Raw genomic sequence first — 55,139 nt, 5'->3', positions numbered from 1 at the left:
AAGGAAGAGGACGTCATGTACTACGAAGCCAAGGAAGAACACCGCACCGTGGATTCGCTGGTGCTGCCTGACCTGAAATTGACCGATCCGGGCACGCCGGAATTTGCCGGTCGCGTGAAGGTGGTCAAAGAGTTGCTGGAGCACCACATCGAAGAGGAAGAAAAGGAAATGTTTCCTCAGGCGAAAAAGCTGTTGGGCAAGGCGAAGCTCGACGAACTGGGTGCGCAGATGGAGGCCATGAAGGCGAGCTACAAGAAGGAAATGGCGGCAGGCAACATGGCCGCATAAAGTAATGGAACACCGAGGCCCGGCAGCGTTGCCGGGCTTTTTTTGTGTGGATTTTGTGGGTTGCCTTGAATGCCGAGTACATCCTGAAACCGTGTGGGAGTGGGCTTGCTCACGAAGACGTCGGGTCAGGCGATTCATTTGTATCTGGAGGACCGCTTTCGCGAGCAGGCCCGCTCCCACAGGTTTGTTTGGGTGTCAGCAAACTTTGCGGCACTCCCACAGATTTTTTTTGGGGTGTCAGCAGATTTTGCGGCACTGCAAAACCGCCCACGGTGGCGCGGGGTCGAACTTCGCTTCGATCCACTGTTTGAAGGCCACCACCGCCGCTGCCGGGAACCTCGCCGAGGGCCGGACCAGGTAGACGCCGCCGGCCGTATCCAGTTGCCAGTCCGGCAGCACCTGAGTCAGCGTTCCGGCGGCAAGGTCGCGGCTCATCAGCCAGTCGCCGGCACCGAGAATACCGGCTCCGGCGCGGGCGGCGGCGAGCAGCGATTCGCTGTCGCTGGCGGTCAGGTTGCCCTTGGGCGTGAGGGTTTGCAGCTCGTCGCCGCGATGCAGTCGCCACAACGGGAATGACGCCAGCCCGCTGAAGCGCAGGCAATTGTGCTGAAGCAAATCCTGCGGTGTTTGCGGTGTTCCGTGAGCATCGAGGTACGCCGCCGATGCGCACAAAATCCGTCGGTGATCGCTGAGTTTTTTCGCGGTCAGGCGGTTGTCGTCCAGCTCGCCGATACGGATCGCTGCATCAAAACCCTGCTCGATGATGTCGACCAGGCCCTCGCTGTAGTCGGCGACAATCGAGACCTGCGGATAAGTCTTGAGAAACTCCGGCAACAGCGGCCCGAGCCACAACCGGCCCATCGCGGCCGGCAAGGCGAGGCGCAAGGTGCCGCGCACTTCGTTGGCACCCTGCACCGCTTGCTGCTGCGCCTCGTTCATCAGCGCAACGGCTACACGCAGGCGCTGTTCCAGTTGAGCACCGGCCTCAGTGATACGCACCTGGCGCGTCGAGCGCTCCACCAGGCGAACCCCCAGGCGTTTTTCCATCGCCGCCAAGCGTTTCGAAACGATGGTGGGATGACGCTGCAACAAGCGACCGGCCGCGACAAACGACCCTTGCGCGGCGACGGCCAGAAAGGCAGCGATCTCGTCGCTGTGTTGATTGCTCAGAACATCAAGATTCATGGTTTTAGAATGATCGCTCCCGATGATCGACCCGACTCCAACTCGGCGTGCGCGGCGGCGGCATCGGCCAGTGGATAGCGCGCCCAGATCCGCGGCGTGATGATACCGGCGGCGACGGAGGCCAGCACATCTTGTGCACGCTCCTGATACTCAGCAGCGCTTGCAGTGTGCGCGGCCAGTGACGGACGCGTGAGAAACAGCGAACCCTTGGCATTGAGTGTCGCCAGTTCCACCGCTGACGGCGCACCGCTCTGCGCGCCGAACGAGACCATCAAGCCGCGGGGACGCAAGCTGTCCAGCGAAGCCTGGAAAGACACCCGGCCAATCGGGTCGTACACCACGTCGACCTTGCGCCCGTCGGTGATTCGCGCCACCTCGGCGGCCAGGGTTTCAGCATCAAATACCAGCACCTCATCGCAGCCGATCGACCGCGCCTTGTCGACACTGGCCGGTTTCGATACCACGCCAATCACCGTGGCGCCCAAGTGTCTGGCCCACGGCACCATGATTTCCCCCAGACCACCCGCGACGCCATAGAGCAGCATCGTCGTCCCCGGCCCCACCGGATACGTCGACTTCAACAGATACTGCGCAGTAATACCTTTGAACAGCACTGCCGCAGCCTCATCGAAGGACAGTTCATCAGGAATCTTCACCAATCGATCCGCCGGAAACAACCGCGCCGACGCATAACCGCCCAAAGGCCCGGTGGCGTAGGCAACGCGATCCCCGACGCGCACGTGGCTGACCCCCTCACCGACCGCGGCGACACGGCCCGCGCCTTCCAGGCCAAGGCCCGAAGGCAACGCCACCGGCACCGCGCCTTTGCGCTGGCTGACGTCGAGAAAGTTGACGCCCACCGCCTCTTGTTCAAGCCAGACTTCACCCTGCCCCGGCGTTTGCACGCTCACGGTGTGCAGGTGCAGGACCTCGGGGTTGCCCGTTTCGGTAAAGCGGATTGCGCTCGCCATGCTTATCTCCGTTCAGTCATTAACCGTTGAACCCAGTGTGAAAGCTCAAGCCTGGACGAACAAGCCGCGCTGTTTGCAGTTCATTGCTGCACCAGTTGCAGCAATAACAACGCAGCACCGCTACCGCAAACGATCAGAGTGAAAGGGAAAACAACTGACTGGGCGGCAGACAAAACGGCTGCCGCCTCAGGAGGCAGGTTTAATCGAAAGCGCCGTTGAGCACTTCGTAAATCAACCCGGTGGCCAGCGCGACGAGGATCAGATCCGTGCCCACTTGCTGCCACTCATAGCCGTCATAATGCGGCAAGTGGCCGAGCAAACGCCCGTCGAGTTTTTTCGCGATACCCGGTGGCAGCGGTTTGCCGCGCGCCAGATTCTTTTGAATGCCCGGTGGCAAGGGCTTTCCGGGATTCCAGTATTCGCCGCGATAGCCGCCGATGACGCCGAGGATGTTGCCACGATCGACACTCGGTCCGCCGCCGTGGTTACCGGAGGATTTTTGCCCTTTGTTGCCCGACCCTTGATTCCCGTGGTCCTGCATGTTCTGCGGCTTGCCCTTGCCGTTACCCTGGCCGCCCTGATTGCCCTGCCCGCCCTGGCCTTTTCCGTTACCAGGGTCCGCCAGCGCCGTGACACTGCCTACTACCAGCGCAAGGCAGGACAGCGCTGTAACCAGTCTGCGAGCTTTTTTCATGTGCGGTTCCTTCAGTTCGGGGGTGCTTTAAAGCATAGGCGTTTGTGTTCAGCCTGGTGCTTTTTTTCTTGCTGGGCACACCGGCTTGCGTCAGGATTCGCCCCCTTCCCCACCCCGATTGAAACGGCCATGAATCGTCAGAAAAAGCTGCAGCAGTTGTTCAAGGAAAAAGCCAAAAAGGCCAACGCCAAGCTCGCGCCGAAAAAGCCCAAGTACATTTGCAAGGCGGATCGCTTGAAACTCGAAGCCGAAGCCGCCGCGCAAGCGACTGTCGACAATACGGATAGCTGAGCGAGCGCGCTGCGTCATCAGGCTGTCTGCCGTGATGTCAGCCCCTCAAAAATCGCTGTGGAGTGAGCTTGCTCCCACAGGCATGAGCGTTGGGCACTCAATTTGCGGACCGCCACAAAACAGTGTGGGAGTGAGCTTGCTCACGAAGGGGCCATGTCAGGTATACCCAGGTCGAATGACACACCACTTTCGCGAGCAAGCCCATTTTTACAGGCTCGCCCTTTTCACTCAGCTCAGGAGGTGCCCAAGCCTTCGGACAGGTCCGAAGATGAGTTTTTCGACGGTTCCGCTGGCGCTGCCGGCTCCTTGTGTTCGGTGGTTCGCGTCACCGTATCGCGCACCGCGTCGTAACCCTCCTGGGCCTTCTGTTTTGCTTTGTCGACCATCCCGGCGCTGGCCCGGCCCATGTAGCGCTGTTCGGTCGAAGTCGTCGGCAAGGCCGCGCCGAGCAAGGCACCCAAGGCGACACCCGCGGCAGCGACCATTAGCGGTTGCTCCTTGAGCATTTGATTGAACTGTTGCCCCAAGGCCTGGGAACTGTGCGAAAGCCGATCGCTGGCACCATGCATCGCATGGCTGAGATGTTCCTTGGCAGCGCCGACGTTTTCCCCCAGGTGCCCGGCTTTGCCTCTGAACGACTGGTAGCCCTGCTTCAGAGAATCGCCGGTGTGATGCAAGTGCTCGCGGGCGCTGTCGATACCGTCCGCCAGACCATCCGCCCACTCGCCGGCCTGGTCCTGATCCGGCCCGGTGCGGTACGTCGGTTGCGGGGCCGGAGGGCGATTCTGGCTCATCATCAGCCAGAGCAGGCCCACCGATGTCAGCACCGCAGGCACTGGATTGTTGCGTACGCTGGTGCCCAGGTTGGTAAAGAACATCGACCCGTTGTTCTGCATCATGCCCCACGCCTGATCGATCATCTGGCCGGGGGTGAATTTGCTTTCCAGTTGATCGACGATGTTGCCGATGCTCGCGCGTTGCGCATCGATTTCCCGCTCGATCTGCTCAGGGCGCTTTTGCGCTTCGGTATCCAGTTCGCTTTTCATGAGGCTTTCCTCCGCAACGCTTCTTGATCTTTATTCAACGCATCCAAGGTGCGATCAGGTTTGAAATGGGACGGCTCGAATTGTTTTTTCCCCGACTGCAACATGGCGAAGCCGATGATCATCACCACCACGCCGACGATCAACGCGGCCAGCCAGGGCGCCATGAACAGGCTCAAGCCATAGACCGCCGCCAGCAGCAGGATGATGAAGCCGGCCAGAAAAACGATCGCGCCACCGGCGACCGCGGCCATCCCGGCCTTGAGGGTGGTGAGGCTGGCCTGCAGTTCGGCTTTGGCCAGCGCGAGTTCCTTGGTGAACAACGCCGGCACTTCCCGGGACAGTTGCCGTAACAGGCCTACCACCGATGCATCGTCCGGTTGGCCAGTGGAGCGTGCTCCGGTCAGATCGGATTCGTCTCTGTTCATCACAGTTCTCCTTTGCGGTCGGTTGCAGGCGCCACGGAAGCGCCCGCGGCGTCAGACGGATGATCGTGTTCGTTGGGAGAGGTCGGCGTGATGCCGGTGGCGAGTCCCGGGCCGGGATCGGTCGCAGACGCCATCGAGGACTCATAAGGTCGCTGGGCGCCAAAGCCGCCGGCCGGTGGCGTAGACGTGCCGGCCGCTGGATCGTGCTCGGCACTGACCGTGGCCGCCGCCGCGGTGCCCGCCTTGAGAAACCGCGACAGACCGAAACCGATGGCGACGCTGCCGGCAATGAACAGCGCGGGATTGCTGCGGGCCAGACTGGCCGCATCGTGCAACAGCTGCTCGGCACTCTTGCCGCGCAGGTTATCGGCCAGCCCGGTCATCGACTCGGCCATGTCGTTGAGGTAATCGGACATGCCCAGCGTGTCGCTGTCCGGCAGCTCGGAGACGAAACTTTTCGCACCCTGCGCCAGCGCTTCGATTTGCTCGGCGGCGGTGTCGCGATACTGACCGAATTGCGCATCGGCCTGCTGCCGCGCCCCGCCCAGCGCTTCGCTGACGTCATCCTTCAAATGCTGAAAACCCTGCTCAGGCTGGCCCTTCGGATCGCCTGATTCAAACCCTGACCTGCTGTCTGAAGTATTCATGTGGTCCCTCGCCTTCTCATTGAAAACGGGACTACACGGCAACGTTGCCCTGAGCCCCCACATAAAAAGGGACGAGGCTGGGTGCTGGAGAGTTCAAAGAGGTTGATGAGCGAGCAACGTCATCAAAAGCTCGGCGACGAACGGTTTCAACTTGATCGCCGGTCACCGACACACCCTGACGTGCGCCGGCGCCGCGCATCGGCTAGGACTCGGCAAGAGCGATCGGCAGCCGCACGAGAAAAATCGTCCCGCCCGCCAGGTCAGAGCTGACATCGATCGAGCCGGCGTGTGAGGCGACAATTTCCGACGCGATGAACAGGCCCAGCCCCAGTCCCTCGACCGGCCCGTGATCAATCGCCGAACGCTGCGAAAACCGCCCCATCGGATTGAAAATAAACGGCAGGACGTCCTCAGGTATCGGCTCACCGCCGTTGTGCACCTTGAACACCGCGCAGTGCTCGGACAGGTCCAGCTCGACGGTGACCGGGATTCGATTGTCGCCGTGCGTCACCGCATTGCTGACGATGTTGGAAAACACCTGTTCCATCCTGGCGCCATCAAACTCGCCCGCCACCGCAGCCTTCGCTTCAAACACCACGTTGGCTTGAGGATGAAAGGCGCGGATTTCCTCGACAACGCGCTCGCACAGCGGCGTGAGATCGATACGTGTCTTTTTCACCGGAATGCCAGGGCCCATCTGGCAGCGCGTCAAGTCCAGCAGATCGCCGACGATCTGGCTCGCTCGCTGCACGCTGGAATATATCTGGTTGGCAACCTTGCTCGACCGGGCGTCGCCGGTCTTGGAACGCCTCAGCAGATCGGCACCCAACAGGATCGCGCCCAGCGGTGTGCGCAGGTCATGCCCCAGGATGCCCAAAAACACGTTGCGGGAGGCTTCAACCGCCCGGGAATAACTGGCAATCGACTCCGCCAGCGCCTGATCGATGGCTTCATGGAAGCGAGTCATGTCGTCGATATCGATCGACTTGCCTTGCTTGACTTGACTCATCCACTGATTCAGCACACTGGTGCGCAAGGCGCGATATTCCGAGACCATCTGATCGATGGTGAAACCGGCCATCAGGCGCGTCACCGCATGGGTCTCGGCGGCGGTCTCGCGTTCGTCTCGCGGTGCCAGCCCCTGGGCTTTGGCCACTTGTTCGCGCACCGTCTGCCGGGTCCGCAGATCCAGGGCAATGGCCTGCAACATCTGCTCGGCATGATCGCGTAATGCCGCACTGTCGAGCTCCGCCCCCGGCGTCTCGATGGTTCTGGCGAAGTCTTCCCAGGCCTGCAGAATCGGCTCAAGGTTCTCAAGAATGAAATCTGGCAGGCGCATATCGGGTGATCCTGAAGGGGGCTGTGTAGACGCCAGCAGGGCCGGCGCCTCGCAGCCTACCACCAAAGCACCCGTCACAAGCGGCCGGCGACTCAACTGCTCAAGCCACGGCCTGCCCGATCCAACGCCGTATGCGTATCGGCTGCAGGGTTGATCAGGCTCAGGAGCCAGGAAAAGCACCACCCTCAACGTGGTAGACGTTCGGCTCCGCTGAAAAATAGGCCTCCAGCCCCTGCATGAACCGCTGATGGTCGTCACTCTGCTCGAACCCCGGCGAGTGGTCCTTCAGTGATCGCCATCGCACGATCAGGTTGAATTGTTCGGGGCTTTCAATGCCTTGCGCCAGTAAGTGGCCGCCATACCCCTCGGCGCGGGTGAGCAACGGCTCGACCTGGCTAAATGCGCGTTTGAAGGCTTCGGTGCGTTCCGGGTGAACGGGCAGCACAGCGATCTCATAAACCATGACGTTTCTCCAAATGACGTGAATGCAGAGCGCACTCAAGCGATGAGCGAAGGCTCGACGGCAATGGCGATTTTGCCCAGCAAACCGTTGTTGGGGCTCTCCAGGCGGGCGTGGGCGAGCGGGATGTCGGCCAGCGAATAGACGGCGCCAACGTGGGGCCGAAGCTGGCCGCGATCGACCAGTGCGCTCAATTCATCGAGCTTGCCGCGGTTCTGGCGAGTGAACACGAAGTGATAGCTGGCATTCTTGCCCCAGGCTTGAACGAGGTTTTGTGGCTGCGTGATGTCTACGATGGAAACGATACGGCCCAACTGAGCGAGCGCGTCGGGGCTGCGCGTCAGGGTATCGCCGCCGATGGTGTCGAATACCACATCAACGCCATGGCCAGCGGTCTCACGCATGATTGCTTCGACGTAATCCTCTTGGGTGTAGTCGATAACCACGTCGGCACCCATGCTTCGCGCGAAGTCGGCGTTGGCCTCGCGCACGGTCGTGAACACTCTGGCGCCAATGGCTTTCGCCAATTGGATCGCCACATGACCGACACCGCCCGCACCGCCGTGGATCAGAATGCTTTCGCCTACTCGCAGCGCCGCGCGCACGGTCAAAGCCTCCCAGACCGTGCCGCCCACCAGGCTCAGACTCGCCGCCTCAAGGTGGCTCAGTGAGGCAGGCTTGCGAGCGATGATGCTTTCAGCCGCCACGTGGTATTGGGCATAACTGCCCTGCCCGTCGAATATCTGCGGGGTGTACCAGACCTCATCGCCCGGCGTGAAAGCTGTGACACCCGGCCCGACAGCTTCGACAACGCCAGAGACATCGTGGCCGGTGATGGCAGGCAGTGGCACCAGCTCGGGATAGTCACCACGCCGCACTTGATAATCCAGCGGATTAATGGAGGTGGCGTGCACCCGGACGAGGACTTGCCCCGCTTGCGGCACTGGCTTGGGCACGTCGCTGAGTTCAAAAGATTCAGGACCGCCGAATGCTTTGAGAATCATCGCTTTCATGGCAAAACCTCGTATCGATAAAGAGGGATATCGAGATATTTCGATATCCTGTAGTAAAAAAATCTACAGCTCTTTCCCTATGATCTCTGCAAGCGCGCTGATGGCTGCCTCATTGCGTTTGTAGTAGGTCCATTGACCGATGCGCCGCACTTCAACCAGCCCTACGCGTTGCAACGTGGCGAGATAACTCGACACCGTAGACTGTGACAGGCCGATCCCTTCCTGAATGCTGCTGACGCAGACGCCCTCGATGAAAACATCGCCCTCGTCCTGCGGGGGAAAATTTTTCACGGGATCCTTCAAGCCTTCGAGAATCTTCAGGCGTGTCGGGTTCGAGAGGGCTTTGAATATTTCGATCAGTTCCATGCGTCGAGGATATCGAGATTCTTAGATATGTCAATACACCACGTTTCAGAATCCGGACCGCGACCGACACTGATTTATCGATGCGCCAGCAAGGGCCCTCAATGGGTTATAAGGAAACGACCGCGGATAGACTTTCATTGTCTGCAATCGATACGCCCATCCACAGGGGTTCGAGGAACAAATTCACAGCCGTTTCAGGCCAGGAATGGCCCCACGTTCGGGTACGCGTTGCCCACTAAAAGGAGATGCACATGAAGCTGTACTTCGCCCCCATGACCTGCTCGCTGTCGCCGCACATCGTGCTGCGCGAACTCGGTCTGCCTTTCGAATTGATCCGGGTCAACAACAAGACCAAAGCCACGGCAGACAACCGGGACTTTCGCGACATCAACCCCAAGGGCTACGTCGCCGCACTGGTGCTGGACAACGGCCAGGTACTGACCGAAGGGCCGGCCATCGTTCAATACCTCGCCGATCAAGTACCGGGCAACTCACTGGCCCCGGCAAACGGCACCTGGGAACGTGCGCGGCTGCAGGAATTGCTCAACTTCATCACCTCGGAAATCCACGGTGGCAGCGCACCGCTGTTTAATCCGGACATCCCTGAGCCGGTAAAAGAAATCTTCCGCCAGAAACTGTTCAAGCGCCTGGATTACCTGAACGACGGTCTGGTGCACCAAGACTATCTGCTGGGCACCTTCGGCCTGGCCGACGCTTACCTGTTCACTGTCCTGAAGTGGTTGCCGTTCTTCAACATCGATATCAAGAACTGGCCAGCGCTGGACGCGTTCATGGCGCGCGTAGAAGCGCGTTCAAGCGTGCAGGCCGCGATTGCCGCTGAGGAGGCGACGCAAGCGGTTTGATTACAGGTGACAGAAGCGGGCCGAGACCGGCTTCTGCCTCACTTCAATATTTAAAGACCCAGTGGTGGCAAGGTTTTGTGTCTTGGCGGGAGTGACCCCGCCGCGCCGTAACCTTAAGAAAAAATCTTCATACGGCGCAGCGGATGCCGATCCACCTCACAAAGGCTTGAACTCTTCTCTCAATAACTCGGCAAACTTGTCTTTCGCGCGATGAAACTCGACGGTCCTGTTCCAGATAAAATAATTTTGCACCGGCAGTAAATCCTCAAAAGCATATCCATTGATGGTGCCTACCCGGTTGAATTGCTCAAATATGCCTCTCGGCACCAGCGAGACACCCGCCCCAGAACTTACGCAACCCAGAATCGTGCCGTAACTGGCGATGTTTGTTATGCGACAGGTCACTTTATGAAGTTCCAGCCAGTTCACTAACACCTGCCTGTAGGGGCATCCTTCGGGCCACATGAAGACGTCGGCATCATGCAAATCCTGTGGTTGACAAATAGGGCCCGCAGAAGCAGAGGCCATCAGCACCAGCTCTTCCTTGTAAATCTCGATACTTTCAACGTCCGACTGTTCAGGTCTAACCGCAACGATGGCCCCGTCCAACTTATGACTGACGACATCATTGGATAACTGCGTCCAGCCCCCTGTAGTGAATTGCATCTGCACCGAGGGATAGCGTTGATGGTACTTGGATAACACCTTGGGCAATCTGCCTGTGGCTGCCGACTCGATCGCGCCGATGGTCAAGGTGCCAGATGGCGCCGCCGAGGGATCAAGTGCTCTGCGTGATTCTTCGCATAAAGACAGGATCTTGTTGGCGTAATCGAGAAATAGCCTTCCGCAAGGGCTGATCACCAGCCCTCGGCCTTTCCTGATAAACAAACCTACTCCCAACTCACGTTCCAGGAGTTTGATTCGGTTGGTGATGTTCGACGGAACACAGTGCAACTGTTCAGAAGCGCGAACGATGCTCCCTTGTTCGGCCACTGTCTTGAACATAAGCAGCTGTGACAACTCCATGGCATTGCTCACTAAAAGTGAATGATTGGCGCAGAATAAGTTACTTGTTACAAGCCATCAACGCCGGTTAGTTTTCATCCCGCCCTGACCTTCTCACCGGAAATCAAACCGCAAGGACCCGTTACGTGGATATTGAACACGCTGTCTTTGCACTGGGCTTCTTCGCATTCTGCGGCGGTTTGATAGATGCGGCGGTCGGCGGCGGCGGTCTGGTACAAGTGCCAGCGCTTCTCCACGCCCTGCCCCAGCACAGCCTCGCCGCCGTTTTCGGAACCAATAAACTCGCGGTTCTGGCGGGCAACCTTTCCTCAATATCCGGTTATCTGAAGCGAATAAAAATTCATTGGAAGCTAATACTTCCCACCCTGCTCGCTGCGTTTGTATTTTCATTTTTGGGCGCCCTCTCAGTCTCCGTTGTCCCGAAGAGACTGATGGAAGTCGTAGTGTTCTTCGTACTGATAGCCATGGCTATCTATACCTTTATGGAGAAAAACCTGGGGCTGGCGGGACGAGACAGACGCTTCGGGACGAAAGATATTGCCCTGGGGGTGTTCTTTGGCGGCCTCATCGGTTTTTACGACGGTGTGTTCGGTCCGGGCAGTGGCAGCCTGCTGTTGTTTATTTTTGTTAAGGCCTTCGGCTTTGATTTCTTGAATGCGTCTGCCTCGGCCAAGTTGGTCAATCTGGGGACGTTCAGCGCTGCGCTTTTGTTCTTTATTCCCTCAGGTAATGTCTTGTGGGCGATTGGCGGTGTGGTTGCGTTGTGCAACATGGCCGGCTCGCTGACGGGAGTTTTTTTGGCATTACGTTATGGCAGTGGCTTTATCAGAATTTTTTTCCTGATCCTGCTGGTGTTTCTGATAGGCAGAATGGGGATGAATATTTTTTCCTAGAGAACAAGCTTGAAATGCCTGAGCAGTGACCGGCCACCGGTTGCTGTGTAAGACTCATGCACTGAGAAAATCTGTGCGGAGGACAGAACGTTGGCGTATCTGGATTGGGTGCAATGGCCAGCGATGCTGGTCACCGTACTGGCCGCCTGGCTGATCGGTTCGCAGCAACCGCAACGGCGCATGAGCGGCTTCGTGTGTTTCAGTTTGAGCAATCTGCTGTGGGTGATCTGGGGGGCGTATTCCGGCGCCTATGCGTTGATCGTTCTGCAGATTTGCCTGTTCCTGATGAACCTTCGCGGCTTCAGAAAAAATCAGCGTTTGCGGCACTGATCGGCCCTGGCGCAAAAGCTTTGAATTTTTTTTGTCGGACAAACTCCTTTGCGTATGAGCGTAAGGAGGAACTCATGCGTAACACTGATCTTTTCGTCATCGAGTACAAACTGCACGACCAGCCCAAATCATTCGTTATCCGCGCCAAGAGCATGCGCAACGCCGATGCCTGGCATTGGGCAAGCTGCGATGCGGGGATTGCGCCGATTCCGAAGCCGGGTAAACCGCCGTTGAAAGTGGTCTCGAAACCCCAGGCCGAGCGCTACGGCATCACGGGCGTGAAGTGGCGCGAGACGGCGGCGCTTGAGTGGACGGATGCTTAGTCAGGGATGGGGCATTGCACAGATTGTTCCCACGCGAGCGCGCGGGAACAATCAAGCCGTATGGCGGCGGGTCACTGCTTCAACTCAGGCCGCCGAGTGGGTGTGATAAATCTTGCTGACAATGGTCCATCGGCCAGCCACTTTCAGCAGGTGGAAGAAGTCGGTGAAGCAAAACCCGGACACGTCGTCGGTATCGACCCGGGCACTGGCGGCGGTACCGACGATGTCGATACGCCCGATCACCGCGCGGGCTTCGGGGGATGGGCGGAAGTCTGTGTCGATTACGCCAAACAGATTATCAATCGCGCCACCCGCCAGCGCGTCGCTGTTAACGCCAAACATCGTGGCCTGCTCGTGGAAAGCAGGTTTCATCAACGCGCTGTTCGCCTGCGTACAACCTTTGATGTAGTGATTGAGCACGCCAACGATGGCGCTGTATTCCTGAACGTAAGTAGGTGAAGTCATGAGTTTTCCTGAATGGAAGAACTGACCCGTTGCAGATCGACGGGCATGGGGAATTGGGTTATTTGGCAAACAGCTGGCTCATGTCCTTGAAGGCTTTGAATTCCAGCGCATTGCCACAGGGGTCCAAGAGAAACATCGTGGCTTGTTCGCCCACCTGCCCTTTAAATCGAATGTAAGGTTCGATCACAAACGGCGTAGCGAAGGACTTCAAACGCTGGGCCAGCGCGTCCCATTGTTCCCATTGCAGAACGATCCCGAAGTGCGGGACCGGGACGTCGTGGCCGTCGACGGGGTTGCTGTGAATACTTTCTTGAGCTGCCGTCTGCGGCTGTTGGTGAATCACCAACTGGTGGCCATAAAAGTTGAAGTCGACCCATTGCGCGCTGGAACGACCTTCTTCCAGACCGAACACTTCGCCGTAGAAGCGACGGCAGGCCGCGAGGTCGTAAACCGGGATAGCGAGGTGGAAAGGCGAAAGGCTCATCAGCGACTCCATGGCTTTGTCTTCAAGGAAACGGCTGCGGCGCGAGGCTGCTGGCCGGGGACGGAAGACATCCTAGGCGGAATCACTGAACAGAAAAATCAATATATATTTCTCAGAAACACAACTAATCTTTGTGAATGATCAAAGAACTGAAAACCCTTATGGCCGTGGCCCGGGAAGGCACTTTCGCTGCCGCGGGACATAAAATCGGCCTGACTCAGGCCGCTGTCAGCGCACAGATTCAGCGCCTGGAAGCGGAGCTGGGATTTGAAATATTCGACCGCAAAGGCCGCACGGCACACCTGAACAAAATGGGTCAGCAGATTCTGTTACAAGCGCAGGATCTGCTGCGGCTTTACGATAATCTGGGTTCAACCACCACAGGAACCCCGGCGAACGTTCGAGTGACCCTTGGCGCCATCGCCTCGGTACAGCGTTCCTATCTGCCTGATGCCCTGGCCAGATTCCATCAGCAATGCCCGCACTGCAGGACGCGAGTGGTTCCCGGTTTGTCGATGGAAATGGTCAACCTGGTGGACGCTGGCGAGATCGATATGGCGGTGATCATCCGCCCGCCCTTCTCGCTGCAAAGTGATCTGCGCTGGACGACCCTGGCGCTTGAGCCTTATCGGCTGATCGTGCCGCGCGACGTGCAAGGCGACGACTGGGCGGGATTGCTTTCCAGCCAGCCGTTCATCCGCTATGACCGCTCTTCGTTCGGCGGTCGACAAGTCGATCGGTTTCTGCGGCAGATGCATTTCAACCCGCGTGAGGTGTGCGAGCTGGACGAACTGGAAGCCATCATCAAACTGGTCGAAAAAAACGTCGGCGTGGCGCTGGTGCCGCAAACCGCGCGTGAACCGCAATGGCCGGCCGGTGTGCGGGCAGTCGACCTCGGCGATCACACCTTTCACCGCGACATCGGTCTGGTGCACCGCTCGCGGCAGTCCTTGTCCGAGCCGGTACGGATGCTTGCGGACTTGATCAGTGCTGAGGTGAAGAGCGCTTTCAATGGCTGACGCCGAGCTGACAACGGCGCAACCGGATGTGGGTCAGCGGCTGTGATCGTCTTGCCTGGCATCGCGCGCCTGCCAATGGCTGATCGCCCTACCGCGTAACAACCCGGCGGTGACAATCCGCCGGGCTCAGCAACTCGCCACTACGCGAGCGCACAGCGAGGGTTTCGACGGGTTCGGAGCGTTCGTTGTCGAGCAATATCGAGCACTGCTCGCCGCTGTCAAACAGATAGCGCTCGCCCCACTGGCGCAGGCTGACAATGATGGGAAACAGCGCGCGGCCCCGTTCGGTCAGCGCGTATTCCTTGTAGGCACTGCCGTCGGACGCTGGCTGAATCTCAAACACTCCCAACTCGACGAGCATTTTCAATTTGACCGTGAGGATGTTCCTGGCGAGGCCAAGACGCTTCTGGAACTCACTGAAGCGGCGCACGTCGTCGAACGCATCACGAATGATCATCAACGCCCAACGATCGCCGATGGCCTCCAGTGCGCGGGCCACCGGGCATTCGCTTTGGGCCAGTAGTTTCTGCTTGGCCATGTCGCTCCAGGTGCAGATCAATGAAAAGAACGCCGAACGATCGGCGGGAAAATCCGGTTGCATTTAACAACCTGAGCGGATAAAAATCAACGCATCGGTTTCTTTTCAAAACCAACATAGCCAAGGATGGAACGATGCCTAATGCGCCTCATCACCCGGTAAAACAGGACGCCGACGCTGAACAGGCGAGCGCTGGCTATTCGCGCGCTCCTCAGGGTTCAGCCGCGTCGTCCCTGAGCCGTTATCAGACGTTCCTCTTCGCTATTACCTGTGCCATGGCGGTGGCCAACGTCTATTTCGCCCAGCCGCTGCTGGAGTCGATAGCCGCCAGCCTCGAGGTTTCGTCCGGCACGATTGGTGTGGTCGTCACCGCTACCCAGGCCGGCTATGCGCTGGGCTTGCTGCTGATTGTTCCGCTGGGGGATTTGCTCAATCGCAAAAAACTCATCCTCAGCCAGTTGTTACTGTCGGCTGCGGCGTTGTGCGCTGTGGCCACGGCGCAGGATTGGGTCACGCTGCTCGGCGCGATGGCACTGGTGGGGCTGATGGCGGTTCTGGTGCAAGTGGTAGTCGCCTATGCCGCGGCGCTGGCGAGTCCCGAGCAGCGCGGCGCAACCGTGGGCACGGTGACCAGTGGCGTGGTGCTGGGCATTCTTCTGGCGCGTTTCGTGTCGGGCGTTGTGGCGGACCTGGCGGGGTGGCGCGGTGTTTACTGTGTCTCGGCGGCCTTGATGGTCGGCATGGCGCTGGTGCTATGGCGCACCCTGCCCGCCTCCGCCAGACCGCCCGCCCACGGCAGTTACTGGCAGTTGCTGCGATCGGTGCTGCTGTTATTTCTGAGCGAACGCATCTTGCGGGTCCGAGGTATTTTCGCGCTGTTGATTTTTGCCGCTTTCAGCGTGTTGTGGACCTCGATGGTGTTGCCGCTCAGTGCGCCGCCGTTGTCACTGTCGCACACCCAGATCGGCCTGTTCGGACTCGCCGGCGTCGCGGGTGCGCTGGCTGCCGCACGGGCCGGGCGTCTGGCTGATCGTGGACAGGGCAATCGCACCACGGGCATGGCGCTGACACTGTTGACGCTGTCCTGGTTGCCCATCGCCTGGGTCGAGCATTCGTTGCTGGCGATGGTCATCGGCGTGATCCTGCTCGATTTTGCTGTGCAAGCGGTGCATGTCACCAATCAGAGCCTGATCTTTGCCGCCCGGCCGGATGCGCAAAGCCGTCTCGTCGGCGCCTACATGTGCTTTTATTCGGTGGGCAGTGGCCTCGGAGCCGTCGCGGCGACGTACACCTACGCACATTTCGGCTGGGCAGCCGTCTGCGTGCTGGGTGCGGCCATCAGCGCCGTCGCCCTGTTGTATTGGCTGATGCAGGCGCTGACGGACGACTGACACGGACCGAACGGCAGGTCGGTTTATTGGCTTTCTGCTGCCTTGTCCTTCTGGATTTGCAGCGAGGCCTTGCTCTTGTCGCCCTCCTGGTTGGGAGCGTCGTTGGAGTCAAAACAGCCCTGCAGCAAAAACATCGAGCAGAGCCCCAGGCATACACAGAATCGTTTCATGACGGTCTCCTGACTAACGTTGTGTCGACACACGGTGATCCATAGGACCTGCTAAATGGAGAGGCGCTAGCGCCGCAAGGTTTCATGGGAAACGCCCGCGACGGACCAACGGTGGGTGCCCAATGAGCTATTGCGCACATTGCTCAGCCGTTTTCATCGTCTCGCGGTATCACCGATATCTTGCCGTTGCGCTCGATGATCGCGAACTTGATCTGCTCGATCCGCTCAATGCCCTGGCTGGAGCGCGCAGCCTCCATGACATCGGCCTCCACCAACCGTGCGTGGCGCAGGCGGCGGTGCAGCAGCTTGCCGTTTTCGACGATGATCGTCGGTTCGCCGTCGATCAAGCGCGAGACCCAGCGCGAGCGTTGCTTGAGCAGGGAAAAGCCCACGTCGATGGCAATCAGTGTGACGATCACCAGAATCGAATTGGTCAGGGAAAAATCATCGCCCAGCAGCGCCTGTTGCGTGGCTTCACCAATGATCATCAGCAAGACGAAGTCAAACGTCGTCAGCTCCGCCAGCGACCGCCGCCCGGCGATTTTGAACAGCACCATCAGTGCCAGATACATCGCGACTGCACGCAAGACCGAGTCCATGGGGCACCTATGGAAAAATGAATTGAGTGAGGGTGACCGACTCCGCGCCAGCCGCTTTGACCGTGCTGCGATACAGACCCAGGCCGTCGCCGCGCAACGTCAGGTAAAGCGTGGCCTGGCCTTGCGTATCGGCTTGCAGCCAGAGGTGCAGACCTTGCGCCGCACTGCGCGCGCGCAAGGGTGGCGGCTGCATCGTTTCGACGCTGAAGCCCTCCAGCAACTCGCCGTTCAACTCCACTTCCACCGTGGCCTGGGGCGCGCCGCGCACGCTGACTTTCATCGGGTTGGTCGAGCCGTTGCGGTGAAACCTGTCGTACTCCACGCGGACCGCGCCGTCAGCGCTGCGCACATCCTGCGAACTGATCGGCCCGCGGGAAAACAACCCCAGCAGGCCGAGCACCATGCACAGCACCAGCGCATACCAACCGCAGCGCTCGAAGCGCCAGACCTTGCGCTGATAAGCCATGTCCTCGCGTATCGGGATCTGCCGGCTGTGCAGGTCCGGATGATCGGCGTCGCGGCTCATCGGCTCCAGCCTCCTTCACCGCGCAAGGCACGCCGGTGAAACTGCGCCAGTTGCTGCAAGGCGAACTCCGAGGCATGGAGCTGAACCTCGCTGCGCGCCCCGGGAAACCACTGCTGACGGGTGAACACGAAGTGCTGCCCATCGAATTGAAACGCCCAGGCGAAGCACACCGTGCCGGCCTTGATGCCGTCCATGTCGTCAGGGCCAAGGATGCCCGTGGTCGCCACCGCCACGTTGGCGGTGCTGTCACGCAAGGCTCCGAGCGCCATTTCACGGGCGACCTCGACACTGGTCAGATTGAAGGTTTCAAGCGTATACGGGCTGACCCGCAGCAAGCGCTGTTTGGCCTGCGGTGAATAGACCACGTAGCCGCACTCGATGCGTTCACCGCTGCCGGGCACCTGCGACAAGAGCATGACGATTTGCCCGGCCGTGCAGGATTCGGCGGTAGTGATGATCAGGGAATGCTGACGCAGGTATTCAACAGTATCTTCGGCTACGGACATGGCGTGATCTCGTGACGTTATTGCCGGTTGACCGCTCGGAGCGCTGATCATTCCGCCGGATTTTTCCAAGCCTGTTGCCACACCGGTTCTCGCGACAGCTATCTTGGGAACAGCGCCAAAACCTGTGGGAGCTGGCTTGCCAGCGAAGGCGTCGGGTCAGTCAGTTCAACGGTGGCTGACAGGCCGCTTTCGCGAGCAGGCTTGCTCCCACAGTGGGTTTGTGTCGGGCCGCTATCTCGGGGGCAGCGCCAGAACCTGTGGGAGCTGGCTTGCCAGCGAAGGCGTCGGGTCAGTCAGTGCAGTTGTGGCTGACAGGCCGCTTTCGCGAGCAAGCTCGCTCCCACAGTGGGTTTGTGTCGGGCCGCTATCTCGGGGGCAGCGCCAGAACCTGTGGGAGCTGGCTTGCCAGCGAAGGCGTCGGGTCAGTCAGTGCAGTTGTGGCTGACAGGCCGCTTTCGCGAGCAAGCTCGCTCCCACAATGGATTTGTGTGTATGGCGGATATCGCGGGGGTAGCGCCAGAACCTGTGGGAGCTGGCTTGCCAGCGAAGACGTCGGGTCAGCCAGTGCAGTTGTGGCTGACAGGCCGCTTTCGCGAGCAGGCTCGCTCCCGCATGTGTGGCCGCCGCCTCGCCCATTATCGGCTCAAGGCGCGTGCCAGGAACGGCGCCGTCTTGCTGTGCTTGTTCGCCGCGACTGTCTGCGGTGTGCCGGCCACGACTATCCTGCCACCCTGATCGCCCGCCCCCGGGCCGATATCGATGACCCAGTCACTTTGCGCCACCACGCGCATTTCATGCTCGACGACGATCACCGTATGCCCCGCCGTCACCAAGGTATCCAGTTGCTCCAGCAAACGATCGACATCGCGCGGGTGCAGGCCCGTCGTCGGTTCATCCAGCACGTACAAGGTTGCACCGCGCTGGTTGCGCTGCAGTTCGGTGGCGAGTTTGATGCGCTGCGCTTCGCCGCCGGACAATTCCGTGGCGGGTTGTCCCAGCCGCAGATAGCCGAGGCCGATGTCGCGCAGCACCTCCAGCGCGCGGCGGATCGCCGGTTGCTCGGCGAACACCGGCAACGCTTGATCGACGGTCAATTGCAGCACTTGGGCGATGCTCAGGCCGTTCCACATGATCGCCAGTGTCGGCGGGTTATACCGCGCGCCATGGCAAGTCGGGCATGGCGCATACACGCTGGGCATGAACAGCAACTCGACACTGACGAAACCTTCGCCCTCGCAGGTGGCACAACGGCCCTTGGCGACATTGAAGGAAAACTGCCCGGCATCGTAGCCTGCAGCCCGCGCCTGCTCAGTGGCGGCGAACAGCTTGCGTACGTTGTCGAACAACCCGGTGTAGGTCGCCAGGTTGGAGCGCGGCGTACGGCCGATGGGTTTCTGATCGACCTGTACCAGGCGTTTGATCGACTCCAGCCCGGACGTGACCTGCCCCGTGCTGACCTTCGGTGCTTCGTCTTCAAGGCTGAGTTTGTCAGGCTCGGCCTCCACCGTCGGCCGCCCCAGTTGTGCGCCGACCAGCTCCAGCAAGGCCTGACTGACCAGACTCGATTTGCCGGACCCGGACACGCCGGTCACTGAAGTAAAGCAGCCCAGGGGAAACTCGGCGCTGAGGTTGTCCAGGTTGTTGTGGGTGATGCCCTCCAGCTTCAGCCAGGCCGTCGGTTTGCGCGCCGTGCGGGCCTGGCGCGGCGATTCGGCAAACAGATACGCCCGCGTCTGCGACAGCTCAACCTCGGCCAGGCCAGCGGGCGGACCGCTGTACAACACCTGCCCGCCCTGCTCGCCCGCCGCCGGACCGACATCGATCAGCCAGTCGGCGCGGCGCATGGTTTCCACGTCATGCTCGACCACAAACAGTGTATTGCCGTCAGCCTTCAAGCGTTGCAGCGCCTCGAACAGCGCTTCGCCATCGGCCGGATGCAGCCCGGCAGACGGCTCATCGAGGACATAGATCACGCCGAACAGTTGCGAACTCAATTGCGTCGCCAGACGCAAGCGCTGCAGCTCGCCCGAAGACAAGGTCGGCGTGCTGCGCTCCAGCGCCAGATACCCCAGGCCCAGATCGGTGAGGGTACTGACACGCTCGAGCAAATCCTCGGCGATACGCTGCGCCGCCAGGCGTTTTTCCAGCGACAGGTTTGGCGTGTGACGCACGTCCGGGGCATTGGCGTGGGCGCTGGCGCCATGGGCTGCGCGCTGCTGGCGGGCTTCGCGCGTCTGCGCCGGGCTCAGGGTTTGCGTGGGTTCTTCGGCCAGTTCCAGGTAACTCGCCGTGGCGACGGGCCTCAATACTTCGGCCACTTGCAGCAACGGCATCCGCGACAGTTCACCGATGTCGTAGCCGGCAAAGGTCACTGACAGCGCCTCGCGTTTCAGGCGTTTGCCGTCACACAGCGGACAAGGGCTGCCAAGCATGAACTGCGAAACACGCTTCTTCATCAGCGCACTTTGCGAGTGGGTGAAGGTATGCAGAATGTACCGTCGGGCGCCGGTAAAGGTGCCCTGATAGCTGGGTTCCAGCTTGCGCTTGAGCGCCACGCGGGTTTCTTCCGGGGTCAGCCCGGCGTACACCGGCACCGTCGGCGTTTCTTCGGTGAAGAGAATCCAGTCGCGCTGTTTTTTCGGCAGCTTCTTCCAGGGAATGTTGACATCGATGCCCAGGGTCACGAGGATGTCGCGCAGGTTCTGGCCCTGCCACGCCAGCGGCCACGAAGCCACGGCGCGTTGCCGGATGGTCAGGTTCGGATCCGGCACCATCAGCGCCTCGGTCACCTCATAGACGCGTCCAAGCCCGTGACATTCAGGGCACGCGCCCTGCGGCGTGTTTGGCGAAAAATCCTCGGCGTACAGCATCGGCTGCCCCGGCGGATAACTGCCGGCACGTGAATAGAGCATGCGGATCAGACTCGACAACGTGGTCACGCTGCCCACCGACGAACGCGTACTCGGTGTGCCGCGCTGTTGTTGCAGGGCGACGGCGGGCGGCAAACCTTCGATGGAGTCGACATCCGGCACGCCGACCTGATCGATCAGACGCCGGGCGTAGGGAGCCACGGACTCGAAGTAGCGGCGCTGGGCTTCGGCATACAGGGTGGAAAACGCCAGGGATGATTTGCCCGAACCGGACACTCCGGTGAACACCACCAGCGCATCGCGGGGAATGTCGACGTCGACGTTTTTCAGATTATGCTCACGGGCACCGCGCACTCGAACCATGCCGCTGGGTGCTGTGGAATTACGCTTGGAAGTCATGGGCCGGCCTTGATCGGAAAAAAGGGATCACGCGCGAAACCGGTGGCGATGAGAGCGCCACCGCCGAGGGCCATGTATCAGGCACTGAGGACCGCGCGGATCATCTGCAACATCGCTTGCGGGCTATACGGTTTGCCGAGCAGGTGCGTGTCGGGACTCAACTGGTGATTGCGCGAGATGATGTCGCGGGTATGCCCTGAAGTGAACAGCACCGGCACCGGTGGCGCCTGGACCTTGGCCCAGCCGGCCAGGTCGGAACTTTTGATCAGCCCCGGCATGACCACGTCGGTGAAAATCAGGTCCACTTCGACACCTTCCAGCAACATCTGCATCGCCGCGTCGCCGTTGGCGGCAGTCAGTACGCGATACCCCTCCTCGCGCAGCAGTTCGACCGCCGAAGCCCGCACCGCGTCGTTGTCCTCGACCACCAGCAGCGTCTCGTGACCGCCGCTCTGCTGGCGTTGCAGGTTGGGCGCGTCATCGAGGATCGGGCGCAAGCTGCGCGGGAAGTACAGCTGCACCCGTGTGCCCTCGCCCACCGCGCTGTCGATCTCGACGTGACCGCCGCTCTGTTTGACGAAACCGAACACCATGCTCAACCCCAGGCCGGTGCCCTGGCCATCGGCCTTGGTGGTGAAAAACGGTTCGAACACTTGCTCAAGCATCTGCGGCGCGATGCCGACGCCGGTGTCACTGACCGCGACCCGCACGAAGTCGCCGGCGGCGATACCTTTACCGTGACAGAACTGGTGGTCGAGGCGAACGTTGGCAGCGCTCAGGCCAATGGTGCCCTCGCCTTTCATGGCGTCGCGGGCGTTGATCGCCAGATTGAGGATGGCGTTTTCCAGTTGGTTGCGGTCGACATAAACATGCCACGGTTGCGACGGCAGTTGCACGTCGATCTGAATGGTTTCGCCCAGTGCGCGTTGCAGCAGCTCACCGACACCGTCGAAGATTTGCCGCGGATTGCACACCGCCGGTGACAACGGTTGTCGGCGGGCAAACGCGAGCAGTTGCGAGGACAACTTGGCGCCTCGCTCGACCGCCGCCAGCGACGCACCGACCCGGCGTTGCACGTTGGCGTTATCCGGTTCATGCCGGGCCAGCAAGTGCAGGTTGCCAGCGATCACTTGCAGCAGATTGTTGAAGTCGTGAGCGACGCCGCCGGTCAGGCCGCCGATGGCTTCGAGCTTCTGCGACTGGCGCAACTGCTCTTCCGCCGCCAGCCGCGCGTCGACCTCTTCAGCGACACGCTGTTCAAGGTTGCGGGTGAACTTGAGCAGGGACTCTTCGGCGTTTTTGCGCTCATGAATGTCGAGCAATACCCCGGGGAAACGCAACGGCTCGCCGTGTTCGTCAAACTCGCACGCACCGCTGGCAAGTACCCACAGATAACTGCCATCGCTGCGCAGCACGCGGTATTCGGCGTTATACGGCTCGCCGGTCTGCACAGCCCTGGCAATACGTTCCTTCACCCAGGCGCGGTCATCGGCATGGATGCGCGACTCGGCAACGTCCTGCGCCAGGTTGCTCAGGTCCTGATCCGGCGGGTAGGAGAAGGTACGGGCAAAGCGTTCATCGGCCGATAACGTGTCGTGCTTGATGTCCCAGACAAAGGAGCCAAGCAAGGCCCCGGCGTTCAGCGCCAGCCGTACCCGTTCGTTATCGGCCCGGTAAGCGTTCTCCGCTTCCTGGCGCAGGCGTTCGGAGAGTACGAACTCGGTGGTTTCCACCACCATCGCCATGACGCCGGCAGGGACGCCCTCGTCATTGGCCACGGGGCTGTAATAGAGGTCAAGCCAGACATCTTCCGGAACGCCGTCGCGCCATAGCACCAAGACTTTGTTGCGATACGACAAGGTGCCGCCCGCCAGGCAGGTGTCGACCACGTTGCGATTGAAATCGGCCACTTCCGGCCAGCCCAGTTCCACTGGCGACCCCAGCAGCGACGGGTGGCGGCCACCGGCGAACTGCGAATAGGCGTCGTTGTAAATCATGTACCCGGCGCGCCCCCAGAGCATCACCATCGGCATCTGCGAGGCGAGCATCAGTTGCACCGTGCTGCACAGGCTGGCGGGCCAGGTATCCAGCGGGCCCAGCTCGGTGCGGCTCCAGTCGAACGCACAGATCCGCGCGGCCATTTCGCCTTTCCAGCCGTCGCACCCGTAGCTATCGGATAAAAACTGCATCGATTGACTCGGTGTCCTGTGGTGGTTGGCTGACAAATCGCGACGCCGGCACGACGCGACGCCCGTCTGTTTCGAGCGTCTGCATTCGTATTGGTTTCATACGAGGTATAGCTGATTTCAACTGCGCGCGACGACTACACCCCAATCAGGTGTTTCAGGGGGTGGTAGCCGGTTTTCATTTTGGCGGCGACGTCGAGAATGGCCATTTCGATGCCGTTCAGGTGCATGGTTACGCGCGAACCCGCGACTACTTCGATTTGCCGACCCGCTCGTTGCAAGCGTGGACGGAAGCGCCGGGGGGTGGTGAGCGGTTTTGGCCGGCCGCCAAGTAAACCAACAGAAAACGCATTCCCCTTGTAGGAGTGAGCCTGCTCGCGATAGCGGTGTGTCAGATACATTGAAGTGACTGACACACCGCTATCGCGAGCAGGCTCACTCCTACAGGGTTTTCAGGGTAATCGATAACTCAGTCAGTGCCGTACTTCGGCGAGCGCGGCCCATACAGCAAGCCCGCCGGATGCCCGGCCGACAGCAGGCGATTGCTCGCCACGCCGGCAATCGGGTAACCGGCATCGGTGGCGCTGTTGATGACCTGCTTCACCGCCGCCGTGATCAGCATGCCAATCAGGCCGCCGCCACCGTTGTTGCCGCCCTCTTCACTCGACGCCCGCGCCGCGCCGGTCCACAGCGTAGTGCCGCTCTTCAGGTCGACCAGTTTCGCCGTTGCGGTCACTGCAGTTTCGCTGCTGATCACCATGTAGCGCGTACCGTATTCGGTCACGGTGATATACAGCGCCGCGTCAGCGCCGAAGATTTCCTTGAGCTTGGCCGGTGGGGCCTGATGAATATCGTCCGGGGTGGTCAAGCCGTTCTGGCGGAACGTCTCGTCCACCAGGGTGATCGGAAGCACGTAATAGCCGGCCTCGGCCAGTGGAAAGGTCACTTGCGACAACAGACTGTACGACGCTTTCACGTCCGGCGAGGTGTTCAGCGGTGGCAGCACCAGAATGGTCTTCGGTCGCGCCTGCTTGTACGCTGAATAATCCACGGTCTTGGGCGCGACACAGCCACCCAGCACGGTCAGTGCGAGACCGGCAACGAGCATTTTCAAAGTACGCGAGATCATTTGACGTCTCCGCTCTTGGCGTTTTTAAGCAGGAAATCCATGTACGTGCCGGACTCGGGGAACAGCGCCTTTTCGGTGTTGAACTGCTGCACCATCTGATCGTCCTTGCCCAGGCTCAGATAGAGCAGGCCCAGGTGCGCGTGATAACCCGGCGGTACGGCTTTGCCAGTGGAGCGGATTTTTTGCAGGTCGCGCTCCAGCGCTTCGGCCTGGGCTTCTTTCGGCTCTTCGCCTTTGAAGTATTCGTAGACTTGCGGTTCGTAGCCTTCCCACTGGTACAGGGTTTTCGGGGCGGCACAACCGGCCAGCAACGTGCTGGCGGCCAGCATCAGCGCCAGCAGCGCTCGCGACAGAGTCAGATTCATGGGTGTTGCTCCTTGCAGTGGGCGACGATCAGTTGCCCGGTTTCCAGGCACCGGCGTTCATGCCATCGACCAGGCGATTGATCGCCTCGCGCATGGCCAGATCGAGGACTTTGCCGTTGAGGGTGGAGTCGTAGGCAGCGGTGCCGCCGAAGCCGATGATTTCGCGGTTGGACAAGGCGTACTCGCCGGCGCCCTGAGTCGAATAGACCACTTCCGACGTACTGATGTTGACGATGTTCAGGTTGACCTTGGCGTACGCGACCTGGGTCTTGCCGCGGCCGAGAATGCCGAACAACTGGTGGTCGCCCGTTTCTTTGCGGCCGAATTCGGTGACGTCACCGGTGACCACGTAATCAGCACCTTTGAGACGCTGGGCCTGGCCCTTGATCGCCGCTTCCTGCTGGATTTCGCCCATGTTGTCGCGATCCAGCACCGAGAACCGGTTGGTCTGCTGCAAGTGGGTGATCAGAATGGTCTTGGCCTGACCGCCGAGACGGTCGACGCCATCGGAAAAGATCCCGCGCATGTAGCTGGAGCGGTTATCAAACTTGCCCACGGCCATCGGCACGCGAACGCCGGTCCAGACCTGCGTGGCGCTTTCAACCTTGGCCACCGGCAACGCACGGGAGCTTTCGGTGGCGCAACCGGCGAGTGTGCCAGCCAGCGTGCCGAGCACGGCAATCGCCACGCCTGAGACCAACATCCGAGAGATCATTCTCACTGAGTATTCCTTTTTAAAAACGGCGGTGTCCCGACGCGGCAGCGCGGCGGGAGCGGAAAGGCGCGGCATTATGACAAAGTGCCATCATTGAGGACAGATTTTTTTGACGTCAGTGAAATGACTAGCCGTACATTGATCGTTCCCACGCTCTGCGTGGGAATGCAGCCATGGACGCTCCGCGTCCACTGTGACGCAGAGCGTCACGGGAGGCGTTACCACGCGGAGCGTGGGAACGATCAGAGACATGGCTCGGCGGTATCGCGCAGATTGAGGCTACAGCCCGAATTCCCTGTAGGAGTGAGCCTGCTCGCGATGGTGGCGCATCTGCTACGAAAATGATGACTGACAAACCGCTATCGCGAGCAGGCTCACTCCTACAGGGGGGATGCGGGATCAGTGGAAATCCCGGCTTTGCACACGAATGCCGCTGAGCAACGGGCTGAGGTCGCTCAGGCGGCCGGCGATCAGGTGGCGAACTTCGCCTTCGCGCTCCCAGCGGCCATCGACCCGGAGCAATTGCGCCCCGACCAGCACTTGCCGCTGGCGCTCGGCCAGGTCGCGCCAGACCACCACGTTGACGTTGCCGAACTCGTCTTCCAGGGTCACGAACGTCACGCCGCTGGCCGTGCCGGGGCGTTGCCGAACGGTCACCAATCCGGCGATGCTCACCGGCCTGCCATGTTCAATATCCTGTAACTCCCGCGAACTGCGGCAACGTCGCGCTTTCAATTCGCTGCGCAACAGCGCCAGTGGATGCGGCCCCAGCGTGGTACCCAACGTGGCGTAATCGGCGTGCAGGTCTTCGCCCACACTGGGTTTGGGCAGCACGATTTGCACCTCTTCCTCGCTGGGCAGCCCGGCAAACAGGCCAAGTTGTTTCTGCACCCCCGCCACTTCCCAACGCGCCCGATGGCGGTGCCCGGCCAGACCGCGTAGCGCTCCGGAATCGGCGAGCAACGCCTGCGCCCGACTGTCGAGGGCCGCCCGCTCGCCCAGGTCGGCGACATCGGCAAACGCCCCGCGCTGGCGCGCCGCTTCGATGCGCCGGGCGTCGTCCTCGCGAAAGCCCTTGATCATGCGCAAGCCCATGCGAATCGCCGGTTGTGCCCCGGTGGTGGTTTCCAGGCTGCAATCCCAATCGCTGGCGCGCACGTCCACCGGACGGATCTGCAATTGATGGCGGCGTGCGTCCTGAAGAATCTGGTCCGGGCTGTAGAAGCCCATCGGCCAACTGTTGATCAGCGCACAGGCAAACGCCGCCGGTTCATGGCATTTGAGCCAGCAACTGGCGTAAGTCAGCAAGGCAAAACTGGCGGCGTGGGACTCGGGGAAACCGTAACTGCCAAAGCCCTTGATCTGCTCGAATATCTGCGCGGCGAATTCCGGTGTATAGCCGTTCTTCTTCATGCCGGCAGCGAGTCGTTCCTTGTGCGGTTCCAGTCCGCCGTGACGTTTCCATGCGGCCATGGAGCGGCGCAACTGATCGGCCTCGCCGGGGCTGTAGTCGGCGGCGACAATGGCAATCTGCATGACCTGCTCTTGAAACAGCGGTACGCCGAGGGTGCGCTTGAGCACCACTTCCAGCTCCGGCGACGGGTAGCTGTCTTTTTCTTCCTTATTACGCCGGCGCAGGTACGGATGGACCATCCCGCCCTGAATCGGTCCCGGCCGGACGATGGCCACTTGAATGACCAGATCGTAAAACGTCTGCGGGCGCAAGCGCGGCAGCATCGACATCTGCGCGCGCGATTCGATCTGGAACACGCCGACCGTATCGGCGCGGCTGATCATGTCGTAGGTCGGTTTGTCTTCGGCCGGGATTGTCGCCAGAGTTAAATTCAGATCGCGGTGGCGGCGCAGCAGGTCGAAACAGCGGCGGATCGCACTGAGCATGCCCAACGCCAGAATATCCACCTTGAGCAGACCGACTGCATCGAGGTCGTCCTTGTCCCACTGGATAATGGTGCGATCGGCCATCGCTGCGTTTTCAACGGGTACCAGGGTGTCCAGCGGTTGCTCGGAAATCACGAAACCGCCGGGGTGCTGCGACAGGTGCCGGGGGAAACCGATCAGTTGCCCGGTCAGGCTCAAGACGCGGCGCAGCAGCGGGCTGTCGGGGTCGAAGCCGCCTTCGCGCAAGCGTTCCAGCGGCGGCACTTCATCGCTCCAGCGACCACAACAATCGGCCAATGCGTTGATCTGGTCCGGCGGCAGGCCCAGGGCCTTGGCCACATCACGCACCGCGCCGGTGGCGTGATAGGTGCTGACCACGGCGGTCAGTGCCGCGCGCCGCCGGCCGTATCGATTGAACACGTATTGCAGGACTTCTTCGCGACGCTCGTGTTCGAAGTCGACATCGATGTCCGGCGGCTCGTTGCGCTCTTTGGACATGAAACGTTCGAACAGCAAGGTGGTGCGGTCCGGGTCGATTTCGGTGATGCCCAAGGCAAAGCACACCGCCGAGTTGGCCGCCGAACCACGCCCCTGGCAGAGGATTTCCTGCTTGCGGGCAAAATTCACCACGTCGTGCACGGTGAGAAAATAGCTTTCGTAGCCAAGCTCGGCGATCAGTTTCAATTCCTTGTTGATCTGCCTCAGCACCTTGAAGGGCGCGCCTTTTTTCCAGCGCCAGGCAATGCCCTGTTTTGTCAGATGGCGCAACCACGAACTGGCACTGTGGCCTTCGGGCACCAGCTCTTTGGGATACTGATAACGCAACTCGCCCAGATCGAAGGTGCAGCGCCGGGCCAGTTTTACCGATTCGTCCAGCAAGGCCGGCGGATACAGCGCTTGCAGCATCTCGACACTGCGCAAGTGCCGCTCGCCATTGGGATGCAGGCGCAAGCCTGCCTCGGCCACCGGGACGTGGTGCCGGATCGCCGTCATGGTGTCCTGCAAGGCACGGCGGCCACGGGCGTGCATGTGCACATCGCCGCTGGCGACCGCCGGAATCTGCCACTGCGCCGCCAGACTCAATAACGCTGCCAGCCGCTGCTGATCGTCCTGCCCGCGATGCAACTGCACCGCCAGCCACAGTTGCGCGCCGAACGTCTGTTTCAGCCAGGCGCCCTCCTCTCCTTGATCGGGCGAATCCGGCACCCACAACACCAGCAATCCCGGCAACGGCTCGTCGAAGTCCTCGCGCAGCACCTGATACTGGCCTTTTTGCGTGCGCCGCCGGGCGCGGGTGATCAAGCCGCACAACGCCTGATAACCGGCAAGGTTCTCCACCAGCAGCACCAGTTTCGGGCCGTTGTCGATGCGTATTTCGCTGCCGATGATCAGCGGCAGTTCAACGGCTTTCGCCGCTTGCCAGGCGCGAACGATGCCGGCCAAGGTACATTCGTCGGTGATTGCCAAGGCGTGATAGCCGTGCTTTTTTGCGCGCTGAAACAGTTCCAGGGCACTGGAGGCACCGCGCTGGAAACTGAAGTTCGACAGGCAGTGCAGTTCGGCATAACCGGCGCTCATGCAAACCAGCCCTGCAGCCACAGGGGGCCGTCCTCGCCCACCGCACGCCAGGCCCAGCCCTGCTGGCCGGCGCGATTCTGGATCAGGTAGTAATCGCGGCGCACATCCTCACCGTCCCACCAGCCGGATTCGATGCGCTCCGGCCCCATGAGAATCCGCGCCGAGCCGTGCGGCACGCTCTGTGGTTCGTCGAGCAGCCAGCCCGGACGCAGGACGTTGGGCAAACCGCTGCAACGCTGTTTGTCGACGCCGTGCTGCCAGGCGCGCTCGGGCCGGTGGTCGGCCTGAAAACGCAGTCCTTGCACCGCGTCATCGCCCAGCCGGGCACGCAGGCGCTCGCGCAATTGCTCCCAGGGCAGGGTCTGTTGCGTACGCTCATCGAACAATTGCTGAAACTGCGGGACGAAACTCGGCAGGTCCTCGGCGCGCAGGCGAAAGCCGCGCACCGGTGCCTCGACCTGCACCTGCTCCAGACGTCCACGGGCCAGCTCGAAGAGCATCGCCGGATCACGCTCGGCACTGAGCAGGCCGACCTTGATCACCGTGTCCGGCAGACCGGCGTGTTCCAGCAGCAGGTCGAAGCGCTGCACGCCGCTGTCGCGTCCACAAAGGAATGCCGACAGATCGCCGGTCAGACGGCGCAGCGGGAACAGCAGCGCCTGATGGGATTGCACGTCGAAATTCAGCTCGATGCGCACGTCGAAACGGTCCGGCGGCAGGTAAAACTCCAGCGCCAGTGGGCGCGCGCCGAACAAAGTGTCGAGGTGCTTGAGCATCTGCGCTTCGAACCGCCGGGCCAGGGCCTGACGCGGCAGGCTCTGCACTTGATTGAGCGTGCGCAGGCCCATGCGCGTCAACGCCGTGGCCACGCTCGGCTCCAGCCCGACGCGGTCGACAGGCAACCGCCCCAGGTGATGTTGCAAAGCCTCACCGTCCGGCACCACCAGACCGTCATACGCATTGGCCAACACCCGCGCCGCTGCCGGGTTCGGCGCCGCGACGATGCGGTGGCGAAAGCCCAGGTCGGTCAGTTCCTGACGCAGGCGTGCCTCGAACTGCGCCCAGGTGCCGAACAGCCCCAGGCTCGATTCGATCTCGAACACCACGGTCCGCGGGTAATGCACGCTGACCTGCGCACTGAAACGGTAGGCCCACGCGGCGAGAAACTGCTGCCAGTGTTCGACCTCGGCCACCTCGTAATCGGCGGTGGCAAAGCCTTTGCTCATGGCCTGGGCGGCAGTCATCGACATGCCGGAACGCAAGCCGAGTTGGCGCGCCGCCGGATTCACCGCTTGCAACACCCGGCGCTGAGCCGGACCGCTGAGCAAGACCAACGGCTCAGCGGCATCGGGGCGCTGGCGCAGCACGGCGTCGAGGGCCAGTTGCGGAAACACGATACACACCCAGCGCATGGCGGCCTCAGTGACCCACGGCAAAGGCAATCGGCGTCGTCCGCGCCAGCCCGCCACGGCATTTGAGTACGCGCAGTTGTGCAGGCCTGGCGTCGATGGCAATACGCAGCGCTGCCGGTGACGGGTTGACGGCTTCGCTCAACGGTCGCCAGGCAAACGCGAGGGTCTGGCCGGTTTCCGCCGCCACTTGCAAACGCCGCAATGCGCGGTCATCGGCCTTGTTTGGCCAGCACAGCACCGCGCCGCAACTGCCCGAACGCAAACATTGCTCCGCCGCCCACAAGGCATCGCGCTCGCTGGCCTGAATCACCGACAACTGACGCAGATCGACCCCGGCGCTTTCCCACGCTTGCGGGTACGGCAAGAACGGCGGCGCCACCAGCACGATGCGCTCGCCGGCCGCGGCCAATCGCGCCAGCGTCGGCCAGACCAGTTGCAACTCACCGACACCGGGGCCGGCCAGAAGGATTTCACTCAACGCAGCTTCCGGCCAGCCACCGCTGGGCAGTGCCGCGTCCAGCGCGGCGTGGCCGGTCGGCTGCGGGCTGGCGGCCGGTGGCGCAGGCCGGCCTCTCCAGACCTGGCCGCCATTGAACAGGGTATCCAACGCAACGACGGCGCCCATCAGCCTTGCCTCACCAGACCGCAGAACACCCCTTCGATGGCCAGGTCCTGATCGTCGCGCACGACAATCGGCTGATACGCCGGGTTGCGCGGTAACAGCCGTACCTCTGCGCCGACACGTTCGAAGCGCTTGATGGTGACTTCGCCGTCGAGCCGTGCCACCACGATCTGCCCATTGAGTGCCTCGGGATTGCGCCGCACGCCGACCAGATCGCCGTCGAGAATGCCGTCCTCGATCATCGAATCGCCCTGCACCCGCAGCAGGTAGTCGGGGGTGCGGGAGAACAGTGCCGGGTCGAGCATCAAGCGACTATGAATGTCGGCATCGGCGCCAATCGGCGCGCCGGCGGCCACGCGACCGAGCACGGGGATGTCGAGCAGCTCGGGGCGCGCCGGCTGTCCGAGCAGGCGAATGCCCCGGGCCTGATGCGCATTGACCTCGATAAATCCGGCCTCGGTGAGTGCCAGCACGTGCTTGCGCGCCACGCTGCGGGAGGCAAAACCAAAAGCCTCGCTGATTTCAGCGAGGCTTGGGGGCTGACCGTGTTCGGCGATGCGTTCGCGGATAAAGGTCAGGATGGCGGTACGGCGGGGAGTCAGGTTTGTCATGGAGTACATTTGTACTCCTGTAGGATTTTCCTGACAAGAACCGCCAGTCGGCCCAGGCCGACACACACATTTGATCGTTCCCACGCGCAGCAAAGGAATGCCTCAAGGGACGCTCCGCGTCCAGTGGCGCGGAGCGTCACGGGCTGCATTCCTTTGCTGCGCGTGGGAGCGATCAATGTCCGTCAGTTCAGCCCACGTTCGGCGAGAAACGCTGCGATGTAATCAATAAACGCCACCACTTTCGCCGTCGCCCGCCGATGGCTCGGGTACACCGCAAGAATGTGCGGGCCGAAGGTGTCGGGGTCGATCGCGTAATCAGCCATGACCCGCACCAGTCGCCCGTCCGCGAGGTACGGCGCGGCGCTCCACAACGGCGTATGCAATAAACCGCGACCGGCCAGGGCGCTGGCCAGCAGCAGATCGTAATTGTCGCTGCGCAACCGCGGCGCCGTCGGTTGGGCCAGGCTCAGGCGCTGGCCATCGCGCTCGGCCCACCAGAATTCGCGGCTGAGCAATGGATGCTGATACCACAGCCATTCATGCTGTTCGAGGGTTTGCGGATTGACCGGCAAACCTGCGCGCGCCAGGTATTGCGGACTGCCACACAAGGCCAGGCGATTGCTGCCGACCACCCGCGCGATCAACCCCGGCAAATCGTCATGCCCCTCACGCAGCGCCAGGTCATAGCCGCTTTCCAGCAAATTGACGAAGGCGTCGCACAGGTCCACTTGCAGGCTGATCTGCGGGTACTGCTGCAAAAAGCCGTCGCACACCTGATCGAGAAAAGCCCGACCATAGGCCAGCGGTGCGGTGATTTTCAGACTGCCGCGCAGGCCGTGTTGCAACTGTTCGATTTCCTCCCCTGCCTCGTCCAGTCGCTGCAATACCAGCCGCGCGGTTTCCAGGTACACCCGGCCGATCTCGGTCAGCAGAATTCGCCGGGTGCTGCGCTCGAACAGCCGCGCGCCCAACTCCGACTCCAGGTGGTTGACCGCTTTGGTCAAGGCCGACGGGGTCTTGCCCAATTGCTCGGCGGCGCGGCTGAAACTGCCGAGCTGCGCGGTGACCACGAACATTTTCAGTGCACCCAGCTTGTCCATGCTTTTTCCATTCAGGCAAAAACGTTTTTCGTGAGGGAAGCGTTCTGTCGGCCGATTGCAGCCAGTAATCTGGCCATCAGACGCAATAACAAGGAAATCTTCAATGAAAAGATTCATTCCCAAGCTGCTGGTTGCTGCTGTAAGTTTTGCCTCGATGGAAGCCATGGCCGCTGCCGATCTGGTGTTGCTCAATGGCAAGATTTTCACTGCCGACCGCACGCAACCGAAGGTCCAGGCGCTTGCCGTGGGACAGGGCAAAGTGCTGCAAGTCGGCACCGATGCACAGATCAAAGCGCTGATCGAGACCGCCACCCAAGTCATCGATCTGCAAGGTAAAACCCTGATGCCAGGGCTGGTCGACAGCCATTCCCACGCCATTTTCGGCGGGCTGGAAATGGCCTCGGCGAACATGGCTGACGAAGTCGTCAGTCTCGATGAAGTGCAAAAACGCCTGCGTGGCTGGCGCGAAGACGGCAAGGCAAAACACGGCGATGTGCTGAGCATTGCCGGCATGAGTTCGGTGTACTGGGCGCAGGCCGAAGCCTTGGGCAAAACCTTCAACAGCGGCGAATGGGCCGACGTGCCGGTGGTGTTCGTCGGCAGCGATCACCACACCGCGTGGGCCAACAACGTCATGCTCAAACGCGCCGGCATCGACGCCGCGCTGCTGCAATCCTTGCCAGAGGCCGAGAAGGACACCATCGGCAAACTGGCCAACGGCGAGCCCAACGGCTTTGTGGTCGACGCTGGCTGGGATCGGGTCGCCTCGAAGATGCCGGTGCCAAGCCCTGCCGACATGCTCAGCGCCGCCAAATCAGCCGTGCGCTACAACAACAGTCTGGGCATCACGGCATGGATGGACCCGGCCGCCAACGCCGCACCGGGTGAAGCGGTGTTCGCTCTCAAACCCACCGAGAAGTCCGTCGGTGTGCTGCCGGCCTACAAGGCACTGGCCGAAAGTGGCGAGATGAGCGTGCATGTCGCCGCGCTGCTGGTCGCCAATCCCAAAAGCGTTCCGGCCGATCTTGATACGCTGGACAAGGTGCGCCAGCAGTTTCAAGGCATACCCAACCTGACCCTGCCAGGGGTGAAGATTTTCGCCGACGGCGTGATCGAATTTCCGGCGCAAAGCGCGGCGATGATTGACCCCTACAGCAACTCGCACAAACAGGGCGAATTGCTCATCGATCCGCAGCACTTCGGCGAGCTGGTCAGCGCCATCGACCAGCGCGGCTGGCGGGTGCACATCCACGCCATCGGCGACCGTGCGGTGCGCGAAGCGCTCAACGGCATCGCCCAGGCGCGCAAGGATCGCCAGAGCGGCATCAGCCACTCGATCACTCACCTGCAGATGGTCAACCCGAAAGAATTCGGCCGCTTCAAGCCGCTTGGGGTCATCGCCTCGATGCAACTGCTCTGGGCCAGCGCCGACGATTACACCACCGAGATGATCAAGCCCTACGTCAGCGCCCTCGCCTTTCGCTATCAATACCCGGCGCATTCGCTGCTCAAGCAGGGCGCGACGATTGCCGGCGCCAGTGACTGGCCGGTCTCATCGCCGAACCCGTTCAACGCCATGGCCCAGGCGATCACTCGCGTCGGCCCGTTGGGCGTGCTCAATGCCGACGAGCGTCTGGACCGCGAAACCCTGTTTTATGCCTACACAGCCAACGCCGCGCGAGCCATTGGCCTGGACCGGCAGATCGGTTCGCTGACCCCGGGCAAGCAGGCGGACTTCATTGTTCTGGATCGCGATGTGTTCAGCGTCGATGACAAAGCCCTGCACGACACCCAGGTTCTGCAGACCTGGTTTGCTGGTCGCAAGGTCTACACCGCCACTCAATAACAACACCATTGCCCTTTGTAGGAGTGAGCCTGCTCGCGATAGCGGTGTATCAGATGTCGATGTGTTGTCTGACACTCCGCTATCGCGAGCAGGCTCACTCCCACAGGGTCTTTTGGGGTGGCTGAGATTGCATTCCCTCCCCAGTTTTCGTACTGCCCAACAATAATCACAACACCGGGACTTCACATGAAAGCCTTGCCCCTGTTCGCCCTGAGTTTCTTCAGTGTGCTGCCGTCGAGCAGCCACGCGATCGCGCTGAACGACGACTTCGCCGTGCTGGTGGATCTGACCCTCGCCAGTGATTACCGCACACGCGGCATTTCGCAAACTCAAAATGACCCTGCCACGCAGGCCGGCCTGACCCTGGCGCATAGCAGCGGTCTGTATCTGGGCGCGTGGAGTTCCAACGTCGATTTCGGCGGGGGCTTGAAGCCCCGTCAGGAAGTCGATTACTACGCCGGTTGGCTATGGCAGGCGAGCGAGGATGTCAGCCTGGACCTGGGCTATCTCAAGTATGCCTACCCCAGGGAAAGCCAGTTCAACCAGAGCGAGGTCTACGCGATTTTCGGCGCGTACGGCGTCAGCGTGGCGGCGTACTACTCCAGCGATGCGCCGGGCATCGATAGTCAGCAGAACTCGCTGTACACCTACGTCAGTTATGAAACGCCATTGCCTTTCGATTCGGCGTTGGCACTGCGCTACGGCCGTATGGATTTCAAGGACCCGTACCTGTACTCGGCGTCCGGGCAGGCGCAGGACAGTTATCGGGAGTGGGAGGTCAAAGTCACCCACAACCTGGGCGGCGTGGTGCTGGGCCTCAGCTATATCGACACTGACCTCTCGCAAACGCAATGCCTGAGCAACTGGGGCTTCAAAGACGTCTGCGCCGCGACCGTTGTCGCCAGCGTCAGCAAATCTTTCTGATAACCGCTCCCACAGGGGATTGGTGATTCGGCGCGATATGCGGGGTTCAGCGCTCCCACATGGATTTTCGCGGGGTCAGGCATTGAGTTGTGCCAGGTAAGTCCATGGATAGATACCGCGTTGATGGCCGTCGCTGAACACCAGTTGCACGCCATAGCCCTGGGGGTTGAGTTCGATCAGTCGCACCCGATCATCGACCAGCGGCGTCAGGCCGCGCAGGCGCAACGCGCGGCATTGCGAGCATGGGCACTGGCGGCGCAGTTCGGCGTGATTGAGTTGCTGCTCGCGGCCATCCGGCCAACTCAGGCGCAGCGTCCGTTCGCTCTGCGAATTACCGACCGACAGTGGGCTCATTGCAACTGGCTCAAGGCGATGCGCACGGCTTTGCGTACCTCCGGATCACCGTCATCCTGCGCAGCCTGCAACGCCGCCACGGCACCGCGATCATTCAGTTCGCCCAAGGCCAGCGCCGCTTCCTTGCGCAGGTTGCTGATGCGATGGCCAAGGGTGTCGACCAGCGCGTCCAGCGCCGGGGCGAAACGCAGGCGACCGAGGCTGCGGGTGGCGCGCAAGCGCACTTGCCAATAGTCGTCGCTCAAGGCTTCGACCAGGGCCGGCCCCGCATCGCGATGGCCGACTTTGCCCAGGGTCGTCGCGGCTTCTTCGCGCACTTGCCAGGCACTGTCCTGCAAGGCCTGGCGCAGGGCCGGAAGCACTTCGGCGCCAGAGGCCAGGCCCAGCGCTCCGGTGGCCGCGCGGCGCACTTCGGTGTCCGGATCAGCGCTGGCCAGACGGGCCAGCGCCGGCAACGCGTCGAGCTGTTTGAGCCAGCCGAGCACCCCGACCGCTTCGCGACGCACATGGGCGTCAGCATCGTTCAGCGCGGTAATGGCCGCGGTGGCGGCGTCGGCAAAACGCAACTCACGCAGCGCTCGAAACGCGGCGATCCGCACACTGACCTCGGCGTGCCCGGTCCACGGCAGAATCACCCGCCCCGACGCTGTCGACTTGAGCAGACTCAGGCTTTGCGCGGCGGCCGCTTGCACGGCTGGCGACGGATCCGTCAGCGCTTCGCACAAGGCTTGCACGACCGGCTCGTCCTCCCACGCCTCCAACAGCCGTGCGGCTTCGGCACGCACCTCCTCGGCGGGATCCTGCCTGAGGCGATCGACCAGCCAGAGCAAACCGTCCGGCTCTTCCAGATCCGCCAGTTCAATCAGGGCAATACGTCGCACGCCGGCATCTTCAGCCGTCAGACGCGGTTGCAGGGCGAGGATTTCATCGTTGTCGGTTACAGCAAAAAAAGAAGTCATAGGGCAAATCGCGGCAAAGGGTTTTCTGGCGGCAGACCGAGCGGATTGAGGCGTGGCAGCGGTCGGTCGTTGTCGTGGCGCAGCAGGTCGAGGCAGTGACGCTTGAGGCGGGCGAACTCGGGGCTGGTGACCAGCTCAGTGGTGCGTGGACGAGGGAAATCCAGGCGCAAGTCTTCGATGATTCGCCCCGGGCGTGCGCTCATGACCAACAGGCGGTCGGCGAGGAACAGCGCTTCATCGATGTCATGGGTGACAAACACCACGGTGGTGCGGATGCGCGTCCAGATGTCCAGCAGCAGTTCCTGCATGTTCAGCCGGGTCAGCGCATCCAGTGCGCCGAACGGTTCGTCCATCAGCAACAGCCGCGGACGGTTGACCAGCACCCGGGCGATCTCCACACGCTGCTGCATGCCGCCGGAGAGCTGATCGGGCCAGCGTTCGGCAAAGCCGTCGAGGCCGACCAGCTCAAGGATTTCATCGGCGGCACGATGGCGTTCAGTCTTGCTGATGCCACGCATTTTCAGGCCGAAGGCGACGTTGTCACGTACCGTTCGCCACGGGAACAATGTGTGATGCTGAAAGACCATGCCGCGTTGTGGCGACGGGCCGGACACCACCGCGCCGTCCACCTTGAGGCTGCCGGTCTGCGCATTCAGATGCCCGGCCAAGGCACCAAGCAAGGTCGATTTCCCGCAACCGGACGGGCCGAGGATGCACACGAACTGGCCGGGTTCGATCTGGCAATCGAGGCCCTGCACGGCTTCGAACGCTTCACGACCGCTGCCAAGGACGATGGACAACTGGCGAATGTCGATCCGCCCTTGCGGGGTTTGCATCACGCTCATCAGGCTTTTCCTCGCGGTCGATGCCAGGGCGTGAGCCACCCGCCCAGGCGTTTGATCAGCCAACTGCTGCCCATGCCCAACACACCGATCAGGAGCATGCCGACGACGATGTCGGCATAGTTCTGCAGGGTGTAGGACTCCCAGGTGTAATAGCCGATACCGAACTGGCCGGAGATCATTTCCGCCGTCACCAGGCAGAACCACGACGTGCCCATGCCGATCGCCAGGCCGGTGATGATGCTCGGCGCAGCGCCCGGCAGGATCACTTCCTGCAGAATCGCCCGGCGCCCTGCCCCGAGGCTTTTTGCCGAGGCGATCAGACGTGGGTCGACGGTCTCGACGCCGTGCACGGTGTTGAGCAGGATCGGGAACAGCGCGCCGGTAAAGGTGATGAAGACCATCGACAATTCCGACGACGGGAACATCAGGATTGCCAGAGGAATCCACGCCACGGCGGGGATCGGGCGCAGCACTTCCAGTGGTGGCAGCAGCAGGTCTTCAGCCCATTTCGAGCGGCCGATGGACAGGCCAAGGGCGATGCCGATCAGCAGTGCCGCGAGGTAGCCGGCAAAGACGCGGCCCAGGCTGCTGCTCAGGTGCTGCCAGAGTTTGCCGGAATCACCCAGGCCCAGCGCGGCTTCTATCACGGCCACGGGGGTTGGCACGTTGGCGAAGGTCACCAGGCCCAGGTTCCAGTGATGGCGGGCGGCGAGTTGCCAGAACAGCAGGCAGAGCAGCAGCGAGATGATTCTTGGAATCCAGCGCAAACAGGATCGATACACAATAATGCCTCTCAACCAAATCCCTGTAGGAGTGAGCCTGCTCGCGATAGCGGTGTATCAGACATCACATCGACAGCTGACACACCGTTATCGCGAGCAGGCTCACTCCTACAGGGGAGCGCGGTGTTTGTGGGGTTAGCGCACGGCGACGACTTGCGCGGTGGCATCGCTGAAGTCGAAGACTTTGCCGCCCTGCGCCGTGGCGTATTGCTGGGCCTGGCCCTTGAGCAGGAACGCGCTGAGGCGACCCTTGGCATCGCTGGCAAACCATGCCTGTTCGGCCAACAACTTGATGCCGCTGTCGCTGGCCTGCGCATACACCGCCCGGATGTTTCTGCCCTCCTGCTTCAACGCAGCCAGCGCGCTGAACGCCGCTTCAGCCGAACCATAACGGCGCACTTTTGCCTCGCCGCGTACCCAGATTTCCGCAACGTGGCTGACATCGGTGATGGCTTGGCCCGTCGCTGCATCCGCCCCGGGTAAAGGCGTCTGCGCGTAGTCAGCCAATTGCGCGGCGTAATCGAGGTTCGACGCCTTGAAAGCCGCGCGGATGTATTGATCGTCAATAAAGGTGTTGAGATCGAGGCCGCGATCAGCCTTTTTCAGCAGTTTCAGCGTATCGATGGCGGTGCCGACGGCCTGGCGGTACTCCGGTTTCCAGCTCAGGTCGCGGGTCTGCACGCCGAGCGGGCCATGGAACAGGTAGTTGACCTCGGCGTCGACGCCAGAGACCTTGGCGATCAGTTCGCTGTACTTCTCCGGTTCGGCTGCGAGCAATTGATTGGCTTCGATGCTGGCGCGCAGATAGGCGACGACAATCTCCGGGTATTTCTCCGCATAGGCCTGATCCACCAGCGCACCGTGGAAGGTCGGTGCGTTGGCCTGGGCGCCGTCGTAGATCTTGCGGGCGAAACCACGGCTGGGAAACAGTTCGGCGAACGGCACGAAGTCGGCGTGAGCGTCGATCTTGCCGGCCTGCAAAGCCGAACCTGCGACTTCCGGCGGCTGGGCGATGATGTTCACATCCTTGAGCGGATCCCAGCCCTGCTCTGCCACGGCGCGCAGCAACATGCCATGGGCCGTGGAGGCGAACGGCACGGAAATGGTCTTGCCTTTAAGCTCAGCCAACGACTGCACGCTGGATGCGCTCGGCACAACAATGCCGTTGCCACTGCCCTTGATGCTGCCCGACAACACGCTGATGAACAGGCTGTGCTTGCCAGCGGTTTCGAACGCCACACCATTGAACGCACCGGGGAAATCGGCCATGGCGCCGAAGTCGAGTTTGCCGGCGACCATCTCGTTGGTCAGCGGCGCGCCGCTGGTGAAGTTCTTCCATTGCACGTCGTACTTCGCATCTTTATAGGCGCCATCGCGGGGCAGGTATTTGTCGAGCAAGCCGAGTTCACGGATCAACAGGCCACCGGCGGCGCAGTTGATGGTGGTGTCCTGGGTGCCGATGGCAATGCGGATGGTTTCGGCCGAGGCCGACACGGTAAATGAAGCCAGTACCAGACCGGCGAGTGCTGCACGCAACATGAGTGTGTCCCCTCGAATCATTGATTGAAGTTCGTCTCCGCCGCGATCAGGGCGCGGTGGGAAACGAGGGGTATTTTTCAACTCAGCGTCCGGGGTTCACCGGATGGCTTTGGTTTGTCACACATCCAATGTAGGAGTGAGCCTGCTCGCGATAGCGGTGTGTCAGTCAACACATCTACATCTGATCCAGCGCTATCGCGAGCAGTCTCACTCCTACAGGGATCGGGTTTCAACGCAAGAGATACGGGATTTCGACTTTGACGGCACCCGTCGGACAATCCTTTTCGCACGGCATGCAATACCAACATTCATCAAATGCCATGTAGGCCTTTTGCGTGGCCGGGTTGATCGCCAACAAATCCATCGGGCAGACGTCGACGCACACGGTGCAGCCCTTTTCGGCGATGCATTTGTCCTCATCGACGGTGACCGGGGCGTTGGAGCGGAAGAAGATTTCCTGAGCTTGATAAGCCATGGTTCGGACTCTCTTTTCAGTCGTGCATCAAGCGGCGAAAGAGCCGACCCGCAGTCGGTCGTAGGCCTGCATTTCTTCGGCGTCGAGCGGGATGATGTAAGGCTCGACGGCTTTTTTGAAACTGGTCATGCGCCCGTCCTCGCCCTTTTTCAGATGGCAATGGCAGAACCATTCGGCGTCGTTACGTTGTGGATGATCGACGCGATAGTGATACAGGCCCCAGCGGCTTTCGGCGCGGAACAACGAGGCGCGGGCGGCCATTTCGGCGCAGTCGCGGATCACGCTGGTTTCCATCGCGCGCATCAGTTCGTGGGCGTTGTTGGCTTTCATCTGTTCCAGGTCGCGCTCAATGTCGCTGAAACGTTGCAGGCCGATCTGCATTTTTTTGGTCACTTTCGGCGGTTGCAGGTAGTCGTTGACGAAGCGGCGCAGCTTGTACTCGACCTGCGCCGGCGGCAGGCCGTGTTCACGATCCAATGGTGCGTAGACCCGGGCTTTTTCCTTGGCAATCTGCTCGGCATCCAACGCCGAAAACTCGCGGCCGGCGACAAACTCCGCGGCGTTGTGCCCGGCAAACCAGCCGTAAGTAAACGCACCGAGCATGTAATTGTGCGGCACGGCCGCCATGTCGCCCGCCGAGTACAAACCTTTCACCGAGGTTTCGGCGCGTTCGTTGACCCACACGCCAGACGCCGAATGACCACTGCAGAAACCGATTTCCGAGATGTGCATTTCGACCATCTGCGTGCGGTAGTCGGTGCCGCGATTGGCGTGGAACTGACCCCGGCTCGGGCGCTCGTTGCTGTGCAGGATGTCCTCGATGTTCTGGATGGTTTCTTCGGCCAGATGATCGAGTTTGAGGAACACCGGGCCGTTGCCGCTTTCCAGTTCCTGGTGAAACTCCCACATCATCTGCCCGCTCCAGTAGTCGCACTCGATGAAGCGTTCACCCTTGTTGTTGGCGGTGTAACCCCCTAGCGGGCCAGTCACGTAGGCGCAGGCCGGGCCGTTGTAATCCTTGATCAACGGGTTGATCTGGAAGCACTCGAGATTGGCCAGCTCGGCGCCGGCGTGATAGGCCATCGCGTAGCCGTCGCCGGCATTGGTCGGGTTTTCGTAAGTGCCCATCAGATAACCCGACGACGGCAGGCCGAGACGACCGGCAGCGCCACACGCCAGAATCACCGCCTTGGCCTTGATCACATGGAAATCGGCGGTGCGGCAATCGAAGCCCATCACACCGTTGACCGCGCCCTCCTCGTCGGTCAGCAAACGTGTGCAGACCAGGCGATTGGTGATGCTCACCCGCGCCCGTTTCAACTGGCGATAAAGGACCTTTTTGATGTCGTGCCCTTCCGGCATCGGCAGTACGTAGGCGCCCATGTGATGGACTTTTTTCACCGCGTAATCGCCGGTTTCGTCCTTTTCGAACTTCACCCCCCAACGGTCGAGCTGTTCGATGGTTTCGAAACTGTGCGTGGCATAGGCGTAAACGGCGGCTTGATTGACGATGCCGTCGTTGGCGATGGTAATTTCCTTGGTGTACTGCTCCGGCGTCGAATGGCCGGGAATGATCGCGTTGTTCAGGCCGTCCATGCCCATGCTGATCGCGCCGCTGCGTTTGACGTTGGCCTTGTCGACCAGCAGCACGCGCAGGTCGCGGTTTTGCTCTTTGGCCTTGATCGCCGCCATGGGACCTGCGGTGCCGCCGCCAATAACGACGATGTCGTATTCCTGTTCCAGCGTGTTGCGCGTCATGCCTGCTCCCCTTTGTGCCGGTCGATCCGCAGGCGGTACTGAAACGCATCGCCACGGTAGTAGAGATGTTCGAAATCCAGCGGCTGGCCCCGGGCGTCGTGGGTCAGGCGCTCGATGCGCATGATCGGCGAGCCGGCCTCGACGTTGAGCGCCTGGGTCAGGTCGCTGTCCGCCAGCACCGCGTCGATGGCCAGATCGGCGTGGCCGAGCACGATGCCGCAGTCGTTTTCGAGGATCAGGAAGATGTCGCGGGTAACCAGATCGGCCTTTTCCAGCCGCTCGCCGATGGCTTTGGGCAGGTAGGTGATTTCCAGCGAGATCGGTTCACGGTTGATCAGTCGCACGCGTTTGATCTGCGCGACGATTTCCCCTTCGGCCACTTGCAAACGCTCGGCGACACGCTTGTCGGCAGCAATGAATTTGAAGCTGCGCAAGCGGTTGATCACCTCGTAGCCGCGCCCGGTCATGGACTCGGCGAGACCTTGCAGGCTGCTGACGTTCTGAAAGGTTTTCGGCTTGGCGACGAACGTGCCTTTGCCGTGGATCTTGAAGATCAGCCCTTCCTTCTGCAAATCGCCCAGCGCCTGGCGCACGGTGATGCGGCTGACTTTGAACAGCGTGCCGAGTTCGCTTTCGGACGGCATCTGACTGTCTTGCGGGTATTCACCATCAAGAATGCGCGCACGCAACACATCGCGCAGTTGGGTGTGCAGCGGGACGCTGCCGAGGGAGAGAACGTTATCGGTCATCACGGGATCACTTGTTATAACGAGTTATGACGTGATCTTAGGGTTGGGATGACAAAGTTGAGAAATATTGTTTGGGCATAACCTTAGATACTAAGCGCTCGCTGTTCCCTGTGGGAGCTGGCTTGCCAGCGATGGCGTCCTGTCAGCCAACTGATTGGCTATCTGAACCACCGCTATCGCTGGCAAGCCAGCTCCCACAGGGAATTGTGCAGGTTGGGAAGGTCAGTCGCGCTTGAGGATCTGGTCCATGACCCAGTCGGTCTTGAGGGCTTGCTCGGCCACGGCGGGATGGCGGGATTCGCCGCGAATGTGCGCATTCATCCCGAGCACGTGATGCCACTGAATATGCTCATGATGAGCAATCTCCAGACTGATCTCCTCATCGGCAAACAATTGCAGCGGATGCTCGTCAAACACCGAAAAGCCGATCCGCCCCTTGCTGCCGATAATTTCGACGCGGTCTTCGCGCCGGTCCGCGACAAAGCTCCAGCAGCCCATACCCAGTGCTCCCGAGGCAAACCGCCAACTGGCACTGACCGCATCTTCCGCCGTATATAGCCCCGCCTGCCGTGCGGTGAAACCGGCGACTTCAACGATGTCGCCGAGCAAATACTGGAACAGGTCCAAACCATGGCTGGCCAGATCGGCAAAATAACCACCGCCCGCCACCGCCGGATCGGTGCGCCAATTGTCACGGCCCTCCAGATCCACCGGCGACGGCGCTTTGGTCAGTGTCCAGCTCAGGTGGCGGACCTCGCCGATACGCCCTTCCTCCAGCCACTGGCGCACTTGCGCGAAGCGCGGTAGCGAGCGGCGGTAATAGCTGACAAACAAATGCAGACCGGCAGCGGCAAACGCCTGCTGCATCTCGCGGCTCTGCCCGGCGTTGAGCGCCATGGGTTTCTCCACACAGCAATGCTTGCCGGCGGCGGCGACTTTCAGGCTGTAGGCGTGGTGGCTGTCGGGTGGCGTGGCGATGTACACCGCGTCCACCTGCGGATCGTTGATCAGCGCATCGACCTCGGTGTACACCCGTTCGATGCCGTGACGCGCGGCGTAGTCGCTTACCGCTTCAAGGCGACGGCCCATCACCGCCACCAGCGCCGAACCGGGCGCCTTGTAAAAGGCCGGTCCGCTCTTGCGTTCCGCCACGCTGCCACAACCGATCATGCCCCAGCGCACCACGTTCATGCCCCAGTCCTCAGCCGATGCGCAGAGCGCGCAGATCGAGGTGACCGTCCTTGAGCGGCGGGCACCAGTAATAGCCGCCGGTAATCGGTCGGCTGATGCGATACAGGCCATCGGTGATGCCGTCTTCCAGACCGCTCATACGCCGCAGTTGCGCTTCGAAGGCATCCAGCGAGAAGCCGAAAGCCAGGAACATCAAACCCGCGCGATCACCTTCGATCCATGGCATCGAACGGCGCACGACAAACGCCTCCGGCGCGAAGCTTTCCTGGGCGGTACGTTTGACGTGAGCGGAGATTGGCGCGTCGTCGATTTCTTCGTTATCGCTCAAGCGACGGCCCATGATGGCGTCCTTGGCCTCGGCAGATAAACGCTGAAAACCCTTGAGGTCGTGCTGCCACTGCTGGATGGCGGCGAAGCTGCCGCCGATCAATCCATCAGCACCAGTGCTTTGCAGCGCGGCGGCAATGGCGGCGTCATCGTGCGGGTTTTCCGTGCCGTCTTCGTAACCGGTGAGATCGTGGCCGTCCATGTGGCGGAAGGCTTCCTGCACCTGCACCAGGCGCAAGGCCGGCGCCAGCGCGGCTTCGAAGGCGTCGCAACGGTTGAGCAGTTCACCGCGGTCGACGCCGTGCAGCCAGACCCACAGCGCGTGCTGGGTCGACGGGTTGTTCACGCCGACGCCGGTCATTGCCGGGAAACTGCGCAGGCCGTCGATTTCTACATTCAGCGCCTTGGTCAACGCCTCACCAAAGCCAACCACCGCCGACTTGCCATCCACCAGCATCAGCAGGTTGTCGATCGCTTGCGGCAAGGCTTCAACCGACGCCAGGGCGAAAAACAGATGACGTGCTTGCGCAGGAACAGGGGTGGCGAGGATGCCCGGCTGGTAGTAACTCATGTGAACTCCTTGAAAAAGTGCGCGGAGTTTACCTGTAGCCGGACGGTTTGTGTGGGTTCCGATAGCGGCCATGAGGCCATCGTATCAGCGCTCGCTGACTTCGGTCAGCGCGCTCAATGCCAACGCATTGGCGGTGGCAGCGCCGCTGGCGGTGTTATCGAAGATGCACCAAGTGTCTTTGCCCACGCCGCTCGCGCTTTGCAGGACCTGAGCAAGGCGCTGGAGATAAGCCAAGTCGTAGGCGCTGTGATAGATGCGCGGCGAACCATGCAGGCGCCAATATTGCAGGCCTCGCCAGCCGCCCGGCGCCGCGTCGGTGCTGATCCGCGACGGATCGACTACCGCCCGGGCAATCTGCAAATCCTGCAACAGCGCCTCGGCCTCGGTCCACGATTCGTGTCGCGGCTCCAGCACCACGGCGCCCTGGAAACGTTCGCGCAAGACGCGAAAAAACGCCTCGGCAGCGGGCGCATCGAACGCCAGTTTCGGCGGCAATTGCAGCAGCAGACAGCCTAGTTTTTCACCCAGACCTTCGCACTGTCCGAGAAACTCATCGAGCGCAGCCACGCTGCCCGCCAGACGCTGCTCATGGCTGATGAGCTTGGGTACTTTGACTGCGAAGCGAAAGCCTGGCGGAACCGAATCGGCCCAACGCTCATAGGTCTGCCAACGATGCGGGCGATAGAACGAACTGTTGATTTCCACACAGTTGAAACGCGCCGCATAGCGTTGCAGATGCGTGCCCTCCGCCGGGAAGGCCGGCCAGTGCTCGCGGCCAAGGCTTGAGCCCGCGCAACCGATGAAAATCGCTGGTTCGTTCAAGCGCCTGGCATCATTTCTTGCGCGGCAGCATGGCGCCAAGCACCTGCTTGGCCGTTTGCACGATCACCCCCGCCTCGTCCGGATCGCCTTTGAGCAGGGTCGTGGCGAAAGCCTTTGCCTGCTCCAGCTTGATGTGCGGTGGCAGCGGCGGCACGTTCGGGTCGGTCTTGAACTCGATCAGCACGGGCACATCCGAGGCCAGTGCCTGCTCCCAGGCCGCCGCCACGTCTTCTTCGCGATCAACAAAGATGCCTTTGAGGCCGATGGAAATGGCGAACAGGTGATAGGGCACATCGGGGATGCTTTGCGATGCCTCGAACTTCGGATCGCCCTCCATCACCCGCTGTTCCCAGGTCACTTGGTTGAGGTCCTCGTTGTTGAACACTGCGCAGATCCATTTCGGGCTCGCCCATTGCCGCCAGTATTTGGCAACGGTGATCAGCTCGGCCATGTTGTTCATCTGCATCGCACCGTCGCCGACCAGGGCAATGACCGGGCGTTCTGGAAAAGCGAATTTGGCGGCGATCGCATAGGGCACCGCAGCCCCCATCGAGGCCAGGCCACCGGACAACGAGCATTTCATCCCGCGGCGGATTTTCAAGTCACGGGCGTACCAGTTGGCGCAGGAGCCGGAGTCGCTGGTGATGATCGCCTGATCGGGCAAGCGCGGTGACAGTTCGAACACCACGCGTTGCGGATTGATCGGCTTGGCCTTGGCCATGGCGCGCTTTTCCAGGGTTTTCTCCCAGGTGCTGCGCCAGCCTTCGACTTTTTTGCGCCACTTGTTCGAGGTTTTCTGCTCGAGCAAAGGCAACAGCGCGGCGAGGGTTTCGGCTGAATCGCCGACCAGATTGACCTCCATGGGGTAACGCAGGCTAAGCATGTCCGGTTGCAAATCGATCTGCACGCCGCGCGCCTGGCCTTCCTTGGGCAGGAATTCGGAATAGGGAAAGCCCGAGCCGACCATCAGCAAGGTGTCGCATTCGCTCATGAGCTTGTAGCTGGGTTCGGTGCCGAGCAGGCCGATGCTGCCGGTGACCCACGGCAGATCGTCGGGCAAGGCCGCTTTGCCGAGCAAAGCCTTGGCGACGCCGGCGCCGAGTTTTTCCGCCACGGCGATCACCTGGTCGGTCGCTTCCAGCGCCCCGGCACCGACCAGAATCGCGACTTTCTCGCCGGGGTTGAGGACCTCGGCGGCGCGCTGCAAATCGGCGTCGTAAGGCACGACTTTCGGCTTGCTGTAGCCGACGCCGGAATGCGCGGTGCCGTGAGCGCGGGGTGGTTGCTCGTAAGGCAGATCCTGCAAATCGTTGGGCAGGATCAGCGCAGTGACGCGGCGCTCGCCCACAGCGGTGCGCACGGCGCGGTCGAGCAGATGGCGCACCTGTGCCGGCGCCGAAGCCTGCTGCACGAACGCGCCGGCGACGTCCTTGAACATCGACACCAGGTCCAGTTCCTGCTGGTAATGACTGCCCAGCGCCGTGCGCGCCTGCTGACCGACAATGGCCAACACCGGCATGTGATCCATCCGCGCATCGTAAAGACCAGTGATCAGGTGTGAAGCGCCGGGGCCGGAGGTGGCGATACACACGCCCAGCTCACCGGTGAATTTGGCGTGCGCCGAGGCCATGAACGCGGCCATTTCCTCATGTCGCGCCTGTACGAATTCGATCTTGCCTTTCGCCCGGGCCATGGCGCCGAAGACGCCATTGATACCGTCGCCCGGATATCCAAAAATCCGCGTAACGCCCCATTCGCTGAGCCGCTCGACCAGAAAATCCCCTACCGTCATCGTCATCTCGATCCTCGCCTTTCACCGCTGCATGGATGTGTAAGGGTCTGGACAGTGAGGTGCGCGGCGAAGTTTCGATGGATTGCACTCGGGCCGGAACTGCGCACGGCGCCGGGGCGGCCATTGACGAATTTATTGAGGCGAGCACCCTGCCCTGCGGTCGATTAATGAATGATCGGAGGATTCATCATGAATGAAGTGCAAACCTTGCTGCTCGAACGCAACGACTGGGTGCCAAACAATCCGCGTCTGCCGGTGTTGATCTATCGCAACGCGATTGCCATCGAGGGCGACGATCCGGCGGTGCGCTTCGAGCAGGTTTTCAGCGCCAATGGCTGGCCGCCGCAGTGGCGCTACGGGGTCTATGACTATCACCACTACCACACCGAAGGCCATGAAGTGCTTGGCGTGGCGGCAGGCAAAGCGCGGTTGATGCTGGGCGGGCCCGATGGCCACGCGGTCGAGGTCAACGCCGGAGATGCGCTGTTACTGCCGGTCGGGACCGGGCATTGCAACCTGTGGTCGAGTGAAGATTTCCTGGTGGTGGGGGCGTATCCGCCGGGGCAGCAAGCGGATATTTGCCGGGATGCGCCGAGTGAAGAGCAGTTGGCGCATATTGCGAAGCTTGCATTTCCTGAGACTGACCCGGTGCAGGGAGCTGGTGGAGCTCTGGCGCACCACTGGGGCTGATGGTTCAACACAAATCCCTGTAGGCCTTCGCCTGCTCGCGATGGCGGAGTGTCAGGCAAATAAAGTATTGACTGATGCACCGCTATCGCGAGCAGGCTCACTCCTACAGGGGATTTGGGTTGGGGGCTGGCACCCGCCGGCATTTTTCCCTACGGTGTCTACCTACGCCATCCCAGCATCGACGAGGTACGTTTCATGAGCAAAACGTCTTACGTTCCGCCCAAGGTCTGGAAACACGAAGCCCCTTCCGGCGGCCACTTCGCCAGCATCAACCGCCCGGTCGCCGGGCCGACCCATGACAAGCCATTGCCGGTCGGCAAGCACCCGTTGCAACTGTATTCGCTGGCCACACCCAACGGCGTCAAGGTCACCATCCTGCTTGAAGAACTGCTCGCGCTCGGGCACAGCGGGGCCGAGTACGATGCGTGGCTGATCCGCATTGGCGAAGGCGACCAGTTCTCCAGCGGCTTCGTCGAGATCAATCCGAATTCAAAGATTCCCGCACTGCTCGATCGCAGCGTCGAACCGCCGATCCGGGTGTTCGAGTCCGGTTCGATCCTGCTGTATCTGGCGGAAAAATTCGGCGCCCTGCTGCCCAGGGATCCGGCCGGGCGCACCGAAACCCTCAACTGGCTGTTCTGGCAAATGGGCTCGGCGCCGTATCTGGGCGGCGGTTTCGGACATTTCTATGCCTACGCGCCGGAGAAGCTCGAATACCCGATCAACCGCTTCACCATGGAAGCCAAGCGGCAGCTGGACGTACTGGATCGCCGTCTCGCCGATAACCGTTACCTGGCCGGCGACAGCTACACCATCGCCGACATCGCGGTCTGGCCGTGGTACGGGCAACTGGTGCGCAACAACGTGTATTCGGCGGCGGAGTTTCTCGCGGCGCATGAATACACCCACGTGCAGCGCTGGGCGGAAGAAATCGCTCAGCGGCCGGCGGTTATTCGCGGACAGCGGGTGAATCGTACCTGGGGCGATGAAGAGAGTCAGGTGCCGGAGCGGCATCAGGCACAGGATCTGGACTGAGACCGAAAACCGCATAACCCTGTGGGAGCGAGCTTGCTCGCGAAAGCGGAGTATCAGACAACGCATCTGTTGAATGACACACCGCGTTCGCGAGCAGGCTCGCTTCAAGTGTCGAGCGGCGTTTGCGGCGTATCCGGATTGAGCTGGCGGCGGCGAAACTGCCCGGGCGGCTGACCATGGATCTGGCGAAAACGGCGCGAGAAATACGCCTCGTCGGCAAACCCGCACAAGCGCGCGACTTCGCCCACCGAGCGCGTGCTGTTGAGCAGAAAATTGCGTGCGGCGTGCATGCGCCGTTCCAGCACCAGTTCGGTGAATGTCTTGCCGATTTCCTTGCGCAGCCAGTGCGTCAGGTAAGTCGGTGACAGATACGTCGCGGCAGCGACCTTGATCAGGTTGAGATCGGGATCGGCGATGTTCTTGCGCAAGTATTCGAACATCCGGCTCAGAGCGTCACGACGGCTGTTCTCCGCAGCATTCTCCTCCGCCAGACGCTTGAGTGGTTCGGCATAGAGAAAACACACGCTGCCAATCAGTTGCAGCAACAAGCCCTTGAGCATCTCCCGTGTGCCGAACTGACGGTTTTCATCGAGGGTGCGCATCTGCTCGATCAAGCCGCACACCTGAGTGAAATCTTCGTCGCCAAGGATGAAGTCCAGATGCTCCTGAAAGCGGAACGGCGACAGCTCCGGCGCCAACAGGATCGAGACCTCTTCCAGATCCATCGGGTCGCACTGCAAATGCGGCAACAGAAAGGTCTGGGAAAAGTTGATCACCATGAAATTGCTGTCCGCCGGGTGCGGAATGACGTGTACACGATGGGGCAGGATGAACGCCAGAGTGTTGCGCGGGAATGGCCGTTGCACGCTGCCGATGTGCTGAACGGTGTCGCCACCGAGGTTGATCTGAATCTGAAAATACTCATGGCGGTGAGGACTGGTCTCGGCGCGCCGGCCCTTTTTGTCGCGAATATAGAAATCGGTCAATTCGCTGCGTTGCTGCATGACGTAGGTCGGGATACGGCTGAGTGACGACATGGGTGGGGAGTCCTCCGGGCAGTGAGGTGGCGTCAGTCATCTTGCAGGGTTGGGCTGAGGGCGGCAACAAGTCATACGATGACATCAACGCTCGGCAACTATTTCCCCTGCTGAGTGGCAATGCGCGTGTCCAAAAACAAGATTCTTTTTAATTCCTGAAATGTCCTTATTAATCAAACAGTTATCACTGTTTAGCAGGTCGGACCGCCAACGATATTCAGATTTATGTTTTTGGACAGGTTAGCCAAAGTTGTTTCCCTCAAGAAAAAACGTTCTAACACCTCGGTTGATTTAGCGATGTTGTACGACCACTGTAATGACCAACGCAGCCCAACCTCTTTCAAAAACAATCAAAGGTGCGCACGTCATGATCCTGCTATTCCCCCTCGCCACCCCTCTCGACCTCACCTTGATGACAGTCGCAGACCGACGTTGTTGAACGTCTGAAGCCTGCGCTTCAGCCACGCCCGCTTCACGTTCGATTGCCCTGCCCGCCATCTACGGGCAACGGCATCGGCTGCTCGAAAAATCTCGACTCTTCTAACAATAACGAGGTCTTTGCATGTCCAACTCTCATTCCTCCAGTGCCACCGTGCCGCCGGTGATTGCCGGTTCACGCGATGCCGTCTCGGCACAGCGGCTGCCAACCCGGCGGCGCTGGTTCATGCTGTCGTTGTTGCTGATTGCGACGATCATCAATTACATCGACCGTGTGAACATCTCGATTGCCGCGCCCTTCATGGCCAAGGATCTTGGCCTGGACAAGATCGAGATGGGCCTGATCTTTTCCGCCTTCGCCTGGACCTACGCCCTGGCGCTGGTGCCGGCCGGCTTCATCGCCGACCGTTTCGGCTCGCGCTTTACCTACGGCGTTTCGCTGATCAGTTGGTCGACCGTCACCGTCTGCCAGGGTTTCGCCACCGGGTTTGCCTCGCTGTTCGGCCTGCGCCTAGCCGTCGGCGCCATGGAAGCTCCGGCCTTTCCGGCCAACAGTCGTGCGGTCACTGTGTGGTTTCCGGCGCGAGAACGCGGGCTGGCCAGCAGCATCTACGTCTGCGGCCAATACCTGGGCACGGCGCTGTTCACCGGCGCACTGCTCTGGCTGGCGACCACTTTCGACTGGCGCCATGTGTTCTACAGCACCGGCGCACTCGGCATCGTGTTCGGTGTGTTGTGGCTGTATCTGTATCGCGATCCGTTGAACTGCAAAAAAGTCAGCCAGGCAGAATTGCAGTACATCGAAACCGGCGGCGGTCTGGTCAAGAGCAGCCAGCAACGCACCCGCTTCAACTGGCGGCAGGTTGCCGAACTGTTGAGCTATCGGCAGGTCTGGGCGATCTGCATCGGCAAGTTCGCCAGCACCTCGGCGCTGTACTTTTTCCTGACCTGGTTCCCCACCTACCTGATCGAAGAACGCAAGCTGACCATGATCAAGGCCGGGATCTTCGCCGTACTGCCGTTCGTGGGCGCCACGGTGGGGATTTTGCTGGCCGGCATCGTCTCGGATCTGCTGATCCGTCGCGGCTATTCGATGTCCTTCGCACGCAAGCTGCCACTGGTGGTCGGTTCGATGCTGGGCATGTCCATCGTGCTGGTGAACTTCACCGATTCGAACCTGATCTGCATCGCCGTGCTGACCATCGCCTTCTTCGCCCAGGGCATCGCGTCCTCGTCGTGGGCGGCGGTGTCGGAAGTGGCGCCGAAAGAGCTGATCGGTCTTACCGGCGGCGTCACCAGCCTGGCCGCGAACATCGGCGGCATCGTCACCCCGATCGTGATCGGCGCCATCGTCCATGCCACCGGCACCTTCGCTTACGCCTTCTGGTTCATTGGCGGTGTGGCGCTGATCGGCACCCTCTCCTACTCGTTGCTGCTCGGACGCTTGTACCGCATCGAGCTGAAAGTGCGCTGAGGCAAAAAACCCCGTTTTCTCCAAACGCAGGCGGCTTTCGTCCAACTTCGCCGACGCCAGCCGCCGTACGCTGCTTACTTCAAACAGGATGCCCCGCAGGATGAACATGACCGAATACGTCTTTACTCCGGATCTGCCCGTGACCTTGCCGGTGCTCGGCACTGAACAACGCTTCCCCGTCGGCCGGGTGTTTTGCGTCGGCCGCAACTACCCGTGGCCCGACAGCCAGGGCCAGTCGCGCCAGCCACCGGTGTTCTTCATGAAACCGGCAAGCTGTGTAGTCGATGCCGTCGGCGACGTGGCCTTCCCCACGCTGTGCGAGGACTTCGTTCACGAAATCGAACTGGTGGTGGCCATCGGTGAAGGCGGCGCCAACATTCCCGAAGAACAGGCGCTGGCCTACGTCTGGGGCTACGCCGCCGGCCTCGACCTGACCCGCCGTGATGTGCAGCGCGCCGCCAAAAGCAACGGCTTGCCGTGGGAAGGCGCCAAGGTGTTCGACGGTGCCGCGCCAATGACCGCCGTCGTTCCGGTAAGCCGCTCTGGCCATCCCGAGGGTGAGTTATGGCTGAACGTCAATGGTGCAGAACGCCAGCGCGACAACCTCGACAGCCAGATCTGGTCAGTCAGTGAAGTGATCAGCCGCATCTCGCAATCCGTGGCACTGCGCGCCGGCGACCTGATCATGACCGGCAGCCCGGCGGGCGTCGATGGGCTGCAACCAGGCGATGTGATCAACGCCGGCATCGACGGCATCGGCCAACTGGAAATGCGCGTCGGCCCACGGACCTGATCCGTCGGCCTTTGAAAACAGGAGAACAATAAAATGACCACCCCTTTGAAAGTCGCGTTGGTGACCGGTGCCGGTAGTGGCATTGGCCGCGCCGTGGCGCTGGGCCTGATGGCCGACGGCTTCACCCTGGTGCTTGCCGGACGCCGGCCCGAGCCGCTGCAGGCGCTGGTTGAATTGGCGCAAAGCCAGGGACACTCGGCGCTGGCGGTGCCCACCGACGTGCGCGACCCGGCCAGTGTCGACGTCCTGTTCGCCACCGTTGCCGAGGTCTATGGCCGCCTCGACGTGGTCTTCAACAACGCCGGGGTCAACGCACCCGCCGTGCCGCTGGATGAACTGACGTTCGAGCAGTGGCGCAACGTGATCGATACCAACCTGAACGGGGTGTTCCTCTGCGCTCGCGGCGCCTTCGGGATAATGCGCAAGCAGCAGCCACAGGGCGGACGAATCATCAATAACGGTTCGATTTCTGCGCACACCCCCCGCCCGTTCAGCAGCGCCTATACCGCCAGCAAACACGCCGTGCTGGGCTTGACCAAATCCCTGGCGCTCGACGGTCGCGAATTCAACATCGCCTGCAGCCAGATCGACATCGGCAATGCCCTGACGGAAATGTCGGTACGCATGACCCAAGGCGTACGCCAGGCCAACGGCAGCATCGCCGTGGAGCCAATGGTCGACGTCAAACACGTCGCCGACGCCGTGCGCTACATCGCCGGCCTGCCGCTGTCGGCCAACGTCCTGAACATGACCGTCATGGCCAGCTCCATGCCGTTTGCCGGCCGCGGTTGAGCCGGCCTTTTTATTGCGTAACGAGGTAGCCATGAAGCCAGAAATCCTGCAACTGAGCCCGATCCTGATCCCCGAAATCAATACGCGTCTGGACGAACTGTTCACCGTGCGTCGCTACTTCCAGCAAACGGACAAGCCCGCGTATATAGAAGAACACGGCGCCAACATTCGCGGCGTCATCACCGGCGGACACACCGGCATCAGCCAGGCGCTGATGGCGCAACTGCCGAACCTGGAAGTGGTCGCGGTCAACGGCGTCGGCACCGACGCCGTTGACCTGGCCTACGCCCGCGACCGCGGCATCCGCGTCACCGCCACTATCGGCGCCCTCACCGAAGACGTCGCCGACCTCGCTATCGGCCTGCTGATCTCCGTGTGCCGTGGCCTGTGCACCAGTGATCGTTACGTGCGCTCCGGCCAATGGCCGCACAGCCCGACACCGCTGGCCCCGCTGCCCCTGGCCCGCCAGGTATCGGGCATGCGCATCGGCATCGTCGGCATGGGCCGCGTCGGCCGCGCCATCGCCGTACGCGCCGCCGCCTTCGGTTGCCCGATCAGCTACACCGACTTGCAACCGATGAGCGACGTACCGCACACCTTCGTCGCCGACCTCAAGCAACTGGCGCGCGACAGCGATGCGCTGATCCTCGCCGCTGCGGCTGACAAGGGCGAAGCGATCATCGATGCGCAAGTGCTGCATGCGTTGGGCAAGGACGGTTATCTGATCAACGTGGCGCGGGGCAAACTGGTGAACGAAGCCGATCTGGTTGCGGCGCTTTCTGCCGGCGAAATTGCCGGGGCCGCGCTGGATGTTTTTGTCGATGAACCAAACGTGCCGCAAGTGTTGTTTGGCAACGAACAGGTGGTGCTGCAACCGCATCGGGCCAGCGCCACGTTGCAGACCCGCACGCGCATGGGGGAAATGGTGGTGGCGAGTCTGGTAGATACGTTTGCGGGGAAAGTGCCGGTTGGGTGTGTGACGGGGTGAATCGGGTTTGGGGATGCGGCATGTCGCTCGCACATTTGCAGCGGGTACATCCGGTGAAAATTGGTCGGCTGGCAGGCCGCCTTCGCTGGCAAGCCAGCTCCCACAGGTTTCGTGGCTTGCTGGAATTCACCAGCACTCGGATTCCCCTGTAGGAGCGAGCCTGCTCGCGATGGCGTCACGTCGGGCAGCTTATCGGTGTCTGACTTGGCGCTAT

At 61.3% G+C, this 55,139-nt stretch carries 57 protein-coding genes and 2 pseudogenes (1 of these 59 running past the window's edge); 17 read left to right on the top strand and 42 right to left on the bottom strand.

The window, feature by feature from the left end:
- Positions 1-288, top strand: the 3' portion of a protein-coding gene (locus HU743_RS10280; protein WP_186648463.1) for a hemerythrin domain-containing protein. It extends 189 nt beyond the left edge of the window; only the last 288 of its 477 coding nucleotides appear in the window; its start codon lies off the left edge, out of view; its stop codon occupies positions 286-288.
- A 237-nt stretch (positions 289-525) separates the two neighbouring features.
- Here HU743_RS10280 and HU743_RS10275 read toward each other — a convergent pair whose 3' ends face one another.
- The 3 genes from HU743_RS10275 to HU743_RS10265 all read right to left on the bottom strand — a co-directional run bounded on the left by HU743_RS10275 (position 526) and on the right by HU743_RS10265 (position 3,138).
- Positions 526-1,473 carry a LysR family transcriptional regulator gene (locus HU743_RS10275; protein ID WP_186648461.1) on the bottom strand — a complete coding sequence of 316 codons (948 nt, stop codon included), beginning with the start codon at positions 1,471-1,473 and terminating at the stop codon, positions 526-528.
- Complete coding sequence (locus HU743_RS10270; RefSeq protein ID WP_186648460.1) at positions 1,470-2,444, bottom strand: quinone oxidoreductase; 975 nt, start codon at positions 2,442-2,444, stop codon at positions 1,470-1,472. The genes HU743_RS10275 and HU743_RS10270 overlap by 4 nt, the downstream gene beginning before the upstream one ends.
- Positions 2,445-2,643: 199 nt before the next feature.
- Entirely contained in the window at positions 2,644-3,138 is a 495-nt protein-coding gene (locus HU743_RS10265; RefSeq protein WP_186619667.1) for an anti-virulence regulator CigR family protein, read from the bottom strand.
- A 129-nt stretch (positions 3,139-3,267) separates the two neighbouring features.
- Here HU743_RS10265 and HU743_RS10260 point away from each other — a divergent pair, with 129 nt between their 5' ends.
- Entirely contained in the window at positions 3,268-3,429 is a 162-nt protein-coding gene (locus HU743_RS10260) for a DUF2986 domain-containing protein (protein WP_186648459.1), read from the top strand.
- A gap of 233 nt (positions 3,430-3,662) precedes the next feature.
- On the opposite strand, the gene HU743_RS10255 is transcribed toward HU743_RS10260, so the two are convergent.
- The 7 genes from HU743_RS10255 to HU743_RS10225 form a co-directional block, all read right to left on the bottom strand.
- Positions 3,663-4,475 (bottom strand): DUF3618 domain-containing protein, encoded by an 813-nt coding sequence (locus tag HU743_RS10255; RefSeq protein WP_186648458.1) that lies wholly within the window; start codon positions 4,473-4,475, stop codon positions 3,663-3,665.
- Positions 4,472-4,900: a phage holin family protein gene (locus HU743_RS10250; RefSeq protein ID WP_186546572.1), complete on the bottom strand. Its 429-nt coding sequence runs from the start codon at positions 4,898-4,900 to the stop codon at positions 4,472-4,474. Before HU743_RS10250 ends, HU743_RS10255 begins: the two co-directional genes overlap by 4 nt.
- Positions 4,900-5,547 carry a hypothetical protein gene (locus HU743_RS10245; protein ID WP_186648457.1) on the bottom strand — a complete coding sequence of 216 codons (648 nt, stop codon included), beginning with the start codon at positions 5,545-5,547 and terminating at the stop codon, positions 4,900-4,902. Before HU743_RS10245 ends, HU743_RS10250 begins: the two co-directional genes overlap by 1 nt.
- A gap of 202 nt (positions 5,548-5,749) precedes the next feature.
- On the bottom strand, positions 5,750-6,886 hold the full coding sequence (locus HU743_RS10240; RefSeq protein ID WP_186648456.1) for a sensor histidine kinase: 1,137 nt from the start codon (positions 6,884-6,886) through the stop codon (positions 5,750-5,752).
- A 160-nt stretch (positions 6,887-7,046) separates the two neighbouring features.
- Positions 7,047-7,349: an antibiotic biosynthesis monooxygenase gene (locus HU743_RS10235; RefSeq protein WP_186648455.1), complete on the bottom strand. Its 303-nt coding sequence runs from the start codon at positions 7,347-7,349 to the stop codon at positions 7,047-7,049.
- A gap of 35 nt (positions 7,350-7,384) precedes the next feature.
- Entirely contained in the window at positions 7,385-8,359 is a 975-nt protein-coding gene (locus HU743_RS10230; protein ID WP_186546580.1) for a zinc-dependent alcohol dehydrogenase family protein, read from the bottom strand.
- A gap of 63 nt (positions 8,360-8,422) precedes the next feature.
- A complete protein-coding gene (locus HU743_RS10225; protein ID WP_186546582.1) occupies positions 8,423-8,725 on the bottom strand; it encodes a metalloregulator ArsR/SmtB family transcription factor in 303 nt (100 codons plus the stop codon).
- A 251-nt stretch (positions 8,726-8,976) separates the two neighbouring features.
- Here HU743_RS10225 and gstA point away from each other — a divergent pair, with 251 nt between their 5' ends.
- Positions 8,977-9,588 (top strand): glutathione transferase GstA, encoded by a 612-nt coding sequence (gstA, locus tag HU743_RS10220; protein ID WP_186648454.1) that lies wholly within the window; start codon positions 8,977-8,979, stop codon positions 9,586-9,588.
- Between the two features lie 156 nt (positions 9,589-9,744).
- Here gstA and HU743_RS10215 read toward each other — a convergent pair whose 3' ends face one another.
- Positions 9,745-10,614, bottom strand: a complete 870-nt coding sequence (locus tag HU743_RS10215; protein ID WP_186648453.1) for a LysR family transcriptional regulator — start codon at positions 10,612-10,614, stop codon at positions 9,745-9,747.
- Between the two features lie 125 nt (positions 10,615-10,739).
- Here HU743_RS10215 and HU743_RS10210 point away from each other — a divergent pair, with 125 nt between their 5' ends.
- From HU743_RS10210 to HU743_RS10200, 3 genes are all read left to right on the top strand, one after another.
- The gene (locus HU743_RS10210) at positions 10,740-11,507 is read left to right on the top strand and encodes a TSUP family transporter (protein ID WP_186648452.1); all 768 of its coding nucleotides are present in this window, start codon (positions 10,740-10,742) and stop codon (positions 11,505-11,507) included.
- A 90-nt stretch (positions 11,508-11,597) separates the two neighbouring features.
- A complete protein-coding gene (locus HU743_RS10205; protein ID WP_186619676.1) occupies positions 11,598-11,837 on the top strand; it encodes a hypothetical protein in 240 nt (79 codons plus the stop codon).
- A gap of 74 nt (positions 11,838-11,911) precedes the next feature.
- Positions 11,912-12,160, top strand: coding sequence for a DUF6555 family protein (locus HU743_RS10200; protein ID WP_186546597.1), 249 nt, complete (start codon positions 11,912-11,914; stop codon positions 12,158-12,160).
- An 84-nt stretch (positions 12,161-12,244) separates the two neighbouring features.
- On the opposite strand, the gene HU743_RS10195 is transcribed toward HU743_RS10200, so the two are convergent.
- Both HU743_RS10195 and HU743_RS10190 read right to left on the bottom strand, forming a co-directional pair.
- Positions 12,245-12,625 (bottom strand): nuclear transport factor 2 family protein, encoded by a 381-nt coding sequence (locus HU743_RS10195; protein WP_186648451.1) that lies wholly within the window; start codon positions 12,623-12,625, stop codon positions 12,245-12,247.
- Positions 12,626-12,683: 58 nt separating this feature from the next.
- A complete protein-coding gene (locus tag HU743_RS10190; RefSeq protein ID WP_186648450.1) occupies positions 12,684-13,109 on the bottom strand; it encodes a VOC family protein in 426 nt (141 codons plus the stop codon).
- A 137-nt stretch (positions 13,110-13,246) separates the two neighbouring features.
- Here HU743_RS10190 and HU743_RS10185 point away from each other — a divergent pair, with 137 nt between their 5' ends.
- Positions 13,247-14,128 (top strand): LysR substrate-binding domain-containing protein, encoded by an 882-nt coding sequence (locus HU743_RS10185; RefSeq protein ID WP_186648443.1) that lies wholly within the window; start codon positions 13,247-13,249, stop codon positions 14,126-14,128.
- 88 nt (positions 14,129-14,216) lie between these two features.
- Here the strand turns inward: HU743_RS10185 and HU743_RS10180 are convergent, their stop codons facing one another.
- Positions 14,217-14,666 (bottom strand): helix-turn-helix domain-containing protein, encoded by a 450-nt coding sequence (locus HU743_RS10180; protein ID WP_186648595.1) that lies wholly within the window; start codon positions 14,664-14,666, stop codon positions 14,217-14,219.
- Positions 14,667-14,800: 134 nt separating this feature from the next.
- Here HU743_RS10180 and HU743_RS10175 point away from each other — a divergent pair, with 134 nt between their 5' ends.
- Positions 14,801-16,057 carry an MFS transporter gene (locus HU743_RS10175; RefSeq protein WP_186648441.1) on the top strand — a complete coding sequence of 419 codons (1,257 nt, stop codon included), beginning with the start codon at positions 14,801-14,803 and terminating at the stop codon, positions 16,055-16,057.
- A 23-nt stretch (positions 16,058-16,080) separates the two neighbouring features.
- Here HU743_RS10175 and HU743_RS10170 read toward each other — a convergent pair whose 3' ends face one another.
- From HU743_RS10170 to HU743_RS10140, 7 genes and pseudogenes are all read right to left on the bottom strand, one after another.
- Positions 16,081-16,227 (bottom strand): hypothetical protein, encoded by a 147-nt coding sequence (locus HU743_RS10170; RefSeq protein WP_186546607.1) that lies wholly within the window; start codon positions 16,225-16,227, stop codon positions 16,081-16,083.
- Positions 16,228-16,370: 143 nt separating this feature from the next.
- Positions 16,371-16,826: a YetF domain-containing protein gene (locus tag HU743_RS10165; RefSeq protein ID WP_186546609.1), complete on the bottom strand. Its 456-nt coding sequence runs from the start codon at positions 16,824-16,826 to the stop codon at positions 16,371-16,373.
- A gap of 7 nt (positions 16,827-16,833) precedes the next feature.
- Positions 16,834-17,352, bottom strand: coding sequence for a hypothetical protein (locus tag HU743_RS10160; protein WP_186619681.1), 519 nt, complete (start codon positions 17,350-17,352; stop codon positions 16,834-16,836).
- Positions 17,349-17,858: a CinA family protein gene (locus tag HU743_RS10155; protein ID WP_186635457.1), complete on the bottom strand. Its 510-nt coding sequence runs from the start codon at positions 17,856-17,858 to the stop codon at positions 17,349-17,351. Before HU743_RS10155 ends, HU743_RS10160 begins: the two co-directional genes overlap by 4 nt.
- 635 nt (positions 17,859-18,493) lie before the next feature.
- Positions 18,494-21,127: an excinuclease ABC subunit UvrA gene (locus HU743_RS10150; protein ID WP_186648439.1), complete on the bottom strand. Its 2,634-nt coding sequence runs from the start codon at positions 21,125-21,127 to the stop codon at positions 18,494-18,496.
- Positions 21,128-21,204: 77 nt separating this feature from the next.
- Positions 21,205-23,316 carry an ATP-binding protein gene (locus HU743_RS10145; protein ID WP_186648437.1) on the bottom strand — a complete coding sequence of 704 codons (2,112 nt, stop codon included), beginning with the start codon at positions 23,314-23,316 and terminating at the stop codon, positions 21,205-21,207.
- Positions 23,317-23,450: 134 nt separating this feature from the next.
- A pseudogene (locus tag HU743_RS10140) lies at positions 23,451-23,543 on the bottom strand (GntR family transcriptional regulator); the annotation flags it as partial.
- On the opposite strand from HU743_RS10140, the pseudogene HU743_RS27170 reads away from it, so the two are divergent.
- Positions 23,541-23,648 (top strand): annotated as a pseudogene (locus HU743_RS27170) (flavin reductase family protein); the annotation flags it as partial. The pseudogenes HU743_RS10140 and HU743_RS27170 overlap by 3 nt on opposite strands.
- A 134-nt stretch (positions 23,649-23,782) precedes the next feature.
- Here HU743_RS27170 and HU743_RS10135 read toward each other — a convergent pair.
- From HU743_RS10135 to HU743_RS10100, 8 genes are all read right to left on the bottom strand, one after another.
- Positions 23,783-24,442: a DUF799 domain-containing protein gene (locus HU743_RS10135; RefSeq protein ID WP_186619689.1), complete on the bottom strand. Its 660-nt coding sequence runs from the start codon at positions 24,440-24,442 to the stop codon at positions 23,783-23,785.
- Entirely contained in the window at positions 24,439-24,807 is a 369-nt protein-coding gene (locus HU743_RS10130) for a DUF4810 domain-containing protein (RefSeq protein WP_186648435.1), read from the bottom strand. The genes HU743_RS10135 and HU743_RS10130 overlap by 4 nt, the downstream gene beginning before the upstream one ends.
- A gap of 28 nt (positions 24,808-24,835) precedes the next feature.
- Complete coding sequence (locus HU743_RS10125) at positions 24,836-25,522, bottom strand: CsgG/HfaB family protein (RefSeq protein WP_186546704.1); 687 nt, start codon at positions 25,520-25,522, stop codon at positions 24,836-24,838.
- A gap of 399 nt (positions 25,523-25,921) precedes the next feature.
- Positions 25,922-29,020, bottom strand: coding sequence for an error-prone DNA polymerase (locus tag HU743_RS10120; protein WP_346656517.1), 3,099 nt, complete (start codon positions 29,018-29,020; stop codon positions 25,922-25,924).
- Entirely contained in the window at positions 28,996-30,411 is a 1,416-nt protein-coding gene (locus tag HU743_RS10115) for a DNA polymerase Y family protein (protein ID WP_186619691.1), read from the bottom strand. The genes HU743_RS10120 and HU743_RS10115 overlap by 25 nt, the downstream gene beginning before the upstream one ends.
- A gap of 7 nt (positions 30,412-30,418) precedes the next feature.
- Positions 30,419-31,036 (bottom strand): translesion DNA synthesis-associated protein ImuA, encoded by a 618-nt coding sequence (imuA, locus tag HU743_RS10110; protein WP_186648431.1) that lies wholly within the window; start codon positions 31,034-31,036, stop codon positions 30,419-30,421.
- Positions 31,036-31,653 carry a transcriptional repressor LexA gene (gene lexA / locus HU743_RS10105; RefSeq protein ID WP_186546639.1) on the bottom strand — a complete coding sequence of 206 codons (618 nt, stop codon included), beginning with the start codon at positions 31,651-31,653 and terminating at the stop codon, positions 31,036-31,038. The genes imuA and lexA overlap by 1 nt, the downstream gene beginning before the upstream one ends.
- A 173-nt stretch (positions 31,654-31,826) precedes the next feature.
- The gene (locus tag HU743_RS10100; protein ID WP_186648429.1) at positions 31,827-32,744 is read right to left on the bottom strand and encodes a LysR family transcriptional regulator; all 918 of its coding nucleotides are present in this window, start codon (positions 32,742-32,744) and stop codon (positions 31,827-31,829) included.
- A 103-nt stretch (positions 32,745-32,847) separates the two neighbouring features.
- On the opposite strand from HU743_RS10100, the gene HU743_RS10095 reads away from it, so the two are divergent.
- The gene (locus HU743_RS10095) at positions 32,848-34,590 is read left to right on the top strand and encodes an amidohydrolase (protein WP_186648427.1); all 1,743 of its coding nucleotides are present in this window, start codon (positions 32,848-32,850) and stop codon (positions 34,588-34,590) included.
- 186 nt (positions 34,591-34,776) lie between these two features.
- A complete protein-coding gene (locus tag HU743_RS10090; RefSeq protein WP_186648426.1) occupies positions 34,777-35,514 on the top strand; it encodes a TorF family putative porin in 738 nt (245 codons plus the stop codon).
- A gap of 75 nt (positions 35,515-35,589) precedes the next feature.
- Here HU743_RS10090 and HU743_RS10085 read toward each other — a convergent pair whose 3' ends face one another.
- The 12 genes from HU743_RS10085 to HU743_RS10030 form a co-directional block, all read right to left on the bottom strand.
- Entirely contained in the window at positions 35,590-35,868 is a 279-nt protein-coding gene (locus tag HU743_RS10085) for a DUF971 domain-containing protein (protein ID WP_186648425.1), read from the bottom strand.
- On the bottom strand, positions 35,865-36,827 hold the full coding sequence (locus HU743_RS10080) for a HEAT repeat domain-containing protein (protein ID WP_186648424.1): 963 nt from the start codon (positions 36,825-36,827) through the stop codon (positions 35,865-35,867). The genes HU743_RS10085 and HU743_RS10080 overlap by 4 nt, the downstream gene beginning before the upstream one ends.
- Positions 36,824-37,672, bottom strand: a complete 849-nt coding sequence (locus HU743_RS10075; protein ID WP_186648423.1) for an ABC transporter ATP-binding protein — start codon at positions 37,670-37,672, stop codon at positions 36,824-36,826. The genes HU743_RS10080 and HU743_RS10075 overlap by 4 nt, the downstream gene beginning before the upstream one ends.
- Positions 37,672-38,454 carry an ABC transporter permease subunit gene (locus tag HU743_RS10070; protein ID WP_186648422.1) on the bottom strand — a complete coding sequence of 261 codons (783 nt, stop codon included), beginning with the start codon at positions 38,452-38,454 and terminating at the stop codon, positions 37,672-37,674. Before HU743_RS10070 ends, HU743_RS10075 begins: the two co-directional genes overlap by 1 nt.
- 135 nt (positions 38,455-38,589) lie before the next feature.
- A complete protein-coding gene (locus tag HU743_RS10065; protein ID WP_186648421.1) occupies positions 38,590-40,014 on the bottom strand; it encodes an ABC transporter substrate-binding protein in 1,425 nt (474 codons plus the stop codon).
- 208 nt (positions 40,015-40,222) lie between these two features.
- Positions 40,223-40,468, bottom strand: coding sequence for a ferredoxin family protein (locus HU743_RS10060; protein WP_007959413.1), 246 nt, complete (start codon positions 40,466-40,468; stop codon positions 40,223-40,225).
- 27 nt (positions 40,469-40,495) lie between these two features.
- Entirely contained in the window at positions 40,496-42,226 is a 1,731-nt protein-coding gene (locus HU743_RS10055; protein ID WP_186648420.1) for a fumarate reductase/succinate dehydrogenase flavoprotein subunit, read from the bottom strand.
- Positions 42,223-42,975 (bottom strand): GntR family transcriptional regulator, encoded by a 753-nt coding sequence (locus HU743_RS10050; RefSeq protein ID WP_186648417.1) that lies wholly within the window; start codon positions 42,973-42,975, stop codon positions 42,223-42,225. Before HU743_RS10050 ends, HU743_RS10055 begins: the two co-directional genes overlap by 4 nt.
- Before the next feature lie 222 nt (positions 42,976-43,197).
- Positions 43,198-44,166 carry a Gfo/Idh/MocA family oxidoreductase gene (locus HU743_RS10045; protein ID WP_186648415.1) on the bottom strand — a complete coding sequence of 323 codons (969 nt, stop codon included), beginning with the start codon at positions 44,164-44,166 and terminating at the stop codon, positions 43,198-43,200.
- Between the two features lie 10 nt (positions 44,167-44,176).
- A complete protein-coding gene (locus HU743_RS10040) occupies positions 44,177-45,064 on the bottom strand; it encodes a Dyp-type peroxidase (RefSeq protein WP_186648414.1) in 888 nt (295 codons plus the stop codon).
- Positions 45,065-45,148: 84 nt separating this feature from the next.
- Positions 45,149-45,886, bottom strand: coding sequence for a DUF72 domain-containing protein (locus HU743_RS10035; protein ID WP_186648413.1), 738 nt, complete (start codon positions 45,884-45,886; stop codon positions 45,149-45,151).
- Between the two features lie 10 nt (positions 45,887-45,896).
- On the bottom strand, positions 45,897-47,684 hold the full coding sequence (locus HU743_RS10030; protein WP_186648412.1) for a thiamine pyrophosphate-requiring protein: 1,788 nt from the start codon (positions 47,682-47,684) through the stop codon (positions 45,897-45,899).
- A 183-nt stretch (positions 47,685-47,867) separates the two neighbouring features.
- Between HU743_RS10030 and HU743_RS10025 the strand changes: the two genes are divergently transcribed.
- Positions 47,868-48,368, top strand: a complete 501-nt coding sequence (locus tag HU743_RS10025; RefSeq protein WP_186648411.1) for a cupin — start codon at positions 47,868-47,870, stop codon at positions 48,366-48,368.
- 195 nt (positions 48,369-48,563) lie between these two features.
- Positions 48,564-49,403, top strand: coding sequence for a glutathione-dependent disulfide-bond oxidoreductase (gene yghU, locus HU743_RS10020; RefSeq protein WP_186648410.1), 840 nt, complete (start codon positions 48,564-48,566; stop codon positions 49,401-49,403).
- A gap of 104 nt (positions 49,404-49,507) precedes the next feature.
- Here the strand turns inward: yghU and HU743_RS10015 are convergent, their stop codons facing one another.
- Positions 49,508-50,440, bottom strand: a complete 933-nt coding sequence (locus HU743_RS10015) for an AraC family transcriptional regulator (RefSeq protein WP_186648409.1) — start codon at positions 50,438-50,440, stop codon at positions 49,508-49,510.
- Between the two features lie 562 nt (positions 50,441-51,002).
- On the opposite strand from HU743_RS10015, the gene HU743_RS10010 reads away from it, so the two are divergent.
- From HU743_RS10010 to HU743_RS09995, 4 genes are all read left to right on the top strand, one after another.
- Positions 51,003-52,352 carry an MFS transporter gene (locus tag HU743_RS10010; RefSeq protein WP_186648407.1) on the top strand — a complete coding sequence of 450 codons (1,350 nt, stop codon included), beginning with the start codon at positions 51,003-51,005 and terminating at the stop codon, positions 52,350-52,352.
- Positions 52,353-52,452: 100 nt separating this feature from the next.
- Complete coding sequence (locus HU743_RS10005; RefSeq protein ID WP_186648406.1) at positions 52,453-53,145, top strand: fumarylacetoacetate hydrolase family protein; 693 nt, start codon at positions 52,453-52,455, stop codon at positions 53,143-53,145.
- Positions 53,146-53,178: 33 nt separating this feature from the next.
- Positions 53,179-53,937, top strand: a complete 759-nt coding sequence (locus tag HU743_RS10000; RefSeq protein WP_186648405.1) for an SDR family oxidoreductase — start codon at positions 53,179-53,181, stop codon at positions 53,935-53,937.
- Positions 53,938-53,968: 31 nt separating this feature from the next.
- On the top strand, positions 53,969-54,925 hold the full coding sequence (locus HU743_RS09995) for a 2-hydroxyacid dehydrogenase (protein WP_186648404.1): 957 nt from the start codon (positions 53,969-53,971) through the stop codon (positions 54,923-54,925).
- Positions 54,926-55,139: the final 214 nt, after the last annotated feature.

The organism is Pseudomonas sp. SWRI99 (genome assembly GCF_014270125.1).
In the GTDB taxonomy this organism is placed as follows: Bacteria; Pseudomonadota; Gammaproteobacteria; order Pseudomonadales; family Pseudomonadaceae; genus Aquipseudomonas; species Aquipseudomonas hamedanensis.
The sequence above is the reverse complement of the archived record's forward strand: the minus strand, read 5'-3'. Positions and strand labels throughout refer to the sequence as shown.

Excerpts from the sequence above, each read along its gene's own strand:
- HU743_RS10275 (WP_186648461.1), bottom strand. The coding sequence starts at position 1,473 with ATGAATCTTGATGTTCTGAGCAATCAACACAGCGACGAGATCGCTGCC.
- HU743_RS10270 (WP_186648460.1), bottom strand. The coding sequence starts at position 2,444 with ATGGCGAGCGCAATCCGCTTTACCGAAACGGGCAACCCCGAGGTCCTG.
- HU743_RS10265 (WP_186619667.1), bottom strand. The coding sequence starts at position 3,138 with ATGAAAAAAGCTCGCAGACTGGTTACAGCGCTGTCCTGCCTTGCGCTG.
- HU743_RS10260 (WP_186648459.1), top strand. The coding sequence starts at position 3,268 with ATGAATCGTCAGAAAAAGCTGCAGCAGTTGTTCAAGGAAAAAGCCAAA.
- HU743_RS10255 (WP_186648458.1), bottom strand. The coding sequence starts at position 4,475 with ATGAAAAGCGAACTGGATACCGAAGCGCAAAAGCGCCCTGAGCAGATC.
- HU743_RS10250 (WP_186546572.1), bottom strand. The coding sequence starts at position 4,900 with ATGAACAGAGACGAATCCGATCTGACCGGAGCACGCTCCACTGGCCAA.
- HU743_RS10245 (WP_186648457.1), bottom strand. The coding sequence starts at position 5,547 with ATGAATACTTCAGACAGCAGGTCAGGGTTTGAATCAGGCGATCCGAAG.
- HU743_RS10240 (WP_186648456.1), bottom strand. The coding sequence starts at position 6,886 with ATGCGCCTGCCAGATTTCATTCTTGAGAACCTTGAGCCGATTCTGCAG.
- HU743_RS10235 (WP_186648455.1), bottom strand. The coding sequence starts at position 7,349 with ATGGTTTATGAGATCGCTGTGCTGCCCGTTCACCCGGAACGCACCGAA.
- HU743_RS10230 (WP_186546580.1), bottom strand. The coding sequence starts at position 8,359 with ATGAAAGCGATGATTCTCAAAGCATTCGGCGGTCCTGAATCTTTTGAA.
- HU743_RS10225 (WP_186546582.1), bottom strand. The coding sequence starts at position 8,725 with ATGGAACTGATCGAAATATTCAAAGCCCTCTCGAACCCGACACGCCTG.
- gstA (WP_186648454.1), top strand. The coding sequence starts at position 8,977 with ATGAAGCTGTACTTCGCCCCCATGACCTGCTCGCTGTCGCCGCACATC.
- HU743_RS10215 (WP_186648453.1), bottom strand. The coding sequence starts at position 10,614 with ATGGAGTTGTCACAGCTGCTTATGTTCAAGACAGTGGCCGAACAAGGG.
- HU743_RS10200 (WP_186546597.1), top strand. The coding sequence starts at position 11,912 with ATGCGTAACACTGATCTTTTCGTCATCGAGTACAAACTGCACGACCAG.
- HU743_RS10195 (WP_186648451.1), bottom strand. The coding sequence starts at position 12,625 with ATGACTTCACCTACTTACGTTCAGGAATACAGCGCCATCGTTGGCGTG.
- HU743_RS10190 (WP_186648450.1), bottom strand. The coding sequence starts at position 13,109 with ATGAGCCTTTCGCCTTTCCACCTCGCTATCCCGGTTTACGACCTCGCG.
- HU743_RS10185 (WP_186648443.1), top strand. The coding sequence starts at position 13,247 with ATGATCAAAGAACTGAAAACCCTTATGGCCGTGGCCCGGGAAGGCACT.
- HU743_RS10180 (WP_186648595.1), bottom strand. The coding sequence starts at position 14,666 with ATGGCCAAGCAGAAACTACTGGCCCAAAGCGAATGCCCGGTGGCCCGC.
- HU743_RS10175 (WP_186648441.1), top strand. The coding sequence starts at position 14,801 with ATGCCTAATGCGCCTCATCACCCGGTAAAACAGGACGCCGACGCTGAA.
- HU743_RS10170 (WP_186546607.1), bottom strand. The coding sequence starts at position 16,227 with ATGAAACGATTCTGTGTATGCCTGGGGCTCTGCTCGATGTTTTTGCTG.
- HU743_RS10165 (WP_186546609.1), bottom strand. The coding sequence starts at position 16,826 with ATGGACTCGGTCTTGCGTGCAGTCGCGATGTATCTGGCACTGATGGTG.
- HU743_RS10160 (WP_186619681.1), bottom strand. The coding sequence starts at position 17,352 with ATGAGCCGCGACGCCGATCATCCGGACCTGCACAGCCGGCAGATCCCG.
- HU743_RS10155 (WP_186635457.1), bottom strand. The coding sequence starts at position 17,858 with ATGTCCGTAGCCGAAGATACTGTTGAATACCTGCGTCAGCATTCCCTG.
- HU743_RS10150 (WP_186648439.1), bottom strand. The coding sequence starts at position 21,127 with ATGACTTCCAAGCGTAATTCCACAGCACCCAGCGGCATGGTTCGAGTG.
- HU743_RS10145 (WP_186648437.1), bottom strand. The coding sequence starts at position 23,316 with ATGCAGTTTTTATCCGATAGCTACGGGTGCGACGGCTGGAAAGGCGAA.
- HU743_RS10135 (WP_186619689.1), bottom strand. The coding sequence starts at position 24,442 with ATGATCTCGCGTACTTTGAAAATGCTCGTTGCCGGTCTCGCACTGACC.
- HU743_RS10130 (WP_186648435.1), bottom strand. The coding sequence starts at position 24,807 with ATGAATCTGACTCTGTCGCGAGCGCTGCTGGCGCTGATGCTGGCCGCC.
- HU743_RS10125 (WP_186546704.1), bottom strand. The coding sequence starts at position 25,522 with ATGATCTCTCGGATGTTGGTCTCAGGCGTGGCGATTGCCGTGCTCGGC.
- HU743_RS10115 (WP_186619691.1), bottom strand. The coding sequence starts at position 30,411 with ATGCGCTGGGTGTGTATCGTGTTTCCGCAACTGGCCCTCGACGCCGTG.
- imuA (WP_186648431.1), bottom strand. The coding sequence starts at position 31,036 with ATGGGCGCCGTCGTTGCGTTGGATACCCTGTTCAATGGCGGCCAGGTC.
- lexA (WP_186546639.1), bottom strand. The coding sequence starts at position 31,653 with ATGTACTCCATGACAAACCTGACTCCCCGCCGTACCGCCATCCTGACC.
- HU743_RS10100 (WP_186648429.1), bottom strand. The coding sequence starts at position 32,744 with ATGGACAAGCTGGGTGCACTGAAAATGTTCGTGGTCACCGCGCAGCTC.
- HU743_RS10095 (WP_186648427.1), top strand. The coding sequence starts at position 32,848 with ATGAAAAGATTCATTCCCAAGCTGCTGGTTGCTGCTGTAAGTTTTGCC.
- HU743_RS10090 (WP_186648426.1), top strand. The coding sequence starts at position 34,777 with ATGAAAGCCTTGCCCCTGTTCGCCCTGAGTTTCTTCAGTGTGCTGCCG.
- HU743_RS10085 (WP_186648425.1), bottom strand. The coding sequence starts at position 35,868 with ATGAGCCCACTGTCGGTCGGTAATTCGCAGAGCGAACGGACGCTGCGC.
- HU743_RS10080 (WP_186648424.1), bottom strand. The coding sequence starts at position 36,827 with ATGACTTCTTTTTTTGCTGTAACCGACAACGATGAAATCCTCGCCCTG.
- HU743_RS10075 (WP_186648423.1), bottom strand. The coding sequence starts at position 37,672 with ATGAGCGTGATGCAAACCCCGCAAGGGCGGATCGACATTCGCCAGTTG.
- HU743_RS10065 (WP_186648421.1), bottom strand. The coding sequence starts at position 40,014 with ATGATTCGAGGGGACACACTCATGTTGCGTGCAGCACTCGCCGGTCTG.
- HU743_RS10060 (WP_007959413.1), bottom strand. The coding sequence starts at position 40,468 with ATGGCTTATCAAGCTCAGGAAATCTTCTTCCGCTCCAACGCCCCGGTC.
- HU743_RS10055 (WP_186648420.1), bottom strand. The coding sequence starts at position 42,226 with ATGACGCGCAACACGCTGGAACAGGAATACGACATCGTCGTTATTGGC.
- HU743_RS10050 (WP_186648417.1), bottom strand. The coding sequence starts at position 42,975 with ATGACCGATAACGTTCTCTCCCTCGGCAGCGTCCCGCTGCACACCCAA.
- HU743_RS10045 (WP_186648415.1), bottom strand. The coding sequence starts at position 44,166 with ATGAACGTGGTGCGCTGGGGCATGATCGGTTGTGGCAGCGTGGCGGAA.
- HU743_RS10040 (WP_186648414.1), bottom strand. The coding sequence starts at position 45,064 with ATGAGTTACTACCAGCCGGGCATCCTCGCCACCCCTGTTCCTGCGCAA.
- HU743_RS10030 (WP_186648412.1), bottom strand. The coding sequence starts at position 47,684 with ATGACGATGACGGTAGGGGATTTTCTGGTCGAGCGGCTCAGCGAATGG.
- HU743_RS10025 (WP_186648411.1), top strand. The coding sequence starts at position 47,868 with ATGAATGAAGTGCAAACCTTGCTGCTCGAACGCAACGACTGGGTGCCA.
- yghU (WP_186648410.1), top strand. The coding sequence starts at position 48,564 with ATGAGCAAAACGTCTTACGTTCCGCCCAAGGTCTGGAAACACGAAGCC.
- HU743_RS10015 (WP_186648409.1), bottom strand. The coding sequence starts at position 50,440 with ATGTCGTCACTCAGCCGTATCCCGACCTACGTCATGCAGCAACGCAGC.
- HU743_RS10010 (WP_186648407.1), top strand. The coding sequence starts at position 51,003 with ATGTCCAACTCTCATTCCTCCAGTGCCACCGTGCCGCCGGTGATTGCC.
- HU743_RS10005 (WP_186648406.1), top strand. The coding sequence starts at position 52,453 with ATGAACATGACCGAATACGTCTTTACTCCGGATCTGCCCGTGACCTTG.
- HU743_RS10000 (WP_186648405.1), top strand. The coding sequence starts at position 53,179 with ATGACCACCCCTTTGAAAGTCGCGTTGGTGACCGGTGCCGGTAGTGGC.
- HU743_RS09995 (WP_186648404.1), top strand. The coding sequence starts at position 53,969 with ATGAAGCCAGAAATCCTGCAACTGAGCCCGATCCTGATCCCCGAAATC.